35 protein-coding genes and 1 pseudogene (1 of these 36 running past the window's edge) are annotated in these 48,141 nt (G+C 60.1%); 21 read left to right on the top strand and 15 right to left on the bottom strand.

Translation table 11 applies throughout. The features are described from left to right. Window positions 1-52: 52 nt before the first annotated feature. Window positions 53-2,188: a TonB-dependent siderophore receptor gene (locus tag GNF76_RS19155; protein ID WP_155584691.1), complete on the bottom strand. Its 2,136-nt coding sequence runs from the start codon at window positions 2,186-2,188 to the stop codon at window positions 53-55. 498 nt (window positions 2,189-2,686) lie between these two features. On the opposite strand from GNF76_RS19155, the gene GNF76_RS19150 reads away from it, so the two are divergent. The 6 genes from GNF76_RS19150 to GNF76_RS19125 all read left to right on the top strand — a co-directional run bounded on the left by GNF76_RS19150 (window position 2,687) and on the right by GNF76_RS19125 (window position 17,889). Further along, complete coding sequence (locus GNF76_RS19150) at window positions 2,687-11,446, top strand: Tc toxin subunit A-related protein (protein WP_178123407.1); 8,760 nt, start codon at window positions 2,687-2,689, stop codon at window positions 11,444-11,446. A 37-nt stretch (window positions 11,447-11,483) separates the two neighbouring features. Next, window positions 11,484-13,322 carry a hypothetical protein gene (locus GNF76_RS19145; protein ID WP_155584689.1) on the top strand — a complete coding sequence of 613 codons (1,839 nt, stop codon included), beginning with the start codon at window positions 11,484-11,486 and terminating at the stop codon, window positions 13,320-13,322. After that, a complete protein-coding gene (locus GNF76_RS19140) occupies window positions 13,319-13,849 on the top strand; it encodes a hypothetical protein (protein WP_155584688.1) in 531 nt (176 codons plus the stop codon). The genes GNF76_RS19145 and GNF76_RS19140 overlap by 4 nt, the downstream gene beginning before the upstream one ends. Window positions 13,850-13,869: 20 nt before the next feature. Then, window positions 13,870-14,478, top strand: coding sequence for a hypothetical protein (locus GNF76_RS19135; RefSeq protein ID WP_155584687.1), 609 nt, complete (start codon window positions 13,870-13,872; stop codon window positions 14,476-14,478). A 70-nt stretch (window positions 14,479-14,548) separates the two neighbouring features. Continuing rightward, window positions 14,549-15,586: a phosphotransferase family protein gene (locus tag GNF76_RS19130; protein WP_155584686.1), complete on the top strand. Its 1,038-nt coding sequence runs from the start codon at window positions 14,549-14,551 to the stop codon at window positions 15,584-15,586. Beyond that, on the top strand, window positions 15,583-17,889 hold the full coding sequence (locus GNF76_RS19125; protein WP_178123406.1) for a lanthionine synthetase LanC family protein: 2,307 nt from the start codon (window positions 15,583-15,585) through the stop codon (window positions 17,887-17,889). Before GNF76_RS19130 ends, GNF76_RS19125 begins: the two co-directional genes overlap by 4 nt. Here the strand turns inward: GNF76_RS19125 and GNF76_RS19120 are convergent. After that, window positions 17,837-18,751, bottom strand: a complete 915-nt coding sequence (locus tag GNF76_RS19120; protein ID WP_155584684.1) for a helix-turn-helix domain-containing protein — start codon at window positions 18,749-18,751, stop codon at window positions 17,837-17,839. The two genes, GNF76_RS19125 and GNF76_RS19120, sit on opposite strands and share 53 nt — an antisense overlap. Window positions 18,752-18,912: 161 nt before the next feature. Here GNF76_RS19120 and GNF76_RS19115 point away from each other — a divergent pair, with 161 nt between their 5' ends. The 5 genes and pseudogenes from GNF76_RS19115 to GNF76_RS19095 form a co-directional block, all read left to right on the top strand. Continuing rightward, window positions 18,913-20,271, top strand: coding sequence for a glutamine synthetase family protein (locus GNF76_RS19115; protein ID WP_155584683.1), 1,359 nt, complete (start codon window positions 18,913-18,915; stop codon window positions 20,269-20,271). A 242-nt stretch (window positions 20,272-20,513) separates the two neighbouring features. Further along, entirely contained in the window at window positions 20,514-21,602 is a 1,089-nt protein-coding gene (locus GNF76_RS19110) for a polyamine ABC transporter substrate-binding protein (protein ID WP_155584682.1), read from the top strand. Further along, the gene (locus tag GNF76_RS19105) at window positions 21,599-22,900 is read left to right on the top strand and encodes an NAD(P)/FAD-dependent oxidoreductase (RefSeq protein WP_155584681.1); all 1,302 of its coding nucleotides are present in this window, start codon (window positions 21,599-21,601) and stop codon (window positions 22,898-22,900) included. Before GNF76_RS19110 ends, GNF76_RS19105 begins: the two co-directional genes overlap by 4 nt. Window positions 22,901-23,098: 198 nt before the next feature. Further along, entirely contained in the window at window positions 23,099-23,797 is a 699-nt protein-coding gene (locus GNF76_RS19100) for a hypothetical protein (protein ID WP_155584680.1), read from the top strand. Beyond that, window positions 23,794-24,627 (top strand): annotated as a pseudogene (locus tag GNF76_RS19095) (EamA family transporter); the annotation flags it as partial. The gene GNF76_RS19100 and the pseudogene GNF76_RS19095, both read left to right, overlap by 4 nt. Before the next feature lie 67 nt (window positions 24,628-24,694). Here the strand turns inward: GNF76_RS19095 and GNF76_RS29610 are convergent. Genes GNF76_RS29610 through GNF76_RS19060 form a run of 7 tightly spaced genes read right to left on the bottom strand, consistent with a single transcriptional unit; the run spans window position 24,695 to window position 31,140 of the window. Beyond that, window positions 24,695-25,726 (bottom strand): ABC transporter substrate-binding protein, encoded by a 1,032-nt coding sequence (locus tag GNF76_RS29610; RefSeq protein ID WP_155584678.1) that lies wholly within the window; start codon window positions 25,724-25,726, stop codon window positions 24,695-24,697. A gap of 14 nt (window positions 25,727-25,740) precedes the next feature. Then, a complete protein-coding gene (locus tag GNF76_RS19085) occupies window positions 25,741-26,844 on the bottom strand; it encodes an NAD(P)/FAD-dependent oxidoreductase (RefSeq protein WP_155584677.1) in 1,104 nt (367 codons plus the stop codon). Beyond that, window positions 26,841-28,184 (bottom strand): FAD/NAD(P)-dependent oxidoreductase, encoded by a 1,344-nt coding sequence (locus tag GNF76_RS19080; protein ID WP_155584676.1) that lies wholly within the window; start codon window positions 28,182-28,184, stop codon window positions 26,841-26,843. The genes GNF76_RS19085 and GNF76_RS19080 overlap by 4 nt, the downstream gene beginning before the upstream one ends. Continuing rightward, entirely contained in the window at window positions 28,181-28,471 is a 291-nt protein-coding gene (locus GNF76_RS19075) for a (2Fe-2S)-binding protein (protein ID WP_155584675.1), read from the bottom strand. The genes GNF76_RS19080 and GNF76_RS19075 overlap by 4 nt, the downstream gene beginning before the upstream one ends. Then, window positions 28,471-29,265 carry an ABC transporter permease gene (locus GNF76_RS19070; protein WP_155584674.1) on the bottom strand — a complete coding sequence of 265 codons (795 nt, stop codon included), beginning with the start codon at window positions 29,263-29,265 and terminating at the stop codon, window positions 28,471-28,473. Before GNF76_RS19070 ends, GNF76_RS19075 begins: the two co-directional genes overlap by 1 nt. 4 nt (window positions 29,266-29,269) lie before the next feature. Further along, the gene (locus GNF76_RS19065; protein ID WP_155584673.1) at window positions 29,270-30,115 is read right to left on the bottom strand and encodes an ABC transporter permease; all 846 of its coding nucleotides are present in this window, start codon (window positions 30,113-30,115) and stop codon (window positions 29,270-29,272) included. Further along, on the bottom strand, window positions 30,112-31,140 hold the full coding sequence (locus GNF76_RS19060; RefSeq protein WP_155584672.1) for an ABC transporter ATP-binding protein: 1,029 nt from the start codon (window positions 31,138-31,140) through the stop codon (window positions 30,112-30,114). Before GNF76_RS19060 ends, GNF76_RS19065 begins: the two co-directional genes overlap by 4 nt. Before the next feature lie 241 nt (window positions 31,141-31,381). On the opposite strand from GNF76_RS19060, the gene GNF76_RS19055 reads away from it, so the two are divergent. The 8 genes from GNF76_RS19055 to GNF76_RS19020 all read left to right on the top strand — a co-directional run bounded on the left by GNF76_RS19055 (window position 31,382) and on the right by GNF76_RS19020 (window position 40,415). Next, the gene (locus GNF76_RS19055; protein ID WP_155584671.1) at window positions 31,382-32,218 is read left to right on the top strand and encodes an IclR family transcriptional regulator; all 837 of its coding nucleotides are present in this window, start codon (window positions 31,382-31,384) and stop codon (window positions 32,216-32,218) included. Window positions 32,219-32,272: 54 nt separating this feature from the next. Next, a complete protein-coding gene (locus GNF76_RS19050) occupies window positions 32,273-32,857 on the top strand; it encodes a DUF2239 family protein (protein WP_155584670.1) in 585 nt (194 codons plus the stop codon). Window positions 32,858-32,870: 13 nt separating this feature from the next. After that, complete coding sequence (locus GNF76_RS19045; RefSeq protein ID WP_155584669.1) at window positions 32,871-34,238, top strand: MATE family efflux transporter; 1,368 nt, start codon at window positions 32,871-32,873, stop codon at window positions 34,236-34,238. Between the two features lie 265 nt (window positions 34,239-34,503). Next, entirely contained in the window at window positions 34,504-35,523 is a 1,020-nt protein-coding gene (locus GNF76_RS29350) for a hypothetical protein (protein ID WP_178123405.1), read from the top strand. Window positions 35,524-35,678: 155 nt separating this feature from the next. Beyond that, window positions 35,679-36,308, top strand: a complete 630-nt coding sequence (locus GNF76_RS19035; RefSeq protein WP_155584668.1) for a LysE family translocator — start codon at window positions 35,679-35,681, stop codon at window positions 36,306-36,308. Between the two features lie 88 nt (window positions 36,309-36,396). Next, window positions 36,397-36,897, top strand: a complete 501-nt coding sequence (locus GNF76_RS19030; RefSeq protein ID WP_155584667.1) for a sigma-70 family RNA polymerase sigma factor — start codon at window positions 36,397-36,399, stop codon at window positions 36,895-36,897. 32 nt (window positions 36,898-36,929) lie between these two features. Next, complete coding sequence (locus tag GNF76_RS19025) at window positions 36,930-37,904, top strand: FecR family protein (RefSeq protein WP_155584698.1); 975 nt, start codon at window positions 36,930-36,932, stop codon at window positions 37,902-37,904. A 96-nt stretch (window positions 37,905-38,000) separates the two neighbouring features. Next, on the top strand, window positions 38,001-40,415 hold the full coding sequence (locus GNF76_RS19020) for a TonB-dependent siderophore receptor (RefSeq protein WP_178123404.1): 2,415 nt from the start codon (window positions 38,001-38,003) through the stop codon (window positions 40,413-40,415). 338 nt (window positions 40,416-40,753) lie between these two features. On the opposite strand, the gene GNF76_RS19015 is transcribed toward GNF76_RS19020, so the two are convergent. After that, on the bottom strand, window positions 40,754-41,020 hold the full coding sequence (locus GNF76_RS19015) for a hypothetical protein (protein WP_155584666.1): 267 nt from the start codon (window positions 41,018-41,020) through the stop codon (window positions 40,754-40,756). A gap of 38 nt (window positions 41,021-41,058) precedes the next feature. On the opposite strand from GNF76_RS19015, the gene GNF76_RS19010 reads away from it, so the two are divergent. After that, a complete protein-coding gene (locus tag GNF76_RS19010; protein WP_246211940.1) occupies window positions 41,059-41,592 on the top strand; it encodes a hypothetical protein in 534 nt (177 codons plus the stop codon). Window positions 41,593-42,680: 1,088 nt separating this feature from the next. Then, window positions 42,681-43,295: a type III secretion effector protein gene (locus tag GNF76_RS19005; protein ID WP_155584665.1), complete on the top strand. Its 615-nt coding sequence runs from the start codon at window positions 42,681-42,683 to the stop codon at window positions 43,293-43,295. 29 nt (window positions 43,296-43,324) lie between these two features. Here the strand turns inward: GNF76_RS19005 and GNF76_RS19000 are convergent, their stop codons facing one another. From GNF76_RS19000 to GNF76_RS18980, 5 genes are all read right to left on the bottom strand, one after another. After that, on the bottom strand, window positions 43,325-44,476 hold the full coding sequence (locus GNF76_RS19000; RefSeq protein WP_155584664.1) for an MFS transporter: 1,152 nt from the start codon (window positions 44,474-44,476) through the stop codon (window positions 43,325-43,327). Between the two features lie 552 nt (window positions 44,477-45,028). Beyond that, window positions 45,029-46,258: a sugar MFS transporter gene (locus GNF76_RS18995; RefSeq protein WP_155584663.1), complete on the bottom strand. Its 1,230-nt coding sequence runs from the start codon at window positions 46,256-46,258 to the stop codon at window positions 45,029-45,031. Window positions 46,259-46,323: 65 nt separating this feature from the next. Continuing rightward, the gene (locus tag GNF76_RS18990; protein ID WP_155584662.1) at window positions 46,324-46,671 is read right to left on the bottom strand and encodes an L-rhamnose mutarotase; all 348 of its coding nucleotides are present in this window, start codon (window positions 46,669-46,671) and stop codon (window positions 46,324-46,326) included. Next, complete coding sequence (locus tag GNF76_RS18985; protein WP_155584661.1) at window positions 46,668-47,441, bottom strand: L-fucose dehydrogenase; 774 nt, start codon at window positions 47,439-47,441, stop codon at window positions 46,668-46,670. The genes GNF76_RS18990 and GNF76_RS18985 overlap by 4 nt, the downstream gene beginning before the upstream one ends. Continuing rightward, window positions 47,438-48,141: the 3' portion of an amidohydrolase family protein gene (locus GNF76_RS18980; protein WP_155584660.1), read on the bottom strand. It continues 157 nt past the right edge of the window; 704 of the gene's 861 nt are visible here — the last part of the coding sequence; its start codon lies beyond the right edge, outside the window; the stop codon is at window positions 47,438-47,440. The genes GNF76_RS18985 and GNF76_RS18980 overlap by 4 nt, the downstream gene beginning before the upstream one ends.

Here is a 48,141-nt window from a genome sequence, read left to right as displayed (position 1 = left end):
CTAAGCAGCCGTGACCGCAGCAACGGATATGCCCACCATCACCCCGCCCCCCTCAAAAATTAACCGAAGCACTCAACCGAGCCGTCAACGGCGCGCCCTGGAACAGGTAATCGTCTCCCAGGTATTCGCCGGCATCCCGCCAGTAACGCTTGTCAAACACGTTATCCACCGTCAACCGAAAAACAGTCTCATACCCATCGATCCGTGTGCTGTAACGACTGCCCACATTGAAGATCGCATAATCCCCGACCTCAACCTGCCCCGTACGATTGGCATACTTGCTGGCGCTGTACTGCACCCCACCAAGCACCGCCAACCCATCCACCCAGGGCAACGCATAGTCAGCATACAAACTGGCCCGCAGCTTCGGCACGTTGATCGCCTGATGGCCCTCATATTCCGGCGTACCACTGCCACTGACCCGAGCCCGAATCGCCGCAGCACTGGCCGCAATCTGCAAGCGCGACGTCACCCAACCGTTGGCAGACAACTCCAGCCCGGTGTTTTTCTGTTGACCCTGTTGCACGTAGGTGTAAGTGCCCGCGTCATCCGGCTTGGCGTATTGATAGGCCTGGCGTGTCTGGAACACGGCGGCGGCAAAACTGATACGGCGCCAGTCGTATTTCACCCCGGCTTCGATTTGTCGGGAGACGGTTGGGGCGAGGGTTTCGAAGCTGTTAAGGGCGAACCACGGTGCTGTGCCGCCCAAGGACAAACCCTTGCTGTAGCTGGTATACAGCGACAGATTCTCCACAGGCTTGTAGATCAGTGCCGCCTGGGGCAGGAACACGTACTGTTGGGTCTGGCGCGACTGATTGCCGTCCTTGTCGAAGGCGTGTTCGTCGAGACGTACTTCGCGGCCCCCCAGTACGGTCTGCCATTGTTCGTTGAAGCTGATGCGGTCGGTCAGGAACAGCCCGTACTGACGGCTGTCGAGACGGCGGTGGCTATCGTTAAGCTTTCCGTTATAGCGTGGGAAATTTTCCGGTTCCTGATCGATATTGCCGGTGCCGATAAACGCGTTGATCGGTTCTCGTTGGTTCACCACCCGGCGAAAGGCACTTGTACCAAATGTCAGCTCATGACCCAGTCCTGCGGTGTTGAACAACCCGGTCATTGCTGCCTGCACTTCGTCATTACGTCGAGTGTCATCGGGACTGCGGAAGTCGTAGATGCCGTAGTCACCATTCGGACTGAAGTAGTTGCCATTGCCTGCCGTATCACCGCCCCACGCAAACGAGCTGTAATCATCAATCACCACCTTGCTACGCGAGGCACTGACACTGCCTTTCCACTGATCGCTGAAGCGATACTCAAACTTGCCATTGAGGTTCAGCGAATCAATGCCCACCTGGTTGGCACCGCTCTGATGCCCCAGCAGTTTTTTCGGTGAAGCGTGATGCGGCAACTCCGTGCCCCCGAGCAACTGATACCCCGGCACCGAACGCTGTTGCTTGTTCTGATACTCAACGTCCAGTTGCAACAGCGCATCCGGGCTGATGTTCCAGTCAAAGGCCAGCGACAGGAAGTCCCGCTGGCCATTGGCGTGTTCGACATAAGAGCTGAGGTCTTCATGGGCCACGTTGGCCCGCAGTCCGAATTGCTGCTCGCTGCCAAACCAGCCACCCACGTCCGTGGCGATATAACCGCTGCCGCGATCGTCGGTGGACACCGTCACCGAACGCACATCTTCCGGGCGTTTGGTCACGTAGTTGATCACGCCGCTGGGTTCGGAAATCCCGCTTTGCAGGCCCGACAACCCCTTGAGCAATTCCACCCGCTGTTTGTTTTCCAGGGCGACGTTTTGCTCGCCGGTGATGGTGCGGCCGTTGATCTTGTAGCTGCTGGCCGCATTCAGGGAGAAGCCGCGTACCACGAAGTTTTCGTAGTAGCCGATGGGCGCATAACTTTCACCCACCGAGGCGTCGTTGCGCAGCACCTCGCTGAGCAGGCGTGCTTGCTGATCCTTGATCAGCGACTCGTTGATCACCGTGATCGAAGCGGGTGTATCCAGTAAGGCTGCTTCGTCGAAACCTCCTGCTGAAGCGGTCTCGGATTGATAGCCGCCGCGCTCCTCGCCCTGAACCTTGACCGGTGCCAGTTCGATATCGGCCGCCTGGCTGGCGCTGACGCCACTGCCCAGCAGCAGGCCGAAAGTCAGCAAGGAGGAGCGGGGACGAGTAGCCATCAAGGGTTCCGTTTATTGCTTGAAGGAAAGTCGAGCGCAGAAGGGGCGGGCGCAACGAAGGGGGCGCTACGCTATGCACAAATGGCCGTTTTTACAAGTTTTCAAATGGTATTTATCGGTCTGTTGGGGGGCGGCATCGGACCATTCTCAGTCCTTTGATGGTCGATAGCCTTTTGATCTATCAACGACGCTTTCTTTGAAAAATCTTCGGCTAGTCTCGTATCTAGACATTTTTGTCGAGGCAACCCAGGACCGATTCTTTCTCCTCAGGTTTGCCGGATGAGGAGTTGTTCCGAGGCGGGCAGGGCTTCATTTTATATCGCCGACATGTCTGCAACTATTTGAAAAAATTAAGTATTTATTGTTGCTGGCGCATGCGCCGGCAGGGGCTCCCCTTGGTTTTTTCCAGGCGGCAGCCACCCGTTTTACACCGAGATATCGACACCAGGACGACAGCTTGCCCCGGCATCGATGGCTCCCCAAAGGACAGGGACGATCATGAAGATCATCGATACCGCGCTGGATGAGTTCTACGCCAAACACCCGGATTTCGACCTCGGCACGTTTGACTTCATTGCCCAGGACAGTGCCAAGGCCCGCAAGAAAAGTCGCACCGCCAAGGTCCGCCTGTCCAAGGCTGAAAAGACCTTGCGCGCCTATCAACGGTTGTTCCGTTTGAGTGGCAGCCAAAGCGCCGCGCAGTTGCTGACGGAGCTGGGCTTTCCCAGCGCTCATCACATTGCCGCAATGCCTAAGTCTCTGTTCGTGACGCAAGTCGCCGCCCATCTGGAGGGTGACTTTGCCGAGCAACTGCATGACCGCGCCAGCCACGTCAAACACCAGGTTACCCATGTCTGGGCCAATCTGCTGGCGTCCCGGCCGCAGTCAGCGGCGACACGCTCGCGCGCCAGTACGGTGACTGAAGACACGCTGTCAGAGCTGCAAGCCTTGCCCAGTTACGCCGCGTTGTTCGGTAACCAGAACTTCTGCACCTGCGAAGACTGCAAGTCGATCTTTGGCCCAGCGGCTTATTACGTCGACATCATGCGCATCACCGATGCCTATGTGAGCAAGGTCAATATCGCGACCATTCCGGCGGCTTATCAATTGGTGGTGCGGCGTAATGATCTGTTCACCTTGCCGCTGAGTTGTGCCACCACCAACGACACTCTGGCCTATCTTTCTATCGCCAATCGGGTGCTCACCGATAAGCTGGTGGTCGAGGCCAAGCAGGCGGATATCCCTTGGTTGTTGGCGACCACCACCTACCCATTCGGCACGCCGTTCAACCCGCGCCGGACGCAAGTCGAGTTGACCCTGAACGCCATGGACCTGAGCCTGGCGGCGGTGTATGGCAGCACCAGCGATTTTCCGTCGGCAGACCCTCGTGCGCTGGCCCTGGCGGTATTGGGATTGTCCCTGGAGCAGGCGGCGTTTGTCGGTTTGCCCCTGGCCACCGACGCTCAGTTGAAAGTCGCCTGGGGCCTGCGGGCTGGCGGGACTCTGGCCAGCCTGTCGGAACTGGCCGTGTTTTCCCACCGTTCGGGGTTGCCCCGGGCGGCGGTTGTCGAACTCACGCGCCAGGGTATGAGTGCCGCCGAACTGGCGGCCGGGTTGGCCCACAACCTGTGGTTCAACCGCTCGCTGCCGGCTGGACAGTCGGTGCAGATCCAACTGGGGGACGACGCCCCTGACACCCTGACCAACCTGACGGCAGCCACCCAGGATGCGCTGAACCGCTACATCCGCCTGGCGCGCTGGAGTGGCCTGGGCTTCACCGACCTGGGGTACGGCCTGGCCAGCCTCGGTCTGAATCTGTTGGATAGCGCGACCCTTGCCGCGCTGGCCATGGCCCGTGGCGTGGTACAAGGCCTGGGATGGAGCTGGGCTCAGGCCTCGGCATTGTGGGCAACGATGCCAACCACCGGTTCGGGCGGTGCGCCTGGCACCTCTTCGCTGTTCGATCAGGTGTGGAATAACCCGGTGGTGCTGGCGGCCGATGGGCGGCCCTATCATCCCAAGGACGCGGCCAACCCGTTGTACCTGGATGATGTCGCCACCTGGGACGTGAAAGCGGGTGTCACCACGGCCGCCGGCTTTGACGTAGCGCGGTTGCGGGCCGGCTTGAACGTGGTCTCGGACGATCTGCAAGCGCTGGCGGCATTGGCGTTCCCCGATAGCAACGAGGTGCTGCTGAACGTCGCCAACCTCTCCACCCTGTATCGCCTGGCGGCCCTGGCGCGGGTCATGGGCCTGAGTGTCGACGAACTGCAAGCGACTGCCGCCTGGGTTGACGTCGATGTGACCCTGCCCATTGCGCCTCAAGCGGTCGCTCGTTGGTTGCTGGTGCCCGCGTGGCTGGAACAATGCCACCTGAGTGTGGCCCAGGTCGACGCCTACCTTGACCCGGAACTTGCCGCTTTGGCCGATGACATCAGTCACATCAGCTATCAGGCGATGCTGTCGATCTGGACCCAGGCTCAGGGCAGCCTGTTTACCGCCGTTGCCTTGACCGGTACCACCATCAGTGCCGAGCGGGCGGCCGAAATGTATGTGGCCATTCTCGGCCTGGTCGCGCCGGTGGCCGTGGAAGTGGGCGATGCCTATCGCAGCCACGTGCCCAACGCCCCGACGATGCTCCTGGCCCTGGTGCCCGCACCGGTCACTGTTGCCCAACTGGCGACCTTGGGTTTCAGCGCCGAAGAAACTCAGGTGGTGGTGCAAACCCTCAACCGTTTCCACGCCAGTCAGGGTCAGGTACTCAATAGCGGCCTGGCAACGTTGGCGGGCGTGTCGGTCGAGCTGATAGCCGCGTTGGGGGCGATGGTTTCAGCCCAGACGGGGCGCCCCGCCTGGATCACCTGCCTGCTGACCCCCAGCGCTGAAGGTGACACGGTTTGGAAGGCCAGCAGCCTGGCCTTGCAGGACATGGCTCGGTTGTTGTTGGTGTGCCAGGCACTGCCGCTGGACGCGCCCGTGGTAACAGCGATGGTCGCGACGCCTAAGGTGTTCGGCCTGACGTTAAGTACCTTGTTTACCCTCGACACCGTGCAAGCCATGGGCACGTATGTGCAAAGCCGGCAGCGTCTGGGGCTGACCGATACCAGTTACCTGGCGTACCTGTCGATGCCGGCCGACACCACGTGTACCGATGGGCAGAAGGCCGCGGCACTCTGTGTCCTCACCGGCTGGTCCCGGCAGGATTTGTGTGGCGTGCTGACGGCGCTCAAGACCACTGACCTGCTGTATGACGACACGTCGGGCCTGTTGCGCCTGGCGACGATCTTCTCCTTGCTGCAACGGGCCGGTTTCGGCGCGACGGCCTACCAGACCCTGCTGGACAGTCGCCAATGGGCGTTGAGCGGGACCGATGGTGCCCTGCACTGGAAGGCCTGGGAACAGTTGGCCAGTGCCGTCGACGGTGCGGCGGCCGCGCATTTTCGCGATGCCTGGGCCGACGTCGGCCCCGGTATCCAGGCGCAGTTGCTGGAAGCCCGGCGTGATGTGCTGGTGCCCAGCCTTCTTTGGTATTACGAGGTCAGCCAACCGCAGATCGTCAGCGTCAATGACCTGTCCGGTTACCTGTTGCTGGACGTGCAGATGGGTGGCAGCAACCAGACCTCCCAAGTGGTGCTGGCCCTGGCCTCGGTGCAGATGTACCTGAACCGGGTACGGGCCAATATCGAGCCGGGCATCGCACACCTGCCGATTCCTGAAGTGTGGTGGCAATGGCTGACGACCTACCGCATGTGGGAAGCCAATCGTCGGGTGTTCCTCTACCCGGAAAACTACCTCGACCCAACCTTGCGTTCCTCGCGCACCTCGCTGTTCCGCCAACTGGAGTCGGACCTGCTGCAAACCAACATCACCCCGCAGCGGGTGGAAGAGGTCTACCGCAACTACGTGCAGGGCCTGGAGCGCTATGCGTCATTGCAGTTCGTCGATGCCTTTCGCGGCACCATCAGCGATCCGCGCCGGGGCGAGATCGATACGCTGTACGTGTTTGCCCGCAGCGCCACTGAACCCTACGCCTATTACTGGGCCAAGCAGGAGCATGAGGCCAACTGGTCCGAGTGGACGGCTATCGACGTCACGATCAAGTCACCTTATGTGACACCGGTGTACGCCTTCGGCCGGCTGTTTGTGTTTTGGGTGGAAACCAGCGTGGTTTCCAGTACTGCTATTGAGACACCGACGACCGGCAACACCCAGTCGAGCAACAGCGTGGTGTACAAGGCGGCGATTCGCTACAGCTTCATGGATGCCAGCGGCACCTGGGTCGGGGACCAGACCCTGGCCACCGAACAAGTCATTTTTGCCGCGCCCAATAACGTCAAGCTGACATCCCAGTCGGGCTACGAGCTGTTCAACATCAACAGTCTGTTCTGGCAGAAGTGCAACGTGTTGCTGTTTGCCGGCACCGCACCTATCGGCCCGGAAAATGACGTGCGCATCGATGAAAAGATCGCCGTGTTGTATGGCCCGTTCCTCGAAAACAGCTCCAATGGCACGCCGATAGTGATTCCGGCCACGCCGCCCTTGAGCGGGCAGACCAACCCGGCGGTAGCGCAGTTCGAAATGGAGGTGTACCGCCGCAGCCGTATCGTCAACCAGGCCATCGGCTCCGGGTTCCGTGGCGTGGTCGGCCTGCGCGAACCCTTGTTGCTGAACCGCGAGTTACTCAAGGATTACCTGTTCCAGCGTACCGAGTTCCTCAACCTGGCGGACAACTACTCCACCGGTGTCCCTCCCACCGTGCAACCGTTGTACGACTATGCGATGAATCGGCTGTACGTGCGGCCGACCCTCAACCTGTTCCGCAGTAATTACTACGGCGACTGGAACAATCGCATCGAAACCGCCGTGCTGCGCCAGCAGGTGACCGCTGCCTGGATTGCCTTTATCGGACTCGACACGGCCGGGGCGCAGCAACTGATCAACGACCTGGTCAGTGCCGGTTACCTCAAGGCCGGCAGCGGCACCGGCAAATATGTCGTTCAGCCCGGCTTCAACAACAACGCCGATTTCCGCTTCCTGTTCAATGGTGATGAACGCCGCGATGTGCAGATCATCCGGCAATGGACCAAGCATTGCCTGCTGCAAGCGAGCATCGAACAGCGCGAGGTACAGACGGCGACCTTCCTGATGACGGCCCTGGATGTCGGGGCCGGTGAGCAGGCCTTGAAGGACCTGAGGGCCGCCGGTGTGCTGGACAGCGCCGACTACGTACGCCCCAGTTTCAACTCGGCCACCGACTTGTCGCAAATCCTCGACGGTGCTCCCGACCATGCCTCGGTGGAATTCGTGATCCGCGAGGAGCTGTTTGCGGCCATGGGCGACGCGGTCCTGTTTGCACGCTTGTCGAACCGCCAGTGTTCGACCTTTGTGATCAAGAATCAGCCGTCGCATTTTGTCGGTAACGTCAACAGCGAAAGCTTCCTGGTGACGCCGGACATGTCCCGCTCGCCGCCGCTCAACGAGAAGTCCCGGGCGATGGGCCTGGCCACCGCGCAGACCGTGACGGATCTGTCGTTTGTCGGCAGCCATATTTCCCCGGACGAGTCCAAGGCCGTGTTCGCGCTGCTGGTGCAGAACAAGGTGATCGACAGCAATGGCCGCTTGACCCGGCCATTCCAGAGCACGGATGACCTGAGCTATCTCTTTCCCGCGGAGCCTGCCCCCAGCAAGCAGATCAAGACGGCCCAGGTGCGGGTGGTGCTGGTGGACCTGCCGACCATGACCCTGGTGTCTTACTACGCCGAAGACGACGAAATCATCATCACCGCCCAGTCGTTCTTCCGCCTGGGGATTTCCCAAAGCCAGGCCCAGTATGTATTCGATACCCTGGTGACGCGCCGGGTGATTGGCCCGCAAGGCTATATCTCCTCACGGTATGACCCACTGCGCGACCTTGACGACTTGTTCCCCGATGAGCCCGCGCAAAAAGCCGCGCTGCTGACGGCGGACGTGGCGCTGATCCTGCGGGGTTATTACGACAACACCTGGCGCCGTGACGTCCATGACCTGTATTACCGCTTCACTCGGATGACCACCGGGGCAGTGCCCAGGTTGTCGGCGGCGTTGCAGCAGGGCGGGGTGCCCGCGTTGTTGAGTTTGCATCAACAGCAGGCACCGATCCTGGCGACAACACCGTTCAGCAGCTACGCCCCCGGCGAACGGGTGCGGCCACCGGCCTTGAGCGATGCCACCCAAGTGGATTTCGACGGCGTTTATGGCCTGTATTACTGGGAGCTGTTTTTCTTCACCCCGCGACTGATTGCCGATGCATTGTTCCAGGCCGGTGACTTCCAGGGCGCACTGGGCTGGTTGCAGTACATCTTCAACCCCAGTGAACGCCTGACCTCATTGTCGCCCGCCGACTTCCAGACCCCGGACATCTCCGCCGTCCAGGCCGGCGAAGCCTTTGTCCTGCTCAAGACCAATAAGGTGATTACCGAGCAGGATCAGGTCGCCACTGATTACACCAGCCGTACCGGCCTGGACTACCTGTTTCCCGCCGTGATCGACCCGGTGCTGCGTACCCGGATGGTCGAGCAGGTGCGCGCGGTGCTGTTCAACCATCAGACGGCCAGCCTGGCCTGCCAGTTCTGGCGCTTCCAACCGTTTCGTAATCACACCCAGCAATCGATGGTGGAGACGCTTACCAGCCCGGTGCAGATCGCCGTGTACAACAGCGATCCCTATGACCCCTATGCCATCGCCCAGTTGCGTATCGGCGCCTTTGAGCGTGCGACGTTCTGCGGTTATATCGACTTGCTGGTCGCGTGGGGCGACAGCTTCTTTCAGCGCAAGACCCGTGAATACCTCAACGCTGCGTACCTGCTGTATGCCATGGCCAGCGACCTGTTGGGGCAACGCCCGGAAAGTGTCGGCCCGTGCACGGATCAACTGCCGGTGACGTTCAACCAGGTCCTGGAACGCTACGGTGACGATCCCGACGCCATTCCGCAGTTTCTGCTGGACATGGAAAACCTGTTGGCCGTGCGCTCTGTCGCTACGGCGAATGCAACGTCGATGGCCGGCGGTGCCTTCAATGAAATCGACGCGCTGTTCTGTGTGCCGCAAAACGAAATGCTCATGGCCCGCTGGGACACGGTCGAAGACCGGCTGTACAAGATCCGCAATAACCTCGACCTGGACGGCAACACGTTGCTCCTGCCGTTGTTCGCGGCGCCCATCGATCCCATGGCACTGGTGCGGGCAGCCGCTGCCGGTGGTTCGGGTGGTGGCTTCGCCGAGCTGGCGGTGCGTGCGCCGACTGCGCAGACGTTGCGCTTTAGTACGCTGGTCAATAACGCTCGGTCGGTGGTGGGTGATTTGCAGATGCTCGGCAGTGAGCTGGAGCAAGCCTTGGCCGGGCAAAGCAGTGAAGCGCTGATGCTCCTGCAGTCGACTCACGAGCAACGGCTGATCAACGCGCAGTTGTTGTCTTTCGAGCAACGCACCCAGGCGTCCCAGGCCACTCTGGATGCAGTGCAGGCCACGCGAGCGATGACCGTGCAGCGTAAGCAGTATTACGACGGGCTGGTGAGCGACGGGATGATTGCGGCAGAAATTCTGTCGATTGCGTTGGGGATTGCCTCGCGGGTCGCCGGGTTTGTTGCCATCGGGTTCGAGACTGGTGCCGCCATTGTTGCGTTAGCACCTCAGGTGGGCTCACCGTTTGCGATGACCTACGGTGGCTTGCAACTGGAAGGCAGCTTGCACCGTACTTCGGGTATGTGGCGCCAGACGGCTGAGGTCATGGATACCGCCAAGGACCTGAGCGACACCATCGGCCAGTACCAACGTTTGAAAGCCGGATGGCAACAAGAGTCGACTCAGGCCGGTCTGGAGCTGGCGCAAATCGATCAGCAGATCCTCAATGCCCGTGCTGACCTGGCGAGCAGCAAAGCCGATTACGCCGGCTACCAGATCAACCTGCAAAACACCCAGGCACAACAAGCGTTCCTGCTGAGCAAGTTCGACAACCCTGACTATTACGCCTGGCGTGTCAGCCGTGCCACCGCCCTGTATTACCAGGCCTACCAACTGGCGCTGCAATCGGTGGATGCCGCGCAAAGTGCCTTGCAATGGGCCTTGGGCGACACCACCGCCTACCTGACGTCTGATCCGTGGGACCCGGCTCATCGAGGCTTGATGGCCGGCGCAAGCCTGAGCCTGGTGCTGGATCGCATGGACTACGTGTTCTCGCAAAAGGACGTACTGCATCAGGAGATCACCCGCCAGGTGTACCTCTCGCAACTCAGCCCGGCGCAACTGATTCGCTTGCGCGGCGAAGGGGTGGCGGACTTCTCCTTGACCGAGGCGCTGTTTGACTTCGATTTTCCCGGCCATTACTGCCGACGAATCAAAGCTGTTGGCGTGACGTTGCTGGGGGCCGAAGACGCCTTGCAAGTCAGCGTACACGCCAACATCACCCAGACCGCCAACAAGATCCTCCGCGAGCCGACCGCCAAGGGCCTGCAATACATGCTCGACGGTACGGGCAACCCGGGCGGCGATGTGTGGGTGGACTGGCGCGCGAACCAGAGCGTGTCCCTGAGTCGCACTGCTGCCGATGAAGGCGCCTTTGTCGAGTACTACATGGACGGTGAAAAACTGCAGCGCTTTGAGGGCACCGGCGCGGTGTCCAACTGGAATTACCAGTTGCCGAAGAACACCAACCAGTTTGATTTTTCGCTGATCGAAGATGTGCTGCTGACCTTGCGCTACACCGCCACCGACGGCGGCAAGACCTGGCGCGACCGGGTCGAGAAGGCTCTGGCCGGCGAGACCTACAGCACAGCCTTGATGGTCAGCCTGGTGTCCACCCAGCCCGATGCCTGGACGGCGTTTCTCGCCGACGTTGCCGACCCGCTGAGCCAGACCCTGGCCTTCGATATTCCCGCCCAGATGTTCCCGCCCAACACCAGCGGCCTGGTGGTGGAAACGGCCTATCTGGCCTTGGTGGTCGCCAGCGGCATCACGCTGCCGGCCAGTGCCAGTTTCCTGAAATTGACGGCCGGCAACCAGCCCCAGCAACCGGTGACCACCGTGGGCCTGGCCGGTCAAGTGGCTTACGCGAAAATCCCCCTGAAGCAGATCGCAGGGGTCTGGAAAGTGCTGTTTGATCTGCAAACGATGAAGTCCAACCCCGCATTGGCCGTATTGCTCGACAGCAGCGGCCATATCAACGGCGAGGCATTGCTCAACCTGTTCGTGTCGGTGCAATTCACTGCCACGGTCTTTAAATGAGCCTGTCCTGCCGTTACGACTTTGAAAGGAGATCAAGGTGACTGATCAATGCAAAGAAAACTTGGAACCGGGCCAATCCCTGTGCGCAGTGACCCATTGCGAAAGCTACCGCCAGAGTTCAACCATGGCTCGCTGGTGCAAGTGCAAAAACTGGGATGGTACGCCCATCAAGGACTGCACACCCATGGGTGGCAACTTTCCCGTAGAAACCTACAACTGCTACAACAAGACGACCAAGGAACGCAAAAATATCACCCAGGACGAGTGCCAGGCCCTGCGTGATGCCAATAAGGATTGGTCGTGGCAGGCCTGTTATTGCTGCTGTTCCTGCTTCGCTTGGGGGACACGAATTACGGTGGCTCCGAATCAGTACAAGATCGTCGAGACTATCCAGACGAATGAGCCAGTGCTGACCACCACGGTGGAGGTGGTCGATGGCAAGCCCAAGTTTAATTGGGAGTCCCGCACAGTGACCTTCTCGGATGGAATGGTGCCTGCTCCTTTTCAACCGGCGGTACTGTTGCAATACGGTGACCTGGGGGAGCTGACGGTGACCCTTGATCAACCGATGTTACTGTCCAACGGCAGTCTCAAGTCGGCGGACCGCCTGACACTTGACGATCAACTGGTGGACCGTGACGGCAATCCGGTGAAGCTGACGGCGGTGTTACTGGGCAAATACACCCTGGGCTTTCATGCCTTGAGCACCCAGGATTTTTCCAGCGAAAACTTCGTTGAACGGTATCTGGAAACCAATGGCGTGATTGCCGGTGAGCACATGGTCACCGCGATGCAGGATGATGACGCGCTAGCCAAGCGATTTGTCAAAGGCCACGGGAGTCTTCCACGCATCGGCTCTACGGCCTATGCCAAAACTCTCAAGGGCAGCTCGGGCAATGCGCAACTGAGTGCTCAGGCTCGGGAAATCGCCAACGAAGCATTCCTGACCATGGATGAACTGATCAACAGCGTGTCTGTGGTCCCTTATGGCGCTTCTCCTTATATAACTCAAAAGCAGGCTGTCGATGTGGCCGTTAACGGTACGTTTCGAAGCATGGGGGAAACTTTTTTGGTGGCAGAGTTCGGCTACCTGAAGAAACTGTTCAAGACGTTCTATCCCGATATCAACTTCTTCCTGAACTGGGAGGATGTTCACCCCAACATGTTCGCCTTCAATGCTTATGGCCAGGACACTGTCTATATCTCCGGGCAACTGTTACGCCTGAAGGATATGTATAAACAAGGGTTGGCGCTGATCATGGCCCAGGGGGTCGGGCGTTTTGTGAAGGTTTCCTATACCGACGACTCAGGTCTGACGTGCACTGGGCTTGCTGATTACTTTGGCACCAATGAGGTGCTGCAAACTGTGTTCTATGGCAGTTGGGGCGAGTGGGTGAACCCGGGGTTTATGCAGATCAAGAAGCTCTTTGCCTTGATTGAGCCAGCCAACCGAGTTGGCCATGAGATGTGTTCGACACCGTCCATACCCTGCCGTCTGGAAAGCATGGATGCTGCGATCATCGGCATGCCGCTGCCGCCTTGCGCCGGAGGGCCTGTTGCCGAGTCCCTCAAGTTGGAAAGTGCGACGTGGACCACTTACGAAGGTGCCCTAGCGGTACTGGTGAACTTCAGTCACCGCTTGAACCCGCTCAGCGCCAAGGTCCCGGCGAACTATCGGTTGACGGCTGATGAGAGCCCGTTGCCGGTAGCATTGGTGCAGATGGACAGCAACGTGCCATGGCAAGTCTGGCTGATCATAGACGAACGTTTCAAACCTGCCGGTCAAGCGATATTAGCCGTGCAGGACATTCGCTCGGACAACGGCTCAACACTGGACCCCGATGCATCCAGCGTGACCGTAGGAGGGACGCCATGACGGTGTTGTCCCTGGACACTGCACAGTCCGAAAGCCAGATGCGCGCCGAGTTTGCCCAGGTGTTGGGCTTGCCGGAGCCGGTCAGCGAGGCGGTGCTGCGGGCGGCCTTGGCGAGCGACAGCTACGCCAGGAGCCTGCTGGCCAGTCGACGTACTCCGCAGATGCTGCAGATGTTGCTGGCGTCCCCACCCAAGGGCGTGCGCCCCAAGGACCAGCACGCGACGGCCGAGCTGATCCAGCGCGGCAGCCGGTCGTTGCTGACCTGGGCCCGGACCGGCTTTTCCACCACCGATCCGGTGGAGCGCGAGCAGCGCAGCGAAGCCTGCCGGCAATGCCCTCATCGACGGGCTCCGGGAGCCAGCCTGTTACAGGCCACCCGCTCGGAACTGGGCGTCTGTGGGCTGTGCGGTTGTCCGCTGTCGCGCAAGGTCTCGATGCTGTCTGAAACCTGTCCTGGCGAGTCGCCCGATACCCCCGGCGTGAACCGCTGGGGGCATGTGATCACCCTGAGTGAACCGTTGTACTAAACAAGAGAAAAGGAGTTGTCATGATTACATCACAGCCACAATCAGGACCGTCCGTCACGGGCGGCATTGCCGGTCTGTTGAGCGGCGATATTCTCAACCAATACTACCCGGATGGCCTGCAAGCAGCGCCCGGTACTAAAAGTGCCGGCGGCGGTGGCGGCGGTGCAGGTTCGGGCGGGGGAGCGGGCGGCGGCGAGGCCAATACTCAGGCCAAGACCTGCAAGCCGACCCGTAATCCGTGCTGCAAACCACCTGGAGAAGACGCCGCTGCTCCGGGCACCAAGGACGTAGATGCCCCCGGTGGTACCCAGACCAAGACCTGCAAACCGACGCGTAATCCTTGCTGCAAGCCACCGGGAGAAGACGCCGCTGCTCCGGGTACCAAGGGCGTAGATGCCCCTGGCGGTACCCAGACCAAAACCTGCAAACCGACCCGCAACCCTTGCTGCAAGGCGAACGAGGAACTGGTGGACGACACGGCTGCTGTCCAGGGCACCACGGCCAAGACCTGCAAGCCCACTCGTAATCCGTGCTGCAAAGGTGTCGAAGATGGCGGTGATGGCGGCGTCCAGGGCACTACGACGAAGACCTGCAAACCCACCCGCAACCCATGCTGCAAGGGCGCCTGACTGAGGCGTTCACCCGTGACCACGGGGCAGCGCAACGCTGCTGCGTGGTCTTTCTACTCGAGGGCGAGCAATGATTCTGACCCGGCACAACACGGCGATTTTTTTGGTGAATAACGGACTGCTCGATACGCGCAGCCTGATGGAGCAGCCCATTGCCATTCGCAGTCACAGTCAGCGCAATCGGGGTTTCAGCGTCACCTGGCCAAGCGGCCAGGGCTACTACGTCAAACAGCATCAGCCCGACGCGGGTCCCTGGGAGAAGCGTTCCAGCGTCGCCCACGAAGCTGAAGTATTGCAGCGTCTCAATGAACAACCCGGGTTGCACGACTGCGTGCCCACCCTGCGTTTTTACGACGTCCATCGCCAAGCCCTGGTGGTGGATTGGCTGACACCGGCCCACGGCGCTCATGAAGTGGCGATCAACAACGGTGTTCCCGACTTGCAGGTGGCCAACCAGTTGGGGCAAACCTTGGCTCGCTTGCACCAGGGGCTGACCGATATTGCCTGCGATGACCTGCCAGGGAACGTACCGTGGGTCATCCGCCTGGATCGCCTGTACCCCCTGGCCGGCGAGGATCAGAGCTGGGGCCAGGCTCGCCTGGTGGCGTTGGTCCAGTCTCGGCAGGAGTGCATGGCGGCGCTGGATGCATTGGCCCTCACCTGGCCCAGGTCGCAACTGATTCACGGTGATATGAAGTGGCAAAACTGCCTGTTGCAGGGCGAATATTGTGTGTTTATCGATTGGGAAATGGCCGACCGCGGTGATCCTCTGTGGGACCTGGCAGGCCTTTGCCAATCCTGGCTCAAGAACTGGATGGACCGCCAACCCTGGATGGCCGACGGTGACGATGCGGTCGCACAAGCCGCCGAAGATTTCGGCCCCTACCAGCGGGCACTCGCCCAGGTTTGGCGCAGTTATCAACCCGTGCCGGCGCCAGGTGCCGAACGCCTGATGGCGTTGTGTGGCGCGCGCTTGTTGCAAACCCTGTACGAAGACCTTGTCGATGAGACCGAGCTGAGTGCCACCCACACCTTGCTGCTGCAACTGGCGCGCAATCTGTTGGTGGCCCCGCAATTGGCTGCACAACAATGGCTGGAGGTTGTATGAGTGCCTTGAGCGATGCACCGCAAGCCTGGTGGTTGTGCCTGCGCACAGCCCTGGAAACCCTGCACTGCGATGCCGAAGGCACGCTGTCCATGGACGGCCGGCGCTTCCCGCGGGCCGCCCTGGCCTTGAGCGCCGGTGCCGGCGGTTATCACGACGACCCGCGGATCACGCGCCTGCAAGACTATCTGTACCGTCACTACTATGCGGGGCTGGTGCGGGACGAAAGCCCGCAACCCGTCTGGTACCCGACGCCAGCGGCGTCCCGACAATCCGGGCCCTGGCGGGTGCTTGAGCAACTGGGCGACGGAGCGCTGGCGGTGCAACGGGGTACGGTGGCGTGCCGCGTGGAGCCGGGTGAGTACTTGTTCGAGGGCGTGCCGGCCCGGGCTATTCGTGGGCACCAGGTCAGTCTCCAGCGAGCAGCCTGGACCACCCAACTGGATCCGGCCTTTGTCTACCTGTTCGGCCACGCGCCGGCCGATGCCTGCAACGACGATTGCCTGGTGCGTTACTACCTGGCGCCAGCGCCTGCGCAACTCGGCGAGGTGGTGCAAACCCTCAGCCACGCACTGGATCAAGCCTGTCTGCCCTACCTGCTCAAATACCCAAGCGACAGCACCGAGTGGTTACGCCACGACGCGGTGGTGCTGTATGTCGCCGCGCGCCAGGCCCATCAGGTGCACCGCCTGCTGGGTCGATACAGCCAATGGCTGCGTCAGCGGCTGCGTGGGCCAGTGCCGTTATGGGCGCAACCACTGCAGCCCGGCCTGGGATTTGCCCAGGACCCGGCCGATGGGCGCAGCTTTGGTGAAAGCCGCTGCCGGGCGTTGGCCCTGGGCCTGCTGGACGCTACCACTGCACCTGATGCGATCGAGGCAATCGAGCGGCGGTTCGAAGAGCAAGGCATTGATTGGCAACAGCCGCATCTGGAGGAGGATCCCGAAGACCGCTTCGGCTTGCGGCAACTGCGCTTTGCAGGAGGGCGTGAGGTGCCAGCGGCGATAACGAAGCCGTTGTCTGATTGCCTGCAGGAGGCCGTTCGTATTGGTCATTCCTTGTGTGCCGAAGCCTTGTGGCTAGGGGACCGTTGCACCTGGATTACCGACGATGCCGATGATGCGGGTGGCGCGTTGACGGCGTTCGCTCGCAGCATGAACGCCAGCTTGTATGACGGCACCCTGGGCGTTGCGGCCTTCCTGACATTGCTGGCGGAGCAGAGCGCGGAGCCTGCTTTTGTTGACACCGCAGCCGGTGCCTTGCGTCATGCACTGTCGCAGCCGACCGCCCATCTGCTGAGCCTCTACGAAGGCCGCGTGGGCACTGTGACCCAGGGGCTATGGCTGGCACGGCGCCTGGGTAATAGTTCGTTGATGGAGGATTACGTGCACGCCGCCGATGGGTTGTTGCAGCGCTTGGCCCTGTTGCCCCAGGACGATCAGCCTGTGGACCTGATGCACGGCTTGGCCGGTGCGATCATTGGTCTGCTGGGCCTGGCGCGGCAGGCCCCGACACTGGCAGACCAGAGCCTCAGCACCGCCGAGGTCCTGGGTCGACGCCTGCTGCGTCAGGCTCGGCGTACAGCATGCGGTTGGCATTGGCCTGAGCATGAGGGGCGCCTGGGGCTGTGCGGTTTGTCCCACGGCAATGCCGGGATTGCCCTGGCGTTTGCCCAACTCGCCCGGCAGAGCTCTGACACCTGTTGGTCCGAGGCGGTGGAACAGGCCGTGGCCTATGAGGCCCATTGGTTCTTGCCCGAGCAGGGCAACTGGCCCTATCTGTTTGCCGAAGATGCCCAACGCCTGGATGACCGCCCGACCCATTGCGGCATGGCCTGGTGTCACGGTGCTCCGGGCATTGCCCTGTCGCGGCTGGCGCTGTGGCAGTTGACCGGTGAAACGAAGCATCGGGACGTCGCTCGCCGAGCCTTGCAAAGCATCGAGACGGACTTGCGCGGCGATGTCTCCCAGGCCGGCAGCAGCTATACCTTGTGTCATGGCCCGGCGGGTAATGCCGATATTTTGTTGGCGGGTGCTGACGTGCTGGGAGAGCCGACCTGGGCCGAGTGCGCTCGGCAGGTGGCTCAACGAGGGCTGGTCGAGGAGGGCGGGCAATGGCGCAGCGGGCTGGGGGTTGCCCAAGGGCATTCGCTGGGGTTGATGCTGGGGGTGGCCGGCACCGGGTATTTCCTGTTGCGCTGCGCTGTGGGGACATCGGTGCCTGGATTGTTGTTGCCATATGGTGTGGGAGCGATCAACACCGTGGCTTCTGATGCCGCTTCAAGGTTTCGCTCGGCAGTTCCTTGAACAACGCCCGATAACTGTGGGAAAACCGCCCCAGATGCCAGAACGACCAATTCATCGCCACCTCGGCCACCGTGGTCTCGGCAGACGGTGGGTTGAGCAACTCCCGGCGCGCGCTGTTCAAGCGACGCAACCGCAACCACTGCGCCGGGCTCATGCCGGTGTAAGTCTTGAACCCATGCTGCAATTGGCGCAACGGCACGCCGGCGATGCGTGCCAATTCCAGCAGGTTGACGGTTTCATCCGGCACATCCGCCGCCCATTCACCGATACGGGCCATGAGCGTTCGTTCATCGGTGCGCCGCTGCAATGAACCTGGGTCCAGGCATACGCAGGCGTTGTCGAGGATAAACAGGCAATCGTCGAGTAACTGTTGGGTCAGGGCGTCACGGCTGGGCGGGTCGACGACTTCTGACAAGCGCGTCAACGTCCCGCTGAGCCAACGGCTGAACAGGGCGTTTTGCAGGGAGGTGAGGGGGGCCATGAACAGCCCTTCGAGTGTTGCCACATCCAAACCATGACGCTGGACGAACTGCGGGCCGAACACCACTGCCACTTCCCGGTAGTTTTCCGGGGTAATCCAGGTGTTGCGGCTTTCGCCATTGAGCATGTACAGCGCGTTGTCGCTGCCATCAAAACAGAACGTCAGGGAGCCCGGCGGCGCGTTGAAGTTCTGTTCCACCCGAGTGTTCATGCACTCTTCGTAGACCTCGACACCTTGCAGGTCGAGGTAGCGGATCAGCCCGGCAAAATGCCCCGGGGACATTTGCTGATACTGCTGGACCCAGCCGGGTGTGGCATTGCATTGAGCGGCTACATCGCCGGTGGCGAAGGCCTGTACACGCAAGGGGGCTGCCTGTGTCATGGGTAACCTGGGCGCACTCTATTGGTGCGTTTTGGGTGGCGCAAAGTGGATAGATGCCGTCACACGGCTGGCCCAAGATAGACCTCAATGCGCTGCGGGGGAAGTGGGTCGTCGAACCTGGCCGAACCGCCGGCGCTTTCCAAACCCATGACGAGGTTCTTATGAACGCCCCCTTCGATCAGCTGTCCGCCTGGCTGAAAGAACACAAGATTACCGAAGTCGAATGCGTGATCAGTGACCTGACTGGCATCGCACGCGGCAAGATTTCGCCCACCAACAAGTTCCTGCATGAGCGAGGCATGCGCCTGCCGGAAAGTGTGTTGCTGCAAACGGTAACCGGGGACTTTGTCGACGACGACATCTACTACGACCTGCTGGACCCGGCCGATATCGATATGATTTGCCGCCCGGTGGCCAACGCAACGTATGTGGTGCCTTGGGCCATTGAACCTACCGCCATCGTGATCCACGACACGTTCGACAAGCAGGGCAACCCCATCGAACTGTCGCCGCGCAATGTGCTGAAGAAGGTCTTGCAGCTTTATACCGAGCAGGGTTGGCAGCCGATTGTCGCGCCGGAAATGGAGTTCTACCTGACCCAGCGCTGCGAAGACCCGGACCTGCCGCTGAAAACCCCGCTGGGCCGTTCCGGTCGCGCGGAAAGTGGCCGTCAGTCATTCTCCATCGACGCTGCCAACGAATTCGACCCGTTGTTCGAAGACGTCTACGACTGGTGCGAAGCGCAGAACCTGGACCTCGACACGCTGATCCATGAGGACGGCCCGGCGCAGATGGAAATCAACTTCCGCCACGGCGACGCCCTCGACCTGGCCGACCAGATCACCGTGTTCAAGCGCACCCTGCGCGAAGCCGCGCTGAAGCACAACGTGGCTGCGACCTTCATGGCCAAGCCGGTGGCCGACGAGCCAGGCAGCGCCATGCACCTGCACCAGAGTGTGGTGGACATTGCCACCGGCAAACCGGTGTTTGTCGACGCGGACGGCAAGATGAGCCAGCTGTTCTTGCATCACATCGGCGGCCTGCAGAAGTACATCCCCAAGCTGCTGCCGATGTTTGCGCCCAACGTGAACTCGTTCCGCCGCTTCCTGCCGGACACCTCGGCGCCGGTCAACGTTGAATGGGGCGAAGAAAACCGCACCGTCGGCCTGCGCGTACCGACCTCCAGTCCCGACGCCATGCGTGTGGAAAACCGCTTGCCGGGTGCCGACGCCAACCCGTACCTGGCCATCGCCGCCAGCCTGTTGTGCGGTTATCTGGGGATGATCGAACACATCGAGCCCAGTGCTCCGGTGGAAGGCCGTGCTTATGAGCGGCGCAACCTGCGTTTGCCCATCACCATCGAAGACGCCCTGGCGCGGATGGAAGAGTGCGAGACCGTTAAACAGTATTTGGGGGAGAAGTTTGTGCGTGGCTACGTGGCGGTCAAGCGTGCCGAACATGAAAACTTCAAACGGGTGATCAGCTCGTGGGAGCGCGAATTCCTGTTGTTGAGCGTCTGATGTCGTGACGGGCTGTACCGCTGCCGCTGCCGCTGCCGCTGCCGTTGCCGTTGTAGCCGCTGCCGAGGTACGAGGCTGCGATGGGTTGCGCAGCGACCCCCGAGGGCGGTCCTGCGGACACGCATCGCAGCCTCGTGCCTCGGCAGCGGCTACAGCCCATCGCAGCCTCTGCCTCTGCCTCTGCCTTGGCAGCGGCCTGGGCGGTTTATTCATAACAACAATCATGCAAAAGGGGTGTCGATATGCGTCTTGTGAAAAAGCTTCTCCCGCTGACCTTGGCGGTGTTGTTCAGCGCCACGAGCCAGGCCGCACAGACGGTCAGTGTCTACAACTGGACCGACTACATCGGTGACACCACGTTGGCCGACTTCCAGGCCAAGACCGGGATCAAAGTGATCTACGACGTGTTCGACTCCAACGAAACCCTGGAAGGCAAGCTACTGGCCGGGCGCACGGGCTATGACGTAGTGGTGCCGTCTAACCACTTCCTGGCGCGCCAGGTGAAGGCCGGGGCGTTCCTGAAGCTGGACCGCTCGCAGTTGCCCAACTTCAAGAACCTCGATCCGAAATTGCTCAAGTTGCTGGAGCAAAATGACCCTGGCAACGTGCATTCGGTGCCGTACCTGTGGGGGACCAACGGCATCGGCTACAACGTCGACAAGATCAAGCAAGTGCTGGGCATCGACCATATCGATTCGTGGGCGGTGCTGTTCGAGCCCGAGAACCTGAAAAAGCTCCACCAGTGCGGCGTGGCTTTCCTCGACTCGGCGGATGAAGCGTTCCCGGCGATCCTCAATTACATGGGCATGGATCCGCGCAGCTCCGATCCCAAGGACTACGAAAAAGCCGAAGCCAAGCTGTTGACCCTGCGGCCGTACATCACCTATTTCCATTCGTCCAAGTACATCTCGGACCTGGCCAACGGTGATATCTGCGTAGCTTTCGGTTACTCCGGCGATGTGTTCCAGGCAGCCAACCGCGCCAAGGAAGCCAAGAACGGGGTCAATATTGCCTACTCGATCCCCAAGGAAGGCAGCAATCTGTGGTTCGACCTGCTGGCCATCCCGGCCGACGCGGCCAACCCGAAAGAAGCGCATGCCTTTATCAACTACCTGCTGGAGCCCGAGGTGATCGCCAAGGTCAGTACCTATGTCGGCTACGCCAACCCGAACCCGGCGGCCAAGGCCTTCATGGCCCCGGAGCTGGTGAACAACCCTGAGGTGTACCCGTCCCAGGAAGTCCTCGACAAGCTCTATATTTCCACCACGCCCACCCCGGCGGTCATGCGGTTGATGACGCGCTCCTGGAGCAAAGTGAAGTCCAACAAATGAATCAGCAAAGCCATGTAAATGAACACGCCCGGTCCTATTACGCAGCGACCGCCAACGCGATGCCCAGGCGTGAGCCTTTGGCGGGAGAACTGAGCGCCGATGTCTGCGTAATCGGTGGCGGTTTTACCGGAGTGAACACTGCGATCGAGTTGGCCCAGCGCGGTCTGTCAGTGATCCTGCTGGAGGCCCGGCGCATTGGCTGGGGCGCCAGCGGGCGCAACGGCGGGCAGTTGATTCGCGGTATTGGCCATGACGTGTCGGGCTTTGCCAAGTACGTGGGCGAGGAGGGCGTACGTTACCTGCAACAGGCTGGCATCGATTCGGTGGCGGTGGTGGGCGAGCGTATCCGCGAACAGGGTATCGACTGTGATCTGCGCTGGGGCTTTTGCGAACTGGCCAATACCCCATCGCAGTTCGCGGCGTTCCAGGGCGAACAGGAAAGCCTGGCGGCCATGGGTTATGCCCATGAAACCCGATTGGTGGGGCCGCAGGACATGGCGCAGGTGGTGGGTTCCGGGCTGTATGCCGGTGGCCTGGTGGACATGGGCTCCGGGCATTTGCATCCGTTGAATCTGGTGCTGGGGGAGGCCTGCGCTGCCGAATCCCTGGGGGTGCGGATCTTTGAAGACAGCCCGGTATTGGAACTGATCCATGGTGATACGGTGCAGGTGCGTTGCGCCTCTGGCACCGTGCGTGCCGGCAGTCTGGTGCTGGCGTGCAATGCGCATCTGGAAGAGTTGGAGCCACGCTTGAGCGGTAAGGTGCTGCCAGCGGGTAGTTACATCATCGCTACCGAGCCGCTGTCGGATGAGGTGGCGAGCCGGCTGATCCCGCAGAACCTGGCGCTGTGTGATCAGAAGGTCGGGCTGGATTACTACCGGCTGTCAGCGGATCGGCGCCTGTTGTTTGGGGGGGCTTGCCACTATTCGGGACGTGATCCTGCCGACATTGCGGCGTATATGCGGCCGAAGATGCTCAAGGTTTTTCCGCAGTTGGCGGATACCGCCATCGAGTTTCAGTGGGGTGGGAAGATTGGCATTACGGCTAACCGGTTTCCGCAGGTCGGGCGGTTGAAGCAGTACCCGAATGTGTTTTATGCCCAAGGGTATTCGGGGCATGGGCTTAACGTCACGCATTGGTGTGCGCGGTTGTTGGCGGAAGGGATTCATGCCGGGCACAGCCGAGGGTTGAATATCTTCAGTCAGGTGCCGCACATGACTTTTCCGGGGGGGAAGGCGCTGCGTTCGCCGTTGTTGGCGTTGGGGATGTTGTGGTATCGGGTGAGGGAGATGCTTTAACCACGCCCTGTTTAATAAAGCTGCTTGATTGGAAGAAAAGATGAAGCCTGTTTTTCATGCACCTTCTTCCATGATTTACAACTGGCCGTACGGCCAGTTACTGGTGCTGAAACCTTTCTAGTAGATTGCGCCCCGCCTGAATCAGCGACAAGGCAAGGCTTGCTCATGTCGCTTCATTTTCTGTCCAGGGAGGAAGAAATGTTCGACATCAATCAATACCGGCATGACTACTTTTACAACCTGGCCACGGTCATCGATGGTCTGATACCTGAAGACCTGTGTGACTCACTGGCCGCGCGGGTCAATCGCATCATCGCGGGGGAGGGGGTCGACTGGGTCAAACACCAAAGCCTGGGAACAGATGCCGTCTCGGATCTGGGGGGCGAATACAACCACCAGATCTTCAAGGGCGATGACATCAGGCAACATCTGCCTGAGTTAAGCGCGATCTACCATGCGCTGGTACCGTTGGTGAGTCTTGTCACCCATACCGACACGGTGGTTTCGCCTTACCCCCTTTCCGATATTAATATCAAAGCCTACCCGCCCGGTGGCGGCACCCTGGGCCTGCATTACGACACCAACGGTATTACCGTCCTGCTGTTCCTGACCACCAATCAGGAAGCACCTTTGCGCATGCAGATCGAGCGCTCCCACCCAAGCAAGAAAGCGCCCTGGACCGAGCACAGGCACATCTTCGCCAAGAAAGGCTCGCTCCTGATCATGCAGGGCCGCAAATCCCTGCACGACAGCGAGCCGACGCTGACCGAGCAAAAGCTCTCGGTGGTGTACAACTACTACGAGCGACATGACACCTACCGTCACGAAGACTTCGACAACTTTGTCTACTACGGCATCAAACCAACGGTGTTGGCACCGCAAGGGGAGCCTGTGTGAATCTGAGCAAGAAGGACTTGTTGGCGGGGGTGTTGGTGACGGTCATCTGGGGGGCCAACTTCTCGGTGATTGGCCTGGGGCTTGAGTCTCTGGACCCGTTTTTACTGACGCTGTTGCGATTTACCTTTTGTGCCATACCGTTGGTGTTTTTTATCAAGCGGCCAAAAGGTGTTTCCTATTGCACGTTGGTCACTTACGGCGTGCTTTTCGGCGCAGGGCTCTGGGGTGTGGTGAACATTGCCATGCACAACGGCCTGTCAGCGGGGATGTCTTCGGTGTTCCTGCAGTTCAGCGCGTTTTTTACCATTGTCATGAGTGGGCTGTTTCTCAACGAGCGGGTAAGCCGGGTTCATATCGTCGGGATGGTGTTCGCAGGCGTGGGGCTGTTGATGATCCTGCAACTGTCGGACAAGGTCTCGACCACGCAAGGGATCTTGCTGGTGCTGCTGGCGGCCGTTGCCTGGTCGCTGTGTAATGTAATCATCAAGGTCAAGCAGCCTGGAAACATGATCGCCTTTATCGTCTGGTCCAGCCTGTTTTCCGTCCCGGTGATTCTGCTGCTGACGCTTTGGTTCGAAGGTCTGAAGCCGTTCCGGAGTCTGCTGCTGGACTTCACGTGGGGCGCAGGGTTCTCGATCTTTTTCCAGTGCTACATCACGACTATCGGCGGGTATCTGGTCTGGAATAACCTGATGAAAAAGTACCCGGCATCCACGGTTGCGCCGTTGTCATTGATGGTGCCGGTGTCGGGGATACTCACATCCTGGCTGTTTTTTGATGAGTGGCTGAGCTTGGCGCAATTCATGGCGATCGGGTTGGTGTTTGTGGGGCTCGCTATCTTTGTCAATTCGGCAAAGATAGCGTCCAGGCTGGCGAGGTTATCTGACCTTTCCAGTCCTACCGCTCAATCGACCGACTCCACCGCGCATTCCACTCCGGCCGCGCCTGATTCACCTGATCCCAATCAATCGAAATCGCCGTCTCCAGATAACGATTCATCGCCTCCACCCGCTCCCGGGTTTTATCGGTAGTCGGGGTACCAGGATTCGATGGAATCTGATCACCCAACTCCAACGCCGGCGCCTGTGCCTCGGTGGTCAGCAGATACTCCGCCAGCTTTTGAGCCAGTGCAGGCTGGTCATTACGGGCAATCACGCATTCGGCCACATTCAGTACCACCGCGCCTTCCTTGGGCTGCGCATACTCCATCGGCACGCCCAGCAGCTTCTGGGTCGCCACCTGAGTCGGCGTCAGGGGAAAGATCGCCGCTTCATCGGTCTGCACCATTTCCGAGATTTTCGCCGAGCTGGCGATGTACTCCAGCACATTGGGCCCGACCGTTTTTGGCCAGGCCTTGAAACCCGGTTCGACGTTGGTTTCATCGCCGCCCTGGATCCGGTTGAACATCAAGAACCCATGCAAACCGAACGTCGAGGAGGCCAGGGACTGGAACACTACCTTGTCCTTGAAGCGTGGGTCGGCCAGGTCCATCCATGACGTCGGCGCACTCCAGCCTTTCTCCTTGAACATCCTGGCGTTATAACCCAGACCAGTGACGCCGAGGGTCACGGCGACCGCTTCGTCCTTGATCCTGGCCTTGGCCGGGATCTGTTCGAGGGTCGGACTGGCCGCAAGCTTCTCGCACAGGCCCATGGAGATGGCGCGGTACATGATGCCGTCGTCAAGGAACATCACGTGCATCTGTGGGTTGTCCTTGTTGGCCTGGACTTTGGCCAGGATGTCCGAGGAGGTGCCGGGGACGATCACCACCTTGACGTTGTTGGCCTTCTCGAACGCGGGCAGCACCTTATCGGCGTAGACCCGTTCCATGGTGCCGCCGTTCATGCCCAGGTACAGCGTCGGCGCAGCGTGGGCTGTCGAGGTGAGCAGGGCGAGGGACAGGCAGGACAGCGCAATACGTGGATTCATGGATGTTTTTCCTCTCAGGCTTGGAAACGACGGATGGAAAACGCTTCGATAGGTTGTCGGCTGGCGCCATGGCAGACCAGCTCTGCCAGGGCTTCACCGACGGCGGGACCGAGCTGGAACCCGGCCCCGGCAAAGCCGAAACCGTGAAGCAGGCCAGGTTGGGTGCAACTGTTGCCAATCACCGGTTCGTGATCGGGCAAGTAACCTTCGGTGCCGCTCCAGGTGCGGATGGCCTGGGCACCTTTGAGGAACGGATACAACTCGGCGGCGTTGCGCAGTATTTCCAGCACGGCTGCTTGCCCTGGTCGGGCCTGTTGCGGGCCGAGGGCAAAGCCGCGACCGCCACCGAGGATGCAATTGCCGCGCGCCACTTGCCGTGCATAGATCCCGCCGCCTTCAACGCCGGTGCTGACGTCCATCACCCTTGGCAGCGGCTCGGTTACCAGCATTGCCGGGTGCGCCGAATGCATGGGCACCGGCTCGCCAAACTGCGCAGCCACGGTGCCGGCCCAGGCGCCGGCGCAGTTCAGCAACCAGGGCGCTTGCAGGTGCAAGCCGTTGACGCAGCGCACCTGGAACAGGCGGCTGTCGTGTTCGATATGGCTCACTTCAGACTGTTCGAAGACCTGTGCGCCAAGGCGTTGTGCCGCGCGTGCGAAGGCCGGTGACACCAATCGTGGATTGGCGTGGCCGTCTTCGGGGCACAACGATGCGCCGATCGCTACATCGCCAACCCAGGGAAAACGCGCTCGCAGTTGGGCATGGTCGAGCAGTTGCAAATCCAGACCAAACCCACGGCTGACCTCGGCGTAAGCGTGCAGGGCGGCCAGGTCGGTGTGGCTGCGCGCCAACTTAAGATGCCCGGAGCGCACGTACTCCCCATCAATGCCAATCAACCCCGGCAAGTCTGCCCACAGCTGATGCGCCCGTTGCGACAGCGCCAGCTGATGCAACGGGCGGCCCTGACGGCGCACGCCGCCATAGTTGACGCCGCTGGAATGGGAACCACAGAAGTCCCGCTCCAGCAGTACCACGCGTTGACCTTTTTGCGCGAGTATCAGCGCCGCCGAGGCACCGACGATCCCGCCGCCGAGGACGATGACGTCACTGTCGATCATGGTTGCACCTCAACGCCAAACGGCAGCGGCTTGATTGGTGCCTGGCCGCGTAACCGGCCAATGCTCTCCAACGGCCGGCCACTGCGTTGGGCGACGATTTCCACCGCCGCCAATCCACACATCCGGCCCTGGCAGCGTCCCATGCCGACCCGACAATGAGCTTTCACCCGATTCAGCTCCCAGTGGCCTTCGTCCACCACCGCGCGTACATCGCCCACGCTGACTTCTTCGCAGCGGCACAAGATCAACTCATCCGGCGCATCCTCCGCCCAGCTCTCGGGAAAGGGAAATGCGGTTTCCAGCCCATGACGAAAGCGTTGGATGCTCGCCAGTTGCTGTTCCAGAACGGGGCCGCGGCGGTGATCCAGGGCCACGCCCAGGTCTTCCAGCACCGCCAGCGCTGCTCGTTCTCCTGCCATTTGCGCGGCATCGGCGCCCATGATGCCGGCGCCGTCGCCTGCGAGGTAAACACCTTCGACACTGCTGCGTCCCGCCGCGTCGCGGGTTGGCAGCCAGGCACGGTTCAATTCATTCCAGGCGAACTCACAGCCCAGCAGGTCAGCCAGTTGGGTTTCGCTGCGCAGGGCATGGGCAAAGGCGACGGCGTCACAGGCCAACGTCTGCAGGTTCCAATGAATGCCCGTGACCCGTTGCTCACCGTCAATCCGCTCCAGGGTTGCGCCCTGGTGCACCGGGATACCATGGGCGGTCAGCCAGGCGCGGTAATACATGCCTTTGGCCAGGGTCAGCGGTTGGCCGAGCAGGGCTGGCAGGGCACGGCATTGGGCGCTGAAGGGCGCACTGTCGAGCACCGCTACGACCTTGGCCCCGGCCTTGGCGTATTGATACGCCACCAGGTACAGCAACGGTCCGCTGCCGCAGAACGCCACCTGTTCACCGATGGCACAGCCCTGATACTTCAAGGCTATCTGCGCGGCGCCCAGGCTGTAGACCCCGGGCAAGGTCCAGCCCGGTACCGGCAGGATGCGGTCGGTGGCGCCGGTGGCGACGATGATTTTTGAGTACTCGATACTGTCGGCGTGGCCGTTACTGAGGGTGTCCAACCGAGTGTTTTCGGCGTTCCACACCAGCGTCTGCGGGCGGTAATCAATCAGCGGTGCCAGTTCATCCAGCATGCGATGCGTCGCGACTGCCTTGCCTGCTTCGAAGCCATATAGCTGCTTGGCCGAGCGCTGGAAGTTGGCTGGTTGGCGGCGATAAATCTGCCCGCCGCCGCACAGGCTCTCGTCCACCAAGCACGGCGTCACACCGTAATCAAGTAACGTGCGTGCAGCGCTGATACCGGCAGGTCCGGCCCCGACAATCACCACCGTCTTCATACCTGGCGCCCCGGATCACGGCGAATCGCCTGGCCCTCTTCCAGCAACGTTGAACAGGCACGCACCCGCCGGCCATCTTCCAGGCGCACCCAGCAATCCTGGCAGGCGCCCATCAGGCAAAAACCGGCCCGTCGTTCGGCACTGAAATCACTGCCCCGCAGGTGCTCTGCGCAGGTCAGTACCGCCGTCAGCAGGGTATCGCCCAGTAAGCCCGTGGCGGGCTGTCCGTCGAGGGTAAAAGCCAGGGTCGGACGCTCGGTCTCAGCCAATCGTTTGAACAACGCCATCAATGTTTCCCCACCAGTACCCGGTCCAGGCCGTAGACCCGGTCGAGCAGAATCATCGCGGCGGCCGTCAAGGCAATCACCAGTGCCGACACCGCCGCCATCATTGGGTCGATGGACTCGGTGGCGTACACGTACATGCGCACCGGCAAGGTTTGCGTGGCCGGCGAACTGACAAAAATCGACAGGGTGACTTCATCGAAACTGTTGATGAACGCCAGCAACCAGCCACCGGCCACGCCGGGAAGAATCATCGGCAGGGTGATCTGGCGGAACAGGGTGAAGCGGTTCGCGCCGAGGGATTCGGCCGCCTGCTCGGCGCTACGGTCGATGCCGATGGCAGCGGCCAATACCAGGCGCAGCACATACGGCGTGATGATCACCACGTGGGCCAGCATCAGCCAGGTGAAGCTGCCATTGACCCCCATCAATGCAAACAGCCTTAGCATCGCCACCCCGAGCACCAAGTGCGGAATGATGATGGGCGAAAGGAACAGCGCACTGAAAAAATCACGGCCGGGAAATTGATACCGGCTGATGGCCAAGGCCGCGGGCACGGCGATCAGTGTCGCCAAGGTGGCGGCGACAAAGGCCAGGACCAGGCTGTTATAGAAGGCGTGGATAAAATCGGCCCGCTCGAACACTGCATGGAACCAGCGCAGGGAAAAGCCCGAGGTGGGCAGGCTCAAGGTGTTTTCCGGGGTGAAGGCCACCAGGCACACCACCACCAGCGGCGCCATCATGAACAGCACCACCAGGGCGTGAAACCCCAGGGCCAAAGGACCGTTTCTCGACATCTTTTCAGACTCCCAGGGACTTTTTGTAGCGGCCTTCAACCAGGCGGTTCCAGCTCAACATGATCAGCAGATTGACCAACAGCAGCACCACCGCGATGGTCGCGCCCATGGGCCAGTTCAGTTCCGAGAGGTATTGGTCATAGACCACCGTGGCGACCATCTTCAGCCGGCGTCCACCGAGCAGGCCGGGGATGGCGAAGGAACTGGCCGCCAGCCCGAACACGATCAGCGTTCCGGACAGCACGCCGGGCATGACCTGCGGCAAGACGATTTTGCGCATCACCGTGGCCTGGCTGGCACCGAGGGACAGGGCTGCCTGCTCCGCCGATGGGTCGAGCTTTTGCAGGGAGGTCCATACCGGAATAATCATGAACGGCAGCATCACGTGAACCAGCGCAATGATCACGGCGAATGAGGTGTACAGCAGCTTGACCGGGCGCCCACCGAGGGCCTGGATCACCTGGTTGACCAAACCGTCGGCCCCCAGCAACAGGCTCCAGCCGAAGGCCCGTACCACTACCGAAATCAGCAGCGGGGTGAGGATCAGGATCAGGAAGATCGAGCGCCATGGTGTGCCCATGCGACTGAGGACGTAGGCCTCGGGAACCCCGATCACCACGCACAACAAGGTGACTACGGCGCTGATCCAGAAGGTGCGCCAGAAGATTTCATAGAAGTACGAATCGCTGAACAGCGACAGGTAGTGTGCGAAAGTCCATTCATCTGCCTTGACCCCCACCTGATAGTCGAAGACGTTGAACGACAGCACCAGCGTCAGGCCCAAGGGCAGGATCAACAGCCCGAAAAACAGCACCAGTGCCGGCAACGACAGCAGGTAACCACGGCTCATGTGCGCACCTCATCTGCCGCCAGTACCCGCAGCAGGCTGGCTTGCCAATCCAGGCCCACCGCCGCACCGCAACCCAGGGGCGCGCTGCCGTCGTTGCGGCGTACGACGGTCAGTTCGCCGATATCGGTCCTGATGCGGTACAGCCATTGGCTGCCGAAGAAGTAGCTGTCGAGTATGTTGCCTTGAAGGCGCCCGGTGCCTGCGGCCACCAGGTCGATTTTTTCCGGGCGCAGGCTCAGGGTCAGTTCGCCGTTACCGGGTATGTGTCGCACTTGCGGGGTGCCGAATTCATCGAAGTCGCCAGTCAGCAAGTTGGCTTTGCCGACGAAGTCGGAGATGAAACGGGTGCGCGGATGTTCATAGAGTTTGTAGGGGGCATCGATCTGGGTCACGCGCCCGGCTTGCATCACCACCACACGGTCGCTGATGGACAACGCTTCGGCCTGGTCGTGGGTGACCATCAGGGTGGTGATGCCAACTTCGCACTGGATGCGGCGGATCTCGAACTGCATCTCCTCGCGCAAGTTAGCGTCGAGGTTGGACAGTGGCTCGTCCAGCAACAACACCGGGGGTTCGATCACCAAGGCGCGGGCCAGGGCCACACGTTGGCGCTGGCCGCCGGACAGTTCCCGGGGATAACGCTCGGCATGGGGCGCCAGGCGCACCAGGTCCAGCACGGCGTTCACTCGTCTGGCGATCTCGGTGGCCGGGACTTTGCGCATCTTCAAGCCGAAGGCGACGTTGTCGCGCACGCTCATGTGGGGGAACAATGCGTAGCTCTGGAATACCACGCCGAGGCCGCGGCTGGCGGGTTTGGCGTGGGTGATGTCACGACCATCGAGGAGGATCTTGCCGGCACTGACGTCGACGAAGCCAGCGATCATTTGCAGGGTGGTGGTCTTGCCGCAACCGGACGGGCCAAGCAGGGAAACGAATTCTCCCTTGTCTACCGAGAGGTCAGTGGCGACCACAGCGTCGACGGCACCATAGCGTTTGCTCAAGGCCTGGAGTTGGAGAAAAGCCATGTCTGCGTTCCACCTTTTTTGAGTCGCGTCGAGACGCGCTTTTTTGTTTTGGGCAGATGCGAAAAGGGTAGTGCGGGTGCGTTGGCGCTCGATCTCGGTCGGCTGCCGTTAGTTGTTCATTTCGCCCCTGTGGACGCAGATTAGGACGAAGACTAGGATGGGCGAAAGGTAGAATTTCACTGAAAGGAGTGTTTTTTTCAGTTTCATTCACTGAACAGAATTTTTTGTGAGATTTGGCTTTATGAATTCCACTAATCGGAATGAAAGTGTCAAGGAAGTCGGCGTAGGCAGTGTCTCGCGCTTGTTCGCGTTGTTGCGCATTCTCGGTGCGGCGCCCGAGGGCGGAGAACGGGTGACGCAGTTGGCGCAACAGGTCGGCCTGTCGCAGCCCACCACCCACCGGCTGCTGCGCAGCTTGATGGACGAGGGGATGGTCGAGCAGGACGCGCGCAGTAAGCGCTATCGCTTGAGCCTGGAGTTCTTCGCCCTGGCGGCCAATGCGGGCAATACCGGCAACTTGCGTGACCTGGTGCGGCCGAGCATGTTGCGGCTCAGTGCTTCGCTGGGGGATTCACTATTCTTGCTGGCCCGCAGCGGCTTTGATGCAGTCTGCCTGGACCGCAGCGAAGGCCCGTACCCGATCCGTACGTTCACCGGTGATATCGGTGGCCGCGTGGCCCTGGGCGTGGGGCAGGGCAGCCTGGCGATCCTGGCGTTCTTGCCGGAGGAGGAGCGTGAAACGGTGATCCGCTACAACTTGCCGAGGCTCAAGGACTTTCACCTGTATGACGAGGTATTCCTGCGTTCGGAAGTCGAGAATGTCCGCCGCCTGGGCTATGCCGCGCGAAACACCGGGGTGTTGGAAGGCATGGCCGGCCTGGCGGTGCCCATCCTTAATCGTGATGGTCATGCGGTGGCGGCGTTGAGTGTGGCGACCATCAGTGACCGGTTGGGGCCGAGTCGTTTGCCGACGGTGGTGGAATTGCTCAAGCGCGAAGCGGCAGCCATCGGCCCACGCATCAATCCGTTTGATCCGACCTTGCGTCGGCCTTCACAAATCTTTAGTGGCAAAGATTAGATTTACGATTAATATTATCCGGGTAAAACAAATATTGCCCGGATTATACTAATCATGAACACACCGACGTTTCTCCGTTGCACTGCCTTTATCGGTCACCGGCGCGTGGCCGACGGTTCCTACGCCGACGTCGCCGAGGCCCTGGCGAGTCTTGACCTGTCGGCGGGTGGTTTGCTGGTGTTTGATGACGCCAGCGGTACCCAGGTCGACTACCCCTGGCCCGTGGACTACGCTGCGGCGCAGCCTGAAGGGGGCTCGACAGATGAGGTCGAACCGGCGGCGGCGCCTTCTGTGGGGCGTCCGCGTCTTGGGGTGGTGGCCCGTGAAGTCACCTTGTTGCCCCGGCACTGGGAGTGGCTGGGTCAGCAGCAAGGTGGCGCATCAGCAGCGTTGCGGCGGTTGGTGGATGAGGCGCGCAATGCGCATGCCGAGCGAGATGTCATGCGCCAGGCGAAGGAATCCAGCTATCGTTTCATGAGTGCTATCGGCGGTGACCTTGCGGGTTTTGAAGAAGCCTCGCGGGCGTTGTTTGCCCAGGATGGCGCTGATTTTTCCAATAAGATTGCCCATTGGCCGGTCGATGTGCAGACGCACCTGGCCTGGCTGTCGCGCAACGCTTTTCCTGTCAAACCGCACTGAGACCCGAACCCTCATGCCAGTCGCTACGCCACAAACTGTGCAACGGCCGCTTTGGCGGATTTATCTGATCTTTCTGGCACCGATGGTGCTGTCCAACTTTCTCCAGAGCTTTTCCGGGACCCTCAACGGTATCTATGTCGGGCAGATGCTCGGCACTCAGGCGCTGGCGGCGGTGTCGGGGATGTTTCCCATCGTGTTCTTTTTTATCGCCCTGGTGATCGGCCTGGGGGCGGGCGCTTCGGTGCTGATCGGCCAGGCCTGGGGGGCGCAGGAGACGGGGCTGGTCAAGTCGATCACCGGCTCCACCTTGACCCTCGGTGCATTGGTCGGAGTGATCGCGGCCGTGCTGGGCAGCCTGTTCGCCCGCCCGGCGATGCAGGCATTGGGTACGCCGGTGGACGTACTGGACGACGCGGTCAGCTATGCGCAGGCGATGATGTTGATCATGCCGTTGCTGCTGGTGTTCATTCTGTATACCCAATTGCTGCGGGGGGTGAGCGACACGGTGTCGCCGTTGCTGGCGCTGGTGGTATCGACCACGGTCGGCCTGGTACTGACCCCAGCGTTGATTCTCGGTTGGGTAGGTTTGCCACCTATGGGCATTCAGAGTGCGGTGTTCGCCAGCCTGGTGGGGAACGCCTTGGCCCTGCTGTTTCTGATCCTGCGCCTGCGCCATAAAAATCACGTGATGGCGCCTGACCGGGAACTGATGGCGGCGCTGCGCCTGGACCGGGTGCTCCTCGGCAAGGTCCTGCGCATCGGCTTGCCCACCGGATTGCAGATGGTGGTGTTGTCCCTGTCGGAGCTGGTGATCCTGGCCCTGGTCAACGGCCATGGCTCCCAGGCCACGGCGGCGTATGGTGCGGTGACGCAGATCGTCAACTATGTGCAGTTCCCGGCGTTGTCGATTGCCATCACGGCGTCGATTCTCGGTGCCCAGGCCATTGGCGCCGGACGGCTGGAACGCATTGGGCCGATCCTGCGCACCGGGATCTGGATCAATACGTGCCTGACCGGTGGCTTGATTGTGCTGAGTTATGTGCTGTCCCATTGGCTGCTGGGGTTGTTCATCACCGACACTGAGGCGCGGGTCCAGGCTGAGCACCTGTTGCACATCATGCTGTGGAGCATTCTGGTGTTTGGTTTCCAGGCGGTGGTGGGCGGAATCATGCGCGCCAGTGGCGTGGTGCTGGTGCCGGTGGGGATTTCGATCTTCTGCGTGCTGGGTGTGGAGCTGCCGGTGGCCTATCTGCTCAATGCACGGTTTGGACTGGAAGGGGTGTGGATGGCGTTTCCGGTGACTTACCTGGCGATGCTGGTGCTTCAGACGGCCTATTACCGCCTGGTCTGGCGGCATAAGCAAATTACGCGATTGGTGTAAGGGGGGCCGTGTATGGCCCTTTCCTGCAAAAAGATGAGTGTTTTGCCAGTGCTGGGTCTGATGTTTTCTACGCGTTGTTTTGGCCGACGCTCCAGGGACTGGTACGTTTTTCTCACGTGAAGCTGGCAGTTCTGGAACCGTTTTTGAGGCGATTGCCACACAACAATGGTCCATCTTCCTTCGTAATCAAGTCCACTTGATGGGGGGCTGACATACCGTAGTCAAAGATGGGAAATTCAATGTTGAACGAATCCGAGATCCTGCTATGACATCGTCAATACCGAGTGCATATTCTCCCGCCTTTAACCCGAATGTCGCGGGTCAAAACGCCCCCCTTCCGCCTCCCGTAAACATTTATGCCAATGCGACCGATGATGACACCAAGGCGGTGCTTGAAAATAACCGTGATATGTTTGAAGACTCAAACGGGAATATCACCCAGGCAAAAATCCGCGAGGTTGCCAATCGACCCTTTACTGGAAAAACGGCTGACGACCAAATGACGTTATTGGCCCTTGAAGTCCTCAGGCGTCCTGCGCTGAATCGTACACTGGTCTCGGGTAATAATGATCAGGACGGGCAGGCAGGGGGCGTGAAGCAGAACAATGAAAGCGCGCAGTCCAGCAAGAGCCTGACACGCCATAAGCTGGAGAATCCGTCTTCATCCGATAAAGCTCGGGCCGCCGAGAAGGACAATCCGTATGCCAACAACAGTGCTGCGGACCTTGCCGGGTATGCAATGGCCAACTTCAGTTCACTGGAGGACCCTGACGACAAAGGGCACATAACCGATAGGTCCCTCCGCGCGGTCGCCTCCGGAACACGATTGGATGGCACGAAAGCTACGCCGGCGGAGATAAACCTGGCCAAGGCGATACTGAACAGTCCTGGTTTCTTCATGGGCGCCGATATGGATAAAAACGGTACGTTTGACGGGAAAATCTCTAGGCAGGATCTCGGTGAGGTGAAGTATCGGACGATGAGCGATTATGATTTGCTCATGGGAATAAAGGACGACTTCAGGCAATACACTGCCGGCGCCAATGACCGCTTCATTAATTTTAATGAGCTCGAAGAGGCGGCAGGGTTACGGGAAACAACAAGAACCTTTACTCCTGAGGCGAAAGCTCGTGCCAATGAATTCCTTAGCCGCCACGGGCTTCGTCGGGAGACGGATATCGGGATTGGTGACAATGGGCCAGGAGCCGAGGACCGAAGGTTTGATATGGAAAACCTCGATCACATGTTAGCCAAGGCTTCCAAGTCGCCTCGTCCGCTCAGTTGATTGAATCTACCGATGGCTGCTGCCGATTACACCGGCAGTAGCTGATTCTCGAGTCGCTTGAAACGACGCTCATCATCAGTCATTGTCGTGCCGATGTTGTAGGCCATCACGCTAATGCCTTGGCCCAACCCTTGGGCTATGGAAAGAGAATAATCATGATTGAGCTATCGGTCCTCGCCCTGTTCGCGGGGGCTTGCATTGCCCTTAACCTGACGCCAGGCCCGGATATGTTGCTGATCGCCTCTCGAAGCCTGAGCCAGGGACGGGCCTCGGGTTTTATGTCGCTGGCGGGCATTCAGGCCGGGACCTACTGTCATGCACTGGCGGCGGCGCTGGGGTTGTCGCAGCTATTCGTCACGGTACCTGTTGCCTACGATGTGGTGCGTTTTGCCGGCGCGGCTTACCTGGCCTATCTGGCCTGGAAAGCCTTTACTTCGACCACAGTGCCGCTGGCAGTCGATACACCGCAGGTGTTGTCCCTGGCGGATATCTTCAAGCAGGGGCTGGTGACCAACTTGTTGAATCCCAAGATGGCGCTGTTTGTCCTGGCGCTGTTCCCGCAATTTGTCCAGCCCGATAAAGGTTCCCTCGTCACCCAGATGATGGTGTTGGCAACGGTGCTGAACTTCACCGGGCTGTTGGTGAATGGCGCAGTGATTGTGTTGGCGACCAAACTCCGAAGCCGGATCACTGGCAATCTGCAGGTGGCCAAGCGGCTTAATCAATTGTTGGGTGTGGTTTTCCTGGGGCTGGCATGCCGCCTGGCGTTGGTCAGTGGGCGGTAGAGCAATCAACAACTGACGCGACGGGAAGCAATTGCTCCACTTAATAGGAAGCATTACTATTCACGTCCCGCCTCCCCAGTGCACCCTCATGATGCCGCCGCCGCCCACCAGACCAGGCTTTTTCGAGCACTACGAGGAATTGATCGGGACCTGGACGCGTCGCCTGAGGAATCGTCAGCAGGCCGAGGACCTGGCCCATGACACGTTCGTCCGTGTGCTGGAGTCAACCTCGACGGACGTCTCGCAGCCTCGTGCGTATTTGCATCAAACCGCACGCAATATCGCAGTGGACGCCTATCGTCGCGAGGACCGCCGTGAGGCGATGGCATTGGACGCCTTTGATCAGCGTTCGCCCCAGAGCGGCGACCCGGAGCACTTCATGCACGCGATCCAGTTGGCGGACTCCATCGAGCGGGCCTTGGCCGAATTGCCCCTGAACTGCCGCAAGATTTTCATCTGGCAAAAGATCGAAGGCCTGACCCAGCAGGAAATCGCCGAGCGCCTGGGGCTTTCAAAAAACATGGTGGAAAAGTATATGATCCGCACCCTGCGGCATCTGCGTGACCGCCTGGACGCGATGGCCCCATGACCAACACCCGCTTTGAAACAGGATCTTCCATGATGGATACCCGCGAGTGTGTCGGCGGTAGCGAGACGGCCCGTGACGAGGCGGCGCTTTGGTTCGTGCGCCTGCAGGACAGCCCGTTGAGTGTCGAGGAGCGCAGCCGTTTCGACGCCTGGCGCGCGGAACATCCAGAGCACCAATACGAATTTGATGTGCTGCAAGGGTTGTGGAGTGCCACCGACCTGGTGCCTCAGGCTCGTCTGCAAGCCTTGTGCGATACGCCCGTGGCCCGTGCGAAACGTCGGCCGGTGTTGCGTTTTGCAGTAGCGGCGAGTGTCCTGGCCGTTGCTCTCGGGCTTGGGTTGTTCAGCGGCCTGGATCATCCTGCGACTTACACCGCCGAGTTCAGCACGAAGCTGGGAGAGCGCCGGCAGGTGGCGCTGCCTGATGGTTCGCTGATGGACCTGAACAGCCGCAGCGTGGTCGCGGTGCATTATGAAAAAGGCCGGCGCGGCATCGAGCTCAAGCAGGGCGAGGCAATGTTCAGCGTCGAGCATGACACCAGCCGGCCCTTTGTAGTCGAGGCCGGGGCAGGGCAGGTCACAGTGACCGGTACGCGCTTCGATGTACGCCGTGATGATGACCAGACCCGCGTGGTAGTCGAGGCCGGGACGGTCAATGTACAGGGCCGCTCCCCGGACGCGATTGTTACACTCACGGCAGGCCGAGGCACGCAGATCGACGGGCATGGTCAGGTGGCGGCGGCTTACGCCGTCAACCCCGAGGAACTGACGGCCTGGCGTACCGGAAAATTGGTGTTCAACAACGCGACCCTTGGCGAGGTGGTCCGGGAAGTGTCCCGCTACCGTGAGCAACCGTTACGGGTCAGCACCCCGGCGGTCAGTAACCTGCGGCTGACCAGCGTGTTCAAATCCGCTGATACCGACGCCTTGCTCAAGGCCTTGCCGCACATTCTGCCGGTGGCGTTGCGTACGCTGCCTGACGGTAGCCAGGAAATAATTTCACGCTAGATTCAGGTTTTTTCCGAGTTCTTCGTCTTCTTGTCCAACTGCAACTGGTTTGCATTAACAGACGCACTCTCTTGCGATCACAGGACTAGGTTCGACGTGAAAACATTCGCCGTGAAAAACAATAAATCTTCTCGTTGGGCACCTCTCGCGCTGGCCTTGGCGGTCAGCGCCGCGATCCCAGCGGCGTACGCCGATCAGGCGTCGGGCGCGATCCATATCCAGGCGCAACCCTTGGGTTCGGCCTTGAGCCAATTGGGCCAGCAAACGGCTCTGCAAGTGTTCTTCAGCCCAGACCTGGTGGCCGGTAAACAAGCCCCGGGGGTGGATGGCAACCTGTCGCCGGAACAAGCGTTGCGCCAACTGTTGCAAGGCAGCGGGCTGGACTACCAGATTGATGCCGGTTCCGTGACCTTGCGCCCGTTATCCAGCGGCAGCGGTGAGGCCGGGTCGCCTCTTGAGTTGGGTGCAACCGACATTCGTGTGGTGGGTGACTGGCTCGGCGATGCGAATGCCGAAGTGGTGCAGAATCACCCAGGCGCACGAACCGTGGTGCGCCGTGAAGCCATGGTCGAGCAGGGCGCCATGAACGTTGGTGATGTATTGCGGCGCATTCCTGGTGTGCAAGTGCAGGAAGCCAACGGCACCGGAGGCAGTGATATCTCCCTCAACGTCGGTGTGCGCGGCCTGACTTCACGCCTGTCGCCACGCTCCACGGTCTTGATCGACGGCGTGCCGGCGGCGTTTGCCCCCTACGGCCAGCCACAGCTATCCATGGCACCGATTTCTTCCGGCAACCTGGACAGCATCGACGTCGTGCGCGGCGCCGGTTCCGTGCGTTATGGGCCGCAGAACGTCGGCGGGGTTATCAACTTCGTGACCCGGGCCATTCCGGAGAAGTTCTCCGGCGAGGTCGGCACCACCTTGCAAACCTCAGCCCACGGCGGTTGGAAACACATCGACAATGCCTTCATCGGGGGTACCGCCGATAACGGCATTGGCGTAGCGCTGCTGTACTCCGGCGTCAACGGCAACGGTTATCGCAACAGCAACAACGCCAACGACATCGACGACGTGATCCTCAAGACCCATTGGGCGCCGACCGATCAAGACGATTTCTCGCTGAACTTCCACTACTACGACGCCAGTGCCGACATGCCCGGCGGCTTGACCCAGAAGCAGTTCGACGCCAACCCGTATCAATCGGTGCGCGACTGGGACAACTTCAGCGGCCGGCGCAAAGACGTGTCGTTCAAGTACATCCGGCAGATCGACGACCGCACCCAGGCGGAAGTACTGACCTACTATTCCGACAGTTTTCGCGGCAGCAATATCGCCAACCGCGACCTGAAAACCCTGAGTTCCTACCCGAGGACCTACTACACCTTTGGTATCGAGCCACGGGTGTCCCATGTGTTCGACCTGGGGCCTACCACCCAGGAAGCCAGCATTGGTTACCGCTACCTGAAAGAGGGCATGCACGAGCAGGCCACCAGCCTGGCGCTGGTCAACAACCAGCCGACGCCGGTCGGTCAGAATGACGGCCACGTTTACCAGGATCGCACCGGCGGTACCGAGGCCAACTCGTTCTATATCGATGACAAGATTGATATCGGCAAATGGACCATCACCCCGGGGATTCGCTTCGAAAGCATTCGTACCGAATGGCATGACCGGCCGGTGGTCGGCCTCAATGGCAAGCCGGTTCAGGAGAAACGTCGCGAGATCAACAACAATGAACCGTTGCCGGCCCTGAGTGTGATGTACCACGTCTCCGATGCCTGGAAATTGTTCGCCAACTACGAAACGTCTTTCGGCAGCTTGCAGTACTTCCAGCTCGGCCAGGGTGGCAATGGCGACCAGACCGCCAACGGCCTGAACCCGGAAAAAGCCAAGACCTACGAGATCGGTACTCGCTATAACGACAACATCTGGGGCGGTGAAGTGACGCTGTTCTACATCGACTTCTCCGATGAGCTGCAATACGTCAGCAACGATGTGGGCTGGACCAATCTGGGCGCCACCAAGCACCAGGGGATCGAAGCGTCTGGCCATTACGACCTGTCGAACCTGGACCCTCGTCTTGACGGCCTGACCGCCAGCGCCGGCTTTACCTACACCAAGGCCACCGCCGAGGGCGACGTGCCATTCAAAGGGCGTGACTTGCCGCTGTACTCCCGTGAAGTGGCGACCCTGGGGCTGCGCTACGACGTCAACCGCTGGACCCACAATCTCGATGTGTATGCTCAGTCCGGTCAGCGTGCTCCAGGCACCGGCACCACCTACATCACCCAGCCGACCGCCGATGGTCAATACGGTGATATTCCAGGCTATGTTTCGGTCAACGTGCGCAGCGGTTATGACTTTGGTGCGCAACTGTCGAACCTGAAACTGGGCGTCGGGGTGAAAAACGTTTTTGACCAGCAGCACTACACCCGTTCCAGCGACAACAATGCCGGACTTTACCTGGGCGAGCCGCGCACATTCTTTGTGCAAGCGAGCGTTGGGTTCTGATTCGCTGTTGACTCAAAGGATCGCACCCCGTTCTGGCATGGTCAGGGCGGGCTGCGATTCTTTCTAACGTTCACGCTTTCTTCCTACTCTTTTTCAGACGATTTTCCGCAGTTTCAGGAACTGAATCCGACAGATCTCCCACACAGGGATAGCCCTCTTTTCACAGAGTATTTCGACGATCAGTCTGTCGTAGTGCTTTGGACGGTGAGGCAAACCTTGTAATCAAGCCGAACTGGAGATGCAAATGTCGGTACCCGCGTTCAATCAGCCTGTCGCCAATTCACCCAATAGCGCCCCGCAGACTACAACCGATGCCAAGGCTGGCACTGAGGCTTCTGCTAAGTCATCAACAGAGCAAGGGCAGGCAGGCTTAAATTTCGGAGAGCAAAAGGCCCGGTTCGGTCCGGTATTTGGAGGCGTACCAGCACAGCCGAATCCTGGCCATTGGCATCCTGGAGGCGAACCGGCACGACCGATTCCTGGTCACTGGCATGGAGGTGCGCCGGCACGACCGTTTCCAGGAGGCCCGCCACCGCGACCGATGCCAGGAGGCCCGCCGCCTCGACCAATGCCTGGAGGTCCACCACCTCGACCAAACCCCACATTGCCGGATCCTCACTTTTCAAGGCAAAGCAATGAGCAGTTGGCCCAGTCGCTGCTGAATAACTTCAATGCCTTCAAGGCCCCATGGCCTGCGCAGCACATAACGGCCAAAGGCTTGGAGAACATGGCAAACAGGCCATTAACCGGTCACCCCTCCGTGGATCAGAACATCCGCTTGGCCAGAGAGCTTCTGCGGCGACCGGACCTGATGAAGGCGCTTGATCGGGATGGCAGCACCGGCGTGCTGGATGGACGGTTAACCCGGCAAGATATCAACAGTGTTGTGCGTTCTGATAACCCACTGAAGTTTCAGGACGACAAACAACTCGTTCAACAGATGCTTAATAATTTTAATGAGTTGAAGGGTGGCTTCTGGAGCAACTCCATCAAAGTCAGCACGCTCAAGCACTTGTCTTCACGACCGTTGACCGGTAACCCGGCGACTGACTCGCTCATCCAGTTGGCAAGAGAAGTCACTACGCGATCTAATCTGCTGGGAAAAATGGACAACATCGTTGGTTGGAAACAAGACGGCAAGATCAAGTGGGACGAACTGTTGCGGCTGCTGCGTTAAACCACCGGTATTACAGTGTTGCCCGAAATACAGGAAAACGCCGCGAATCTTTCGTGGCGCTTTTCTCTCGGCCTGCCCATCACGATGGTGGTACCTGGTTGAGACCGTTTACGTTTTCAGTTGCCGGTCATTTCAATGGTTAGGAACTATTTCTACCCGATTGCCACACAGGATGTACCTGATGGCTTTTATGACGCCGCAGGCTTTTCACGCCTAGCGAGGGTTTAGACATGACCTCAACGTCGGTTGGAACTCGTACTCCCGAACCTGCGCAATCCTTTCACGCGACGCCTTGCGGAAACAGTGATGGATCCTGTCTTTCCAATCCGCCGGGCATACTTGCCGAAGGCAGCGTCGAAGCCTGGCGCGTAAAAAAGTTCGCCGGCCAACAGACATTCAAAGCGCCCGCTGCGGAGGACTTCGCTAAAGGCATGCCGAGCCATCCAGCCCCAACGTCTCCTGGCTCCAATTTTCTGGCAAAGGCGGGTGCGGCCGTGATCAAGGCAGTGAAGGCCCTTGTTGGAGGGAATAAATCGTAAACATCCGTTTTGCCAATGACTCGTAAGCCCGAGTGATACCGCTTCCAGGCATCCACTGACCGTTTACATACAGTCATCGAAATTGATCGATCGCCTCGGAACCATTGCGTGTGGGTAGCCACATACTTTTGCGCCTGTTTGACCACAGTCACATCCAGCGATGTGCGCTGTTACGGTAGTGGTGATCAGGGTCAGTACGGATTGGGAAAAGGTGGGCATGAACAATGGCAATTGATGGTGGAGTACCCTTCCTGCGGCCGGCTGCGATAGGCCGATTTGATGCGATACCGAATGAGGGGCAGCCAAAAGCGCATGGCGCCTCAAGTGGAGTCATTCATCCTGTCCGGGAAGACGATCATCAACGTCCTGTCGACACGGTTCGGTCTTCGGGTTTCAGGCGACCCTTGCGGTGGGCCAATCCATTGCATCACCGAGAGCTGCAGAACGATCCCGTCACGCGCGCCGGTCATGGGAACCCCTACACTCAACTGCCGGATAGTCAGTTAGTGAAGGCGTTGGGCATTCATTTTTCCATGTTGGAAAACTTCCATGAGAAATGAAGGACTGAAGCTGGCTTCCCTGCAGCGAATCGCCAGCGAAAAAATGGGACCGAGCCAGGAGCTCAATCACTCGATCTTGCTGGCCAAGGCGCTTATCCGCCGTCCGCGATTGATCGACGCGATCCTCGATGAGGAAGGCTTTATTACCCGGCAAAGCCTGTTGAGGGCCGCAAAGAGACTGTTTGGCAACAGTGACCCCGATACATTCAGCCCGGATCCTTTTCACGCCAAGACCAATGTCGAACTGGTTCAGGCGTTTAAGGCGCTGTTTGAGGTATTCCGTGACAAGTCGCGGGACCGAACCGTTTTTTTTGAAAAAATTGGCTACGTCAAAATTGAACTGTTGGTCGCCATCAGCAAAGACCCGAACGAAGTTGATGCACAGGGTGATGTGGTTCTGGACCTGGTCACGGGGCTGCCCAGGAAAAAGTACGATGAGCAGCACGTGTATCTGTCAAAAAATCTTGTGTATCGTCCGGGGTTATTACGTTCTTTGGAGAATACCCAGGCCCGCGGGCGTCGTATTTTCGGTAGCTATCATCAAAAGGGCTGGCTCAGTAATAGAGACGTTGAATGTTGGCTTGAAAATAACCCCGCTCGGTAACCCGCCTCAGCGTACGAGGCATTGTGTCTCTACACCCGCAGTATCTTCCCGCTGATCGCGACGCCCGCCAGTAGCACGGCGATCAATACAAAGGCTGCACTCAAGCTGCTGCCATGGGCGATAAAACCGATCATCGCCGGGCCGGAAAGAATGCCGGCATAGCCTAAGGTGGTGATGGCGGGCACCGCGATATGTTCCGGCATGACCTGCTGTTTGCCGACGGCGGTGTACAGCACCGGCACGATATTCGAACACCCGGCACCCACCAGCGCATAACCCAGCAGGGCGGTTTCCCAGGCCGGGAACAGCGTCGCCAACAGCATGCCCGCCGCAGCCAATGCGCCACCGATCACGATGACCCGGGTAGCACCCAGACGGCGAACGATGGCGTCACCGGTCAGGCGCCCGGCGGTCATGGTCAAGGCAAATGCGGCGTAGCCCAGGCCTGCATAGGCTTCATCCAGCCCGCGCTCGGCACTCAGGAACACCGCACTCCAATCCAGCACGGCACCTTCGGCGAGAAACACGATAAAGCACAGACAGCCGATAAACAGCACAACGCCATGGGGGATGGCAAAGGCTGGCCCGGAGCTTTCGCTGCCGTAGGGCAGCAAGTGGGGCCCGGCCTTGAGCAGTGCCAGCGCAATGATGACGATCACCACCAGGATGGCCGTCAGTGGCGACATGCCCAACCCCAGCAATCCGCTGACACCTGCCGCGCCGACGATGCCACCGAGGCTGAACAGCCCATGGAAGCCCGACATCATGGTCTTGCCGCTGGCCCGTTCGACGATCACCGCCTGCAGGTTGACCGTAGAGTCCACCGCGCCCAGGCCTGCGCCAAACAGAAACAGGGCGGCCATCAGCAGCGGGATCGAGCTGACGGTGGCCAGCAACGGCAAGGCCAGGCAGATCAGAATTGTCCCGCCGGTCAACACCCGTCGGCAGCCGAAGCGCGATGCCAGGGCGCCCGCTGCCGGCATGGCGATGATCGAACCTACGCCGAGACACAACAGCAACAGCCCCAGGGTGCCTTCATCGAGTTGCGCCCGTGCCTTGGCGTACGGCACCAGCGGTGCCCAGGCAGCAATGCCAAAACCTGCGATGAAAAACGCGATACGGGTCGACATTTGTTCCAGCCGCCCGGGAACCACGGGCGCTGGGGTGCTGATGGCAGTCATGAAAAATCCTTGGTTTTGCGTTCAACGACGATGTGCTGCGCAACATCCTTGCACATCAGGCCGTCTCGAGCGAGCAGGGTTCCCTTCGAACGGCTCAACCCAGCCTGGTGTTACCTATCGTCAAAGGCAGCTGATTTTTATTTTTACAATCATGGAACGCTATCCATCTGCTTCACCACTCAACGGTGACCGACCTGTAGGGCGATGATCTGTGCCTTGTGCGAGGTGGTCTGGAAGGTGCGTAATCCCTGTGAGAATGGATGAACCCCAGGGTTTTTGCGGTGGATTACCACCTTCCAGGCGAATCCTTTTACCCGCCGGAGCCGCTCAGGCGCGCCTTCGGGGCAGTTCTACAGGTGTCATACCGACGCTTTCAAATATTCCTGTACCTGCACCACGTCGGGTCCCGTCACCCGGACCAGTACTACACCGCGTGGGATGGTTTCCTTGCCGGCATAACTCTCGACGCACGTACTTCGGCCTGATGGAAACGTCCATCCATGGGAAATGGCAAGTGTAGAACCCATAGGACTTTGCGCCATTCCCATGGTGTTAGCTTTGCCGTAACCGGCTGCGGGCATATACCGCGACAATCACAAAGCAGCCCAGGGGCAACAGGTAGGCAAGTGCCACCGAACTGTGATCGGCCACCTTGCCCATCAAGTAGGGCATCAACGCCCCGCCGACAATCGCCATGATCATGAACGAACTGCCGCGCTTGGTATGCGGCCCGAGGTTTTTCACCCCCATGGCAAACAGCGTCGGGAACATGATCGACATGAAGAAGAACACCGCGATCAGCGCGATCACCGACACGCCTTCCAGGCCCATCACCACCAGCGCACACAAGACAATATTGATCAGCGCGTAAATCAGCAGTAACCGCTGGGCACTGACGCGGCCCATCAGCCAGGTACTGAAAAATCGGCCGAACATAAAGGCCAGCATGGCGATTGAAAGCAAATAGGCCGCCCGTTGGCTACTCATTTGCGCCCAATGTTCGGTGACGTAGTTGATAAAAAATGCGCCGACACCGACCTGGGCCGCCACGTAGAAAAATTGGGTGATTACCCCGCCGACAAACTCTCGATGTTGCCACAAGCCCTTGCCACTGACGGGGTGCAGCGCCTGTTCCTGCGCCCGCAAATCCGGCAATGGAGTACGGGCGATCAGCACCGCCACCAGCAGCACCAGAATGGCGATCACCACGTAGGTGGTTTGCAGCGAACCCATGTCCGATGCGGGCGTGCTGCCAGCGCTGAAAAACATCGCGCCGCCAATCAGTGGGCCAAAGAACTGACCCAGGCCGTTGAATGATTGTGCGAGGTTCAAGCGTCGCTCGGCGCCCTGGGGTTCGCCCAGCACCGTGGCGTAAGGGTTGGCGGCCGTCTCCAGGCAGCCCAGGCCACAGGCAATCACGAATAACGCGAGCAGGAAAAACGGGAAACTGGCTGCCGCCGCCGCCGGCATGAACAGCAGGGCGCCCGCAGCGTACAGGCACAAGCCCAGCAGGATCCCGGCCTTGTAGCCGTGACGGTCCATCAACAGCCCTGCCGGCAGGGCAATCAGGAAGTAGGCGCCGAAATAGGCGCTTTGCAAGAGGCCGGACTGGGCTTTGCTGACGTGCAAGGTTTCCTGGAAGTGCTTGTTCAGTACGTCCAGCAAGCCATAGGACAAGCCCCAGAGGAAGAACAGGCTGGTCACCAGGATCAGTGCCCAGCGATAGGTCGGCACGGCGGCGCGTTGGGCACCGTCTGCCACTCGCGTTTCTTTGCTTAACATGACGCTTCTCCTGTTGTTTTTATGGGATCAAGGCGTGCGATGCAGCGGGATTTACAGGTGGACGGTCAGGGTTGCTCGATAAGGCTGAAAATCTGCTCCATGGGCTGCCATTTGCCGCCTGGGTCAGTCCACGGCGTGGGTGCCTGGAAGCGCCACATCAATGACTCCCAGCGTTGCACCTCAGGATTGGCCTGGGCAGCCCGTTCCAGGGCTGCGAAACTGAAACCGGCAGCGGTGTCCATGACCATGAACAGTCGTGTACCCAGGCGCCAGATCTGCATATCCAGCACCTGTTGGTTGCGCAGGTGCTCGGCCACGCTGGGCCAGATGCGCTGGTGCAACTGCTGGTACTCGGCGATCAATGCCGCATCGTCCACCAGATCCAGTGCCAGGCAGTAACGTTGGCCATTCATGTCAGCGCCCGGTCCAGATGGGTGTAGCCTCCGTCCACCACCAGCCATTGCCCGGTGGTGTGGGACGCGCGCGGTGAGAGCAGGAACAGCACGCTGTCGGCAATTTCCTCGGGGGTGGTCATCCGCTTGCCCAAGGGAATTTTTTCAACGATGGCGGCGAGCTTGGCTTCGGGATTGTCGAAGCTGTCGATCCAGCGCTGGTACAGCGGCGTCAGCACTTCGGCGGGCACCACCGCATTGACTCGGATTCCATACTCCAGCAAAGAGGCCGCCCATTCCCGGGTCAGGGACAATTGCGCGCCCTTGGCGGCGGTGTAGCCGCTGGTGCCGCCTTGGCCGGTGAGGGCGGTTTTGGAGCTGATATTGACGATGGCCCCGCGGCTGGCCTTGAGCGCATCAAGGCATAGGTGGGTCATCAGGTAATAGTGAATCAGGTTCTTTTCCAGGGATTCGACGAAGGCGGCACGCCCGGCTTCCAGGCCTACGCCGTCGTTGACCCCGGCGTTATTCACCAACCCGTCGATACGCCCGAAGCGTTGCAGTACTTCGTTGACGGCGGCGCGACAGGCCTCTTCATCCCGCAACTCGACGCGCACGAAGTGGCTTTTACCCGCCTGTTCAAGCTGGGCGGCAAAGGCGGTGGACAAGGGCTGGTGACCGAAGATCACCGGGGTCGCGCCTTCAGCAATCAACCCCAGGGAGATGGCCGCGCCAATCCCCGAGCCACCGCCGGTGACGATGATCACGCGGTCCTGCAAATGCAGATTCATGGGCAGTTTCCTTCAAGGTGATAGACCCGCTGGGCGGTACCGCCCCAGATGGCCTGGTGTTCGCTGGGCGACAGATGGCCGAGGGTCTGCTCCAGTAATTGGCAGGTGTCTGCGTATTCGCCGGCCAGCAGGCACACCGGCCAGTCTGAGCCGAACATCAGGCGTTCGGCGCCGAACAGCTCCAGGGCCAGTTCGATAAAGGGGCGCAAGGCATGGGCGCTGCGTTGATCTGGCCCGGCCTCAGTGAGCAGGCCCGACAGTTTGCAGCTGACATGGGGCAGGGCCGCCAGCGGCGCCAGGTGTTCAGCCCAACCGGCAGGGCCGTTGGCGATATCCGGTTTGCCCAGGTGATCAAGCACCAGGTGATGGCGGTCGTGGCGCTGGCACATCGTGGTCGCGGCGTCGAGGTCGGCGCAGCGGATCAGCACCTCGTAGACGTAGCCTTGTTGTTGCAGGTGCTGCAGGCCACGGGAAAAGTTGGGGTCGGCCATGAAGGTGGCGGGCCGTGGTTCGTCCTGAATCTGATGACGAAAGCCCTTGAGCCTTGGCCGGTCGCGCCACCGCTCCAGGTGTTGTTCAAGCGTCGGATTGCACAGGTCGACCCAACCCACCACGCCGAATATCCACGGGTAGTGTTGGGCCATATCCAGTAGTGCGTCGGTTTCCTGTTCGCCGACCCTGGCCTGCACGGCAATGCAGC

The sequence above is a fragment of the Pseudomonas spelaei genome (genome assembly GCF_009724245.1).
Classification (GTDB): Bacteria; Pseudomonadota; Gammaproteobacteria; order Pseudomonadales; family Pseudomonadaceae; genus Aquipseudomonas; species Aquipseudomonas spelaei.
The sequence above is the reverse complement of the archived record's forward strand: the minus strand, read 5'-3'. Positions and strand labels throughout refer to the sequence as shown.

Excerpts from the sequence above, each read along its gene's own strand:
- GNF76_RS19155 (WP_155584691.1), bottom strand. The coding sequence starts at position 2,188 with ATGGCTACTCGTCCCCGCTCCTCCTTGCTGACTTTCGGCCTGCTGCTG.
- GNF76_RS19150 (WP_178123407.1), top strand. The coding sequence starts at position 2,687 with ATGAAGATCATCGATACCGCGCTGGATGAGTTCTACGCCAAACACCCG.
- GNF76_RS19140 (WP_155584688.1), top strand. The coding sequence starts at position 13,319 with ATGACGGTGTTGTCCCTGGACACTGCACAGTCCGAAAGCCAGATGCGC.
- GNF76_RS19135 (WP_155584687.1), top strand. The coding sequence starts at position 13,870 with ATGATTACATCACAGCCACAATCAGGACCGTCCGTCACGGGCGGCATT.
- GNF76_RS19130 (WP_155584686.1), top strand. The coding sequence starts at position 14,549 with ATGATTCTGACCCGGCACAACACGGCGATTTTTTTGGTGAATAACGGA.
- GNF76_RS19125 (WP_178123406.1), top strand. The coding sequence starts at position 15,583 with ATGAGTGCCTTGAGCGATGCACCGCAAGCCTGGTGGTTGTGCCTGCGC.
- GNF76_RS19120 (WP_155584684.1), bottom strand. The coding sequence starts at position 18,751 with ATGACACAGGCAGCCCCCTTGCGTGTACAGGCCTTCGCCACCGGCGAT.
- GNF76_RS19115 (WP_155584683.1), top strand. The coding sequence starts at position 18,913 with ATGAACGCCCCCTTCGATCAGCTGTCCGCCTGGCTGAAAGAACACAAG.
- GNF76_RS19110 (WP_155584682.1), top strand. The coding sequence starts at position 20,514 with ATGCGTCTTGTGAAAAAGCTTCTCCCGCTGACCTTGGCGGTGTTGTTC.
- GNF76_RS19105 (WP_155584681.1), top strand. The coding sequence starts at position 21,599 with ATGAATCAGCAAAGCCATGTAAATGAACACGCCCGGTCCTATTACGCA.
- GNF76_RS19100 (WP_155584680.1), top strand. The coding sequence starts at position 23,099 with ATGTTCGACATCAATCAATACCGGCATGACTACTTTTACAACCTGGCC.
- GNF76_RS29610 (WP_155584678.1), bottom strand. The coding sequence starts at position 25,726 with ATGAATCCACGTATTGCGCTGTCCTGCCTGTCCCTCGCCCTGCTCACC.
- GNF76_RS19085 (WP_155584677.1), bottom strand. The coding sequence starts at position 26,844 with ATGATCGACAGTGACGTCATCGTCCTCGGCGGCGGGATCGTCGGTGCC.
- GNF76_RS19080 (WP_155584676.1), bottom strand. The coding sequence starts at position 28,184 with ATGAAGACGGTGGTGATTGTCGGGGCCGGACCTGCCGGTATCAGCGCT.
- GNF76_RS19075 (WP_155584675.1), bottom strand. The coding sequence starts at position 28,471 with ATGGCGTTGTTCAAACGATTGGCTGAGACCGAGCGTCCGACCCTGGCT.
- GNF76_RS19070 (WP_155584674.1), bottom strand. The coding sequence starts at position 29,265 with ATGTCGAGAAACGGTCCTTTGGCCCTGGGGTTTCACGCCCTGGTGGTG.
- GNF76_RS19065 (WP_155584673.1), bottom strand. The coding sequence starts at position 30,115 with ATGAGCCGTGGTTACCTGCTGTCGTTGCCGGCACTGGTGCTGTTTTTC.
- GNF76_RS19060 (WP_155584672.1), bottom strand. The coding sequence starts at position 31,140 with ATGGCTTTTCTCCAACTCCAGGCCTTGAGCAAACGCTATGGTGCCGTC.
- GNF76_RS19055 (WP_155584671.1), top strand. The coding sequence starts at position 31,382 with ATGAATTCCACTAATCGGAATGAAAGTGTCAAGGAAGTCGGCGTAGGC.
- GNF76_RS19050 (WP_155584670.1), top strand. The coding sequence starts at position 32,273 with ATGAACACACCGACGTTTCTCCGTTGCACTGCCTTTATCGGTCACCGG.
- GNF76_RS19045 (WP_155584669.1), top strand. The coding sequence starts at position 32,871 with ATGCCAGTCGCTACGCCACAAACTGTGCAACGGCCGCTTTGGCGGATT.
- GNF76_RS29350 (WP_178123405.1), top strand. The coding sequence starts at position 34,504 with ATGACATCGTCAATACCGAGTGCATATTCTCCCGCCTTTAACCCGAAT.
- GNF76_RS19035 (WP_155584668.1), top strand. The coding sequence starts at position 35,679 with ATGATTGAGCTATCGGTCCTCGCCCTGTTCGCGGGGGCTTGCATTGCC.
- GNF76_RS19030 (WP_155584667.1), top strand. The coding sequence starts at position 36,397 with ATGATGCCGCCGCCGCCCACCAGACCAGGCTTTTTCGAGCACTACGAG.
- GNF76_RS19025 (WP_155584698.1), top strand. The coding sequence starts at position 36,930 with ATGGATACCCGCGAGTGTGTCGGCGGTAGCGAGACGGCCCGTGACGAG.
- GNF76_RS19015 (WP_155584666.1), bottom strand. The coding sequence starts at position 41,020 with ATGTGGGGTTTGGTCGAGGTGGTGGACCTCCAGGCATTGGTCGAGGCG.
- GNF76_RS19005 (WP_155584665.1), top strand. The coding sequence starts at position 42,681 with ATGAGAAATGAAGGACTGAAGCTGGCTTCCCTGCAGCGAATCGCCAGC.
- GNF76_RS19000 (WP_155584664.1), bottom strand. The coding sequence starts at position 44,476 with ATGACTGCCATCAGCACCCCAGCGCCCGTGGTTCCCGGGCGGCTGGAA.
- GNF76_RS18995 (WP_155584663.1), bottom strand. The coding sequence starts at position 46,258 with ATGTTAAGCAAAGAAACGCGAGTGGCAGACGGTGCCCAACGCGCCGCC.
- GNF76_RS18990 (WP_155584662.1), bottom strand. The coding sequence starts at position 46,671 with ATGAATGGCCAACGTTACTGCCTGGCACTGGATCTGGTGGACGATGCG.
- GNF76_RS18985 (WP_155584661.1), bottom strand. The coding sequence starts at position 47,441 with ATGAATCTGCATTTGCAGGACCGCGTGATCATCGTCACCGGCGGTGGC.